Source organism: Streptomyces sp. NPDC091416 (assembly GCF_044756845.1).
Lineage (GTDB): Bacteria > Actinomycetota > Actinomycetes > Streptomycetales > Streptomycetaceae > Streptomyces.
In genome coordinates this window covers 734,392-790,530 of the sequence record NZ_JBIVTU010000002.1, presented here as the reverse complement: position 1 = coordinate 790,530, position 56,139 = coordinate 734,392, and the positions used below count along the sequence as shown (strand labels likewise).

53 protein-coding genes, 2 tRNA genes and 1 riboswitch (2 of these 56 cut by a window edge) are annotated in these 56,139 nt (G+C 70.2%); of the genes, 34 read left to right on the top strand and 21 right to left on the bottom strand.

Going from position 1 to position 56,139, the window contains the following annotated elements; translation table 11 throughout:
• The 5 genes from ACIQMX_RS10425 to ACIQMX_RS10405 all read left to right on the top strand — a co-directional run.
• Positions 1-963: the final stretch of a molybdopterin cofactor-binding domain-containing protein gene (locus ACIQMX_RS10425; protein WP_363068128.1), read on the top strand. The gene continues 1,383 nt to the left of window position 1, outside the view; the window shows 963 of its 2,346 coding nt (coding positions 1,384-2,346); the start codon falls outside the window, past its left edge; its stop codon occupies positions 961-963.
• 65 nt (positions 964-1,028) lie between these two features.
• Entirely contained in the window at positions 1,029-2,675 is a 1,647-nt protein-coding gene (locus ACIQMX_RS10420; RefSeq protein ID WP_402476344.1) for a PucR family transcriptional regulator, read from the top strand.
• Positions 2,676-2,867: 192 nt separating this feature from the next.
• Positions 2,868-4,235, top strand: a complete 1,368-nt coding sequence (locus ACIQMX_RS10415) for a diaminopimelate decarboxylase (protein ID WP_363068132.1) — start codon at positions 2,868-2,870, stop codon at positions 4,233-4,235.
• A complete protein-coding gene (locus ACIQMX_RS10410; protein ID WP_402476341.1) occupies positions 4,232-5,065 on the top strand; it encodes a M55 family metallopeptidase in 834 nt (277 codons plus the stop codon). Before ACIQMX_RS10415 ends, ACIQMX_RS10410 begins: the two co-directional genes overlap by 4 nt.
• 119 nt (positions 5,066-5,184) lie before the next feature.
• A complete protein-coding gene (locus tag ACIQMX_RS10405; protein WP_402476338.1) occupies positions 5,185-6,624 on the top strand; it encodes an amino acid permease in 1,440 nt (479 codons plus the stop codon).
• Between the two features lie 55 nt (positions 6,625-6,679).
• On the opposite strand, the gene ACIQMX_RS10400 is transcribed toward ACIQMX_RS10405, so the two are convergent.
• Positions 6,680-6,754: transfer RNA gene (locus ACIQMX_RS10400), tRNA-Cys, on the bottom strand.
• Between the two features lie 195 nt (positions 6,755-6,949).
• On the opposite strand from ACIQMX_RS10400, the gene ACIQMX_RS10395 reads away from it, so the two are divergent.
• From ACIQMX_RS10395 to ACIQMX_RS10380, 4 genes are all read left to right on the top strand, one after another.
• Entirely contained in the window at positions 6,950-8,428 is a 1,479-nt protein-coding gene (locus ACIQMX_RS10395; protein ID WP_363068138.1) for an MFS transporter, read from the top strand.
• A gap of 40 nt (positions 8,429-8,468) precedes the next feature.
• On the top strand, positions 8,469-8,669 hold the full coding sequence (locus tag ACIQMX_RS10390) for a ribbon-helix-helix protein, CopG family (protein ID WP_363068140.1): 201 nt from the start codon (positions 8,469-8,471) through the stop codon (positions 8,667-8,669).
• Positions 8,666-9,055: a type II toxin-antitoxin system death-on-curing family toxin gene (locus ACIQMX_RS10385; RefSeq protein ID WP_363068142.1), complete on the top strand. Its 390-nt coding sequence runs from the start codon at positions 8,666-8,668 to the stop codon at positions 9,053-9,055. The genes ACIQMX_RS10390 and ACIQMX_RS10385 overlap by 4 nt, the downstream gene beginning before the upstream one ends.
• Positions 9,056-9,161: 106 nt before the next feature.
• Positions 9,162-10,988, top strand: coding sequence for a DEAD/DEAH box helicase (locus ACIQMX_RS10380; RefSeq protein ID WP_402476333.1), 1,827 nt, complete (start codon positions 9,162-9,164; stop codon positions 10,986-10,988).
• Positions 10,989-11,067: 79 nt separating this feature from the next.
• On the opposite strand, the gene ACIQMX_RS10375 is transcribed toward ACIQMX_RS10380, so the two are convergent.
• On the bottom strand, positions 11,068-11,619 hold the full coding sequence (locus ACIQMX_RS10375) for a hypothetical protein (protein WP_363068146.1): 552 nt from the start codon (positions 11,617-11,619) through the stop codon (positions 11,068-11,070).
• Between the two features lie 290 nt (positions 11,620-11,909).
• Here ACIQMX_RS10375 and ACIQMX_RS10370 point away from each other — a divergent pair, with 290 nt between their 5' ends.
• From ACIQMX_RS10370 to ACIQMX_RS10355, 4 genes are all read left to right on the top strand, one after another.
• Complete coding sequence (locus tag ACIQMX_RS10370; protein WP_402476330.1) at positions 11,910-13,535, top strand: WxL domain-containing protein; 1,626 nt, start codon at positions 11,910-11,912, stop codon at positions 13,533-13,535.
• 117 nt (positions 13,536-13,652) lie between these two features.
• Positions 13,653-15,665, top strand: a complete 2,013-nt coding sequence (locus tag ACIQMX_RS10365) for a hypothetical protein (protein WP_402476327.1) — start codon at positions 13,653-13,655, stop codon at positions 15,663-15,665.
• A gap of 336 nt (positions 15,666-16,001) precedes the next feature.
• Positions 16,002-16,643, top strand: coding sequence for an IclR family transcriptional regulator (locus ACIQMX_RS10360; RefSeq protein ID WP_219571262.1), 642 nt, complete (start codon positions 16,002-16,004; stop codon positions 16,641-16,643).
• Between the two features lie 377 nt (positions 16,644-17,020).
• Positions 17,021-17,809 (top strand): S16 family serine protease, encoded by a 789-nt coding sequence (locus tag ACIQMX_RS10355; RefSeq protein ID WP_363068152.1) that lies wholly within the window; start codon positions 17,021-17,023, stop codon positions 17,807-17,809.
• A 63-nt stretch (positions 17,810-17,872) separates the two neighbouring features.
• On the opposite strand, the gene ACIQMX_RS10350 is transcribed toward ACIQMX_RS10355, so the two are convergent.
• The 5 genes from ACIQMX_RS10350 to ACIQMX_RS10330 are packed head-to-tail and all read right to left on the bottom strand — an operon-like array spanning position 17,873 to position 22,122.
• Entirely contained in the window at positions 17,873-18,853 is a 981-nt protein-coding gene (locus ACIQMX_RS10350; RefSeq protein WP_363068154.1) for a glycine betaine ABC transporter substrate-binding protein, read from the bottom strand.
• The gene (locus ACIQMX_RS10345) at positions 18,850-19,734 is read right to left on the bottom strand and encodes an ABC transporter permease (protein ID WP_363068156.1); all 885 of its coding nucleotides are present in this window, start codon (positions 19,732-19,734) and stop codon (positions 18,850-18,852) included. Before ACIQMX_RS10345 ends, ACIQMX_RS10350 begins: the two co-directional genes overlap by 4 nt.
• Complete coding sequence (locus ACIQMX_RS10340) at positions 19,731-20,993, bottom strand: betaine/proline/choline family ABC transporter ATP-binding protein (protein WP_363068158.1); 1,263 nt, start codon at positions 20,991-20,993, stop codon at positions 19,731-19,733. The genes ACIQMX_RS10345 and ACIQMX_RS10340 overlap by 4 nt, the downstream gene beginning before the upstream one ends.
• Positions 20,986-21,633 (bottom strand): ABC transporter permease, encoded by a 648-nt coding sequence (locus ACIQMX_RS10335; RefSeq protein WP_219571267.1) that lies wholly within the window; start codon positions 21,631-21,633, stop codon positions 20,986-20,988. The genes ACIQMX_RS10340 and ACIQMX_RS10335 overlap by 8 nt, the downstream gene beginning before the upstream one ends.
• Before the next feature lie 15 nt (positions 21,634-21,648).
• Positions 21,649-22,122, bottom strand: coding sequence for an Lrp/AsnC family transcriptional regulator (locus ACIQMX_RS10330; RefSeq protein WP_363068160.1), 474 nt, complete (start codon positions 22,120-22,122; stop codon positions 21,649-21,651).
• Between the two features lie 132 nt (positions 22,123-22,254).
• On the opposite strand from ACIQMX_RS10330, the gene hppD reads away from it, so the two are divergent.
• Positions 22,255-23,400 carry a 4-hydroxyphenylpyruvate dioxygenase gene (gene hppD / locus ACIQMX_RS10325; protein WP_363068162.1) on the top strand — a complete coding sequence of 382 codons (1,146 nt, stop codon included), beginning with the start codon at positions 22,255-22,257 and terminating at the stop codon, positions 23,398-23,400.
• 76 nt (positions 23,401-23,476) lie between these two features.
• Here the strand turns inward: hppD and ACIQMX_RS10320 are convergent, their stop codons facing one another.
• Entirely contained in the window at positions 23,477-23,893 is a 417-nt protein-coding gene (locus tag ACIQMX_RS10320) for a hypothetical protein (protein WP_363068164.1), read from the bottom strand.
• A 192-nt stretch (positions 23,894-24,085) separates the two neighbouring features.
• Positions 24,086-25,825: a tetratricopeptide repeat protein gene (locus ACIQMX_RS10315; RefSeq protein ID WP_402476318.1), complete on the bottom strand. Its 1,740-nt coding sequence runs from the start codon at positions 25,823-25,825 to the stop codon at positions 24,086-24,088.
• Between the two features lie 97 nt (positions 25,826-25,922).
• Here ACIQMX_RS10315 and ACIQMX_RS10310 point away from each other — a divergent pair, with 97 nt between their 5' ends.
• Positions 25,923-27,290 carry an FAD-linked oxidase C-terminal domain-containing protein gene (locus ACIQMX_RS10310; RefSeq protein WP_363068168.1) on the top strand — a complete coding sequence of 456 codons (1,368 nt, stop codon included), beginning with the start codon at positions 25,923-25,925 and terminating at the stop codon, positions 27,288-27,290.
• Positions 27,291-27,369: 79 nt separating this feature from the next.
• Here ACIQMX_RS10310 and ACIQMX_RS10305 read toward each other — a convergent pair whose 3' ends face one another.
• A complete protein-coding gene (locus ACIQMX_RS10305) occupies positions 27,370-27,846 on the bottom strand; it encodes an SsgA family sporulation/cell division regulator (RefSeq protein ID WP_363068170.1) in 477 nt (158 codons plus the stop codon).
• A gap of 245 nt (positions 27,847-28,091) precedes the next feature.
• Between ACIQMX_RS10305 and ACIQMX_RS10300 the strand changes: the two genes are divergently transcribed.
• Both ACIQMX_RS10300 and ACIQMX_RS10295 read left to right on the top strand, forming a co-directional pair.
• Entirely contained in the window at positions 28,092-29,624 is a 1,533-nt protein-coding gene (locus ACIQMX_RS10300) for an RDD family protein (RefSeq protein ID WP_363068172.1), read from the top strand.
• A gap of 137 nt (positions 29,625-29,761) precedes the next feature.
• The gene (locus ACIQMX_RS10295) at positions 29,762-30,424 is read left to right on the top strand and encodes an RDD family protein (RefSeq protein ID WP_363068174.1); all 663 of its coding nucleotides are present in this window, start codon (positions 29,762-29,764) and stop codon (positions 30,422-30,424) included.
• Between the two features lie 42 nt (positions 30,425-30,466).
• Here ACIQMX_RS10295 and ACIQMX_RS10290 read toward each other — a convergent pair whose 3' ends face one another.
• On the bottom strand, positions 30,467-30,808 hold the full coding sequence (locus tag ACIQMX_RS10290) for a hypothetical protein (protein ID WP_363068176.1): 342 nt from the start codon (positions 30,806-30,808) through the stop codon (positions 30,467-30,469).
• A gap of 418 nt (positions 30,809-31,226) precedes the next feature.
• Between ACIQMX_RS10290 and ACIQMX_RS10285 the strand changes: the two genes are divergently transcribed.
• Complete coding sequence (locus ACIQMX_RS10285; protein WP_402476312.1) at positions 31,227-33,578, top strand: immune inhibitor A domain-containing protein; 2,352 nt, start codon at positions 31,227-31,229, stop codon at positions 33,576-33,578.
• Positions 33,579-33,704: 126 nt separating this feature from the next.
• Entirely contained in the window at positions 33,705-34,037 is a 333-nt protein-coding gene (locus tag ACIQMX_RS10280; RefSeq protein WP_389056495.1) for a hypothetical protein, read from the top strand.
• A 64-nt stretch (positions 34,038-34,101) separates the two neighbouring features.
• Here ACIQMX_RS10280 and ACIQMX_RS10275 read toward each other — a convergent pair whose 3' ends face one another.
• The gene (locus ACIQMX_RS10275) at positions 34,102-34,689 is read right to left on the bottom strand and encodes an isochorismatase family protein (protein ID WP_402476309.1); all 588 of its coding nucleotides are present in this window, start codon (positions 34,687-34,689) and stop codon (positions 34,102-34,104) included.
• A gap of 129 nt (positions 34,690-34,818) precedes the next feature.
• Positions 34,819-36,147, bottom strand: coding sequence for a nicotinate phosphoribosyltransferase (locus ACIQMX_RS10270; protein ID WP_363068184.1), 1,329 nt, complete (start codon positions 36,145-36,147; stop codon positions 34,819-34,821).
• Positions 36,148-36,258: 111 nt separating this feature from the next.
• On the opposite strand from ACIQMX_RS10270, the gene clpS reads away from it, so the two are divergent.
• The 8 genes from clpS (at position 36,259) to ACIQMX_RS10230 (ending at position 42,193) form a co-directional block, all read left to right on the top strand.
• Complete coding sequence (gene clpS / locus ACIQMX_RS10265) at positions 36,259-36,564, top strand: ATP-dependent Clp protease adapter ClpS (RefSeq protein WP_018555894.1); 306 nt, start codon at positions 36,259-36,261, stop codon at positions 36,562-36,564.
• A 51-nt stretch (positions 36,565-36,615) separates the two neighbouring features.
• Complete coding sequence (locus tag ACIQMX_RS10260) at positions 36,616-37,200, top strand: DUF2017 domain-containing protein (RefSeq protein WP_402476304.1); 585 nt, start codon at positions 36,616-36,618, stop codon at positions 37,198-37,200.
• Positions 37,201-37,509: 309 nt separating this feature from the next.
• The gene (locus tag ACIQMX_RS10255) at positions 37,510-38,946 is read left to right on the top strand and encodes an amino acid permease (RefSeq protein WP_363068188.1); all 1,437 of its coding nucleotides are present in this window, start codon (positions 37,510-37,512) and stop codon (positions 38,944-38,946) included.
• A gap of 90 nt (positions 38,947-39,036) precedes the next feature.
• Positions 39,037-39,468 (top strand): Mov34/MPN/PAD-1 family protein, encoded by a 432-nt coding sequence (locus ACIQMX_RS10250; protein WP_402476301.1) that lies wholly within the window; start codon positions 39,037-39,039, stop codon positions 39,466-39,468.
• A 133-nt stretch (positions 39,469-39,601) separates the two neighbouring features.
• Positions 39,602-39,727 carry a putative leader peptide gene (locus ACIQMX_RS10245; RefSeq protein ID WP_363068192.1) on the top strand — a complete coding sequence of 42 codons (126 nt, stop codon included), beginning with the start codon at positions 39,602-39,604 and terminating at the stop codon, positions 39,725-39,727.
• Between the two features lie 126 nt (positions 39,728-39,853).
• Complete coding sequence (locus ACIQMX_RS10240) at positions 39,854-40,132, top strand: MoaD family protein (protein ID WP_148018887.1); 279 nt, start codon at positions 39,854-39,856, stop codon at positions 40,130-40,132.
• The gene (locus ACIQMX_RS10235) at positions 40,132-41,082 is read left to right on the top strand and encodes a cysteine synthase (protein ID WP_363068194.1); all 951 of its coding nucleotides are present in this window, start codon (positions 40,132-40,134) and stop codon (positions 41,080-41,082) included. The genes ACIQMX_RS10240 and ACIQMX_RS10235 overlap by 1 nt, the downstream gene beginning before the upstream one ends.
• Positions 41,083-41,440: 358 nt before the next feature.
• Positions 41,441-42,193, top strand: a complete 753-nt coding sequence (locus tag ACIQMX_RS10230) for an MBL fold metallo-hydrolase (RefSeq protein WP_363068196.1) — start codon at positions 41,441-41,443, stop codon at positions 42,191-42,193.
• Between the two features lie 82 nt (positions 42,194-42,275).
• Here the strand turns inward: ACIQMX_RS10230 and ACIQMX_RS10225 are convergent, their stop codons facing one another.
• Positions 42,276-43,526 carry a PTS transporter subunit EIIC gene (locus ACIQMX_RS10225; RefSeq protein ID WP_326661765.1) on the bottom strand — a complete coding sequence of 417 codons (1,251 nt, stop codon included), beginning with the start codon at positions 43,524-43,526 and terminating at the stop codon, positions 42,276-42,278.
• A 262-nt stretch (positions 43,527-43,788) separates the two neighbouring features.
• Positions 43,789-45,099 (bottom strand): PTS transporter subunit EIIC, encoded by a 1,311-nt coding sequence (locus tag ACIQMX_RS10220; protein ID WP_402476296.1) that lies wholly within the window; start codon positions 45,097-45,099, stop codon positions 43,789-43,791.
• Between the two features lie 222 nt (positions 45,100-45,321).
• Between ACIQMX_RS10220 and ACIQMX_RS10215 the strand changes: the two genes are divergently transcribed.
• Entirely contained in the window at positions 45,322-45,555 is a 234-nt protein-coding gene (locus ACIQMX_RS10215; protein WP_018517946.1) for a glucose PTS transporter subunit EIIB, read from the top strand.
• Positions 45,556-45,760: 205 nt separating this feature from the next.
• Here ACIQMX_RS10215 and ACIQMX_RS10210 read toward each other — a convergent pair whose 3' ends face one another.
• Positions 45,761-47,464 carry a GAF domain-containing SpoIIE family protein phosphatase gene (locus tag ACIQMX_RS10210; RefSeq protein ID WP_363068200.1) on the bottom strand — a complete coding sequence of 568 codons (1,704 nt, stop codon included), beginning with the start codon at positions 47,462-47,464 and terminating at the stop codon, positions 45,761-45,763.
• 128 nt (positions 47,465-47,592) lie between these two features.
• Here ACIQMX_RS10210 and rph point away from each other — a divergent pair, with 128 nt between their 5' ends.
• The 3 genes from rph (at position 47,593) to rdgB (ending at position 49,472) form a co-directional block, all read left to right on the top strand.
• Positions 47,593-48,330, top strand: a complete 738-nt coding sequence (rph, locus tag ACIQMX_RS10205) for a ribonuclease PH (RefSeq protein WP_363068202.1) — start codon at positions 47,593-47,595, stop codon at positions 48,328-48,330.
• 111 nt (positions 48,331-48,441) lie between these two features.
• Positions 48,442-48,837 carry a hypothetical protein gene (locus ACIQMX_RS10200; protein ID WP_363068204.1) on the top strand — a complete coding sequence of 132 codons (396 nt, stop codon included), beginning with the start codon at positions 48,442-48,444 and terminating at the stop codon, positions 48,835-48,837.
• A 32-nt stretch (positions 48,838-48,869) separates the two neighbouring features.
• Complete coding sequence (gene rdgB / locus ACIQMX_RS10195) at positions 48,870-49,472, top strand: RdgB/HAM1 family non-canonical purine NTP pyrophosphatase (RefSeq protein ID WP_363068206.1); 603 nt, start codon at positions 48,870-48,872, stop codon at positions 49,470-49,472.
• A 48-nt stretch (positions 49,473-49,520) separates the two neighbouring features.
• Here the strand turns inward: rdgB and ACIQMX_RS10190 are convergent.
• From ACIQMX_RS10190 to bcp, 4 genes are all read right to left on the bottom strand, one after another.
• Positions 49,521-49,595, bottom strand: a tRNA-Leu gene (locus ACIQMX_RS10190).
• A 15-nt stretch (positions 49,596-49,610) separates the two neighbouring features.
• Positions 49,611-50,462: an HNH endonuclease signature motif containing protein gene (locus tag ACIQMX_RS10185; protein ID WP_363068208.1), complete on the bottom strand. Its 852-nt coding sequence runs from the start codon at positions 50,460-50,462 to the stop codon at positions 49,611-49,613.
• A gap of 775 nt (positions 50,463-51,237) precedes the next feature.
• Positions 51,238-52,734, bottom strand: a complete 1,497-nt coding sequence (gene proP / locus ACIQMX_RS10180) for a glycine betaine/L-proline transporter ProP (protein ID WP_363068210.1) — start codon at positions 52,732-52,734, stop codon at positions 51,238-51,240.
• Positions 52,735-52,887: 153 nt separating this feature from the next.
• On the bottom strand, positions 52,888-53,355 hold the full coding sequence (bcp, locus tag ACIQMX_RS10175) for a thioredoxin-dependent thiol peroxidase (protein ID WP_363068212.1): 468 nt from the start codon (positions 53,353-53,355) through the stop codon (positions 52,888-52,890).
• A 127-nt stretch (positions 53,356-53,482) separates the two neighbouring features.
• Between bcp and ACIQMX_RS10170 the strand changes: the two genes are divergently transcribed.
• The 3 genes from ACIQMX_RS10170 (at position 53,483) to ACIQMX_RS10160 (ending at position 54,667) form a co-directional block, all read left to right on the top strand.
• The gene (locus ACIQMX_RS10170) at positions 53,483-53,803 is read left to right on the top strand and encodes a DUF3618 domain-containing protein (RefSeq protein ID WP_363068214.1); all 321 of its coding nucleotides are present in this window, start codon (positions 53,483-53,485) and stop codon (positions 53,801-53,803) included.
• A 46-nt stretch (positions 53,804-53,849) separates the two neighbouring features.
• Positions 53,850-54,188, top strand: a complete 339-nt coding sequence (locus ACIQMX_RS10165; RefSeq protein ID WP_363068216.1) for a co-chaperone GroES — start codon at positions 53,850-53,852, stop codon at positions 54,186-54,188.
• 54 nt (positions 54,189-54,242) lie between these two features.
• A riboswitch (guanidine-III (ykkC-III) riboswitch) is annotated at positions 54,243-54,308 on the top strand.
• A gap of 38 nt (positions 54,309-54,346) precedes the next feature.
• On the top strand, positions 54,347-54,667 hold the full coding sequence (locus ACIQMX_RS10160) for a multidrug efflux SMR transporter (protein ID WP_018555875.1): 321 nt from the start codon (positions 54,347-54,349) through the stop codon (positions 54,665-54,667).
• Here ACIQMX_RS10160 and ACIQMX_RS10155 read toward each other — a convergent pair.
• Positions 54,661-56,139, bottom strand: partial view of a transglycosylase domain-containing protein gene (locus ACIQMX_RS10155; RefSeq protein WP_402476287.1) — the 3' portion only. 921 nt of this gene lie beyond the right edge of the window; 1,479 of the gene's 2,400 nt are visible here — the last part of the coding sequence; its start codon lies off the right edge, out of view — the gene reads right to left on this strand; its stop codon occupies positions 54,661-54,663. The genes ACIQMX_RS10160 and ACIQMX_RS10155 overlap by 7 nt on opposite strands.

Here is a 56,139-nt window from a genome sequence, read left to right as displayed (position 1 = left end):
GAACCCGGCGCCGTGCGGCGCGGGGTCGGCTACGCACTGGGCATGGTCCACATGCTCGGCGCCGAGGGCACGGACGAGGTCTCCACCGCCACCGTCCGGGTCCACGACGGCGTCGCCACCGTCATCTGCGCCGCGGTCGAGACGGGACAGGGCTTCACCACGCTGGCCCGTCAGGTCGTGCAGGAGACGCTCGGCATCGAGGAAGTGCACGTCGCGTCCGTCGACACCGACCAGCCCCCGGCCGGTCCGGCGACGCACGGCCGCCACACCTGGGTCTCCGCCGGAGCGGTCGAACGCGCGGCGAAGATGGTCCGCACCCAGCTGCTCCAGCCGCTGGCCCACAAGTTCGGCATGTCCACCGAGCTGCTCCAGATCGCCGACGGCAAGATCACCAGCTACGACGGGGTGCTCTCCACCACCGTCACGGAGGCGATGGACGGCAAGGAACTCTGGGCCACCGCCCAGTGCCGCCCCCACCCCACCGAACCGCTCGACGAGTCCGGCCAGGGCGACGCCTTCGTCGGCCTCGCGTTCTGCGCGATCCGCGCGGTCGTGGACGTCGACATCGAGCTCGGCTCGATCAGGGTCGTGGAGATGGCGGTCGCCCAGGACGTCGGCCGGGTCCTCAACCCGTCCCAGCTGGCGACCCGGATCGAGGCGGGCGTCACGCAGGGCATCGGGGCCGCTCTGACGGAGAACCTCCGCAGCGCCCGCGGACTCGTCCGCCACCCCGACCTGACGGGCTACGCCCTGCCCACGGCCCTGGACGCCCCGGACATCCGCATCGTCAGACTCGTCGAGGAACGCGACGTGGTGGCCCCCTTCGGCGCCAAGCCCGCCTCCGCGGTCCCGGTCGTGACCTCGCCGGCCGCGGTGGCCGCGGCGGTCCGCTCGGCCACCGGCCGCCCGGTCAACCGCCTCCCGATCAGACCGCAGGCCGCCGTCGCCGCGCCCAAGTCCTGATCCCGGCCCCGGCACGGTGACGGACGACATGGCCGCGCCGGGCCGGGTGCGGCCACTATGTGTGGATGCACCCCCTTGAGACGGACCGCCCCGAGAGCGGTCCCACCCTGGCGCAGCTCCTTGCGCTGATCGCCGCCGGGACGCTCGACGTCGTCGTGGCACCGCACGGCACCGGTGTGCACGTCTGTGACGTGGTGCTGCACGACCCGGGCGAGGAGCGGGACGAGGAGACGTGGGCGGCCACCGGCATGGTCCTGCTGGCCGTCGGCGTGGAGGTCGCCTCGTCCGAGGCGGTCGACGTGCTGCGCGCCGCGGACCGTGCCGGGGCGGCGGCCGTCGTGATGCGGCGCGGCAGCCGGGGGCCCCGGGCGGCTCTGCTGGAGGCGGCGGAGCAAGGCCGTACGGCCTTGCTGACGCGGCGGCCGGAGCAGGGCTGGACCGAGGTGCTCGGCCGGTTGCGGACGGCGTTGGTGCACAGCGCTCCGGACCGGTCCGCGGGCACGGCCGGGGTGGACGGTCTGCGGCTGGGAGACCTGTCGGGCCTGGCCAACACCGTGGCGGACCTCGTCGGCGGCGCGATCACGATCGAGGACCCGCAGTCCCGGGTGCTGGCGTACTCACGCATGGACCACGAGCCCGATCCGATGCGCAGGCTCACCATCCTGGGCCAGGAGGTGCCCCGCTGGCGGGTCACCGAGCTGCGGGAGAGCGGCTTCTTCCAGGCCCTGTGGAACACCGACGACGTGGTGCGGCTTCCCGCCGACGACCGGTACGCCGAGCGGCTGGCCGTCGCGGTGCGGCACGGTTCCGAGGTCCTCGGCTCGATCTGGGCCGCCACGGACGGGCAGCCGCTGGCCGAGGACGCCGTCGCCGCCCTGCGGACGGCCGGCCGCGCCGCGGTCCCGCATCTGTCGCACCACCGCACATGGGGCCGGGCCGCTGCCTTGGCGCGCGAGGGCGCGGTGCACGCGCTCCTGGCGGGCAGCGCGCAGGCCGCGCACGACATCGGGATCGTGCGGGGCCGGCCGTACGCGGTGCTGGTGGCGGAGGCCTACGACGGACCGCAGCCCGCGCCGGGTGACGTCGGGCAGCGGGTGCTGGACGTCCTCGCGCTGCAGGCCGCCGCCTACCGTCCCGGGTGTGTGACCGCGCGGTCGGGCCGGCGGCTGTACGTCCTGGTACCGGCCGCGGACGGCGAGACGGACCCCGCCCGCACCCTGCTGGCGACGGCCCGCGGGCTGCCGCGCGGCGCGGTCTTCGCCGGCGCCGGGCCCGCGGTCCCGGATCTGGCGGAGCTGCCCGCCTCCCGCGACGCGGCGGAGCTGGTGGTACGGGTGCTGAGGGAGCGGGCCGCACGCCTGCCGGCCGGCGAGGCCGGGCCTGCGGTGGCCTCGTACGCGGAGGTGGCGGCCGAGGCGGTGGTGCTGCGGCTGCTGGACCGGGTGGAGCCGCTGTGGGGCGAGATGGCGGGGCCGGTGCACGCGATGAGCGCGCACGACCGGGCGCACGGCTCGCGGTACGGCGAATCGGTCGCCGCGTACCTCGACACCTTCGGCGACACGGCCGCGGCCGCGCGGCGCCTCAACGTGCACCCCAACACCCTGCGGTACCGGCTGCGCCGGGCCAGGGAGCTGTTCGGCGTCGACCTGGCCGATCCGGCCGTACGGCTCCTGGCGGACGTGGGGCTGCGCCTGGACGGGCGTACCGGGTGAGGCGGTTCCGGGGACAGCTCTCCCGTGCATGATCATTTAGTTGTCGTATACGACACACCAGCCGGGCAGGCGTGGTCGTGACCGACGAAGACATGCCGGGCTCCGCACACCGAAGCTGGGCACAACGGCCCGCGGCTGGACGAGCGCGGCGCACGAGTGACCCATCACGGCATCACTGAGGAGTTGGTTCAGGTGACATCCGGTTCGGCCCATCGGCGCAAGACCGCCCGCGAGGCGGCGCTGGCCCGTGCCGTCGAGGACGGCCTGCTCGGCCCCGGCGCGCCCCTGGTCGGCCTCCTCGACGTCGACGGGGTGCTGGCCGCGGTGGACGCGCTGGACGAGGCGTTCGAGGGACCGGCCACGGTCCAGCACACCTTCGCGGCCAAGGCCTGCGGACTGGTGCCGGTCCTGCGGCTGCTCGCCGAGGCCGGCATGGGCTGCGAGGTCGCCTCGCCCGGCGAGCTGGAGCAGGCCCTCGCCGCCGGCTTCACCCCCGACCGGCTGGTCTTCGACAGCCCCGCGAAGACGGTCGAGGAGCTGGAGTTCGCGCTGGAGCACGGCATCGCGATCAACCTGGACAACTTCCAGGAACTGGAGCGCGTCGACCGCCTGCTGGCCGGCCGCGAGCCCTCCGGTCCCATCGGGCTGCGGGTGAACCCCCAGGTCGGCGCCGGCGCCATCGGGGCGATGAGCACCGCCACCGCGACTTCCAAGTTCGGCGTCGCGCTGCGTGACCCGGGCGCCGTGGACGCGGTGATCGAGGCCTTCACCCGGCGCCCCTGGCTCAACCGCCTGCACGCACACGTCGGCTCCCAGGGCTGCCCGCTGCCGCTCATCGCCCAGGGCGTCAGCGCCGCCTACGACCTCGCGGAGCGGATCAACGGCCTGCTGGGGCACGCACAGATCACCGGCCTGGACATCGGCGGCGGCCTGCCCGTCAACTTCGACACCGAGGACGACCGCCCCACCTACTCCGACTACGTCGCCGAGCTGCACAGCGCCGCTCCCGGACTCTTCGACGGCCGCTACACCCTCGTCACCGAGTTCGGCCGCTCGCTGCTGGCCAAGAGCGGCACCATCGGCTCGCTCGTCGAGTACACCAAGTCGGCCGGCGGCCGGCGGATCGCCGTCACCCACGCCGGCGCCCAGGTGGCCACCCGCACCGTGTTCATGCCGGACGCCTGGCCCCTGCGCGTCGGCGTGTACGACGCCGCGGGCCGCCCCAAGGACGGCCCGCTCCACGTCGTGGACATCGCCGGGCCGTGCTGCTTCGCCGGGGACCTGACCGCCACCGCCCGCGAACTCCCGGCGATCGAGCCCGGTGACGTGGTGGCGCTGTACGACACCGGCGCGTACTACTTCTCCTCGCACTTCTCGTACAACTCCCTGCCCAGGCCCGCCGTGTACGGCTACCGCACGGACCGGGCCGGACAGGTCCGCCTCGCCCTGGTCCGCGAGGCCCAGAGCATCCGCGAAGTCGTCGAGGAGAGCGGCCTCCGCCACACGGACGCCCTCGTGGCGCTGTGCGCGGACGGAGCGGAGCAGGAGACGGCGGGGTGAAGCGCGTCCTCATATCCGCGGACATGGAAGGGGCGACGGGCACCGTTTCCCCGGCGGACGTCACCACGGGGACACCGCGCTACGAACGTTTCCGCCGGCTGCTCACCCAGGACGTCAACGCGGCCGTCGCCGGGTTCGCCGACGCCGGAGCGGACGAGATCGTCGTCAATGACGCCCACTGCGGCATGGACAACGTCCTCATCGAGGACCTCGACCCCCGCGCCGTCCTGATCGTCGGCCGGCACAAGCCGCTCGGGATGCTGGAAGGACTGGAGGAGGGCATCGACGCCGTCGCGTTCGTCGGCTACCACACCGGCGCCGGCGAACAGGGCGTCCTGGCTCACACCTACCTCTCGCACAGCATCCTCGGCGTCCGCATCGACGGCGAGCCCGTCGGCGAGGGCGGGTTCAACGCCCTGGTCGCCGCCGAGGCGGGCGTCCCGGTCGTCCTCGTCACCGGCGACGACGTGACCTGCCGCGAAGCCGCCACGTACGCCCCCGGCTGCCGGACCGTCACCGTGAAGAGGGCGATCTCCCGGCACGCGGCCGTCTGCCGCACCCCGGCCGTCACCACGGCGGACATCCGCCGCGAAGCCGCGGCAGCACTCTCGGCGCCACCGCCACGGCCCGCCCCGCGCCCCGCACCGCACGTGGTGGAGGTCGACGTGGACAGCCCACACCTCGCGGACCGCGCGAGCGCACTGTCCGGAGTCGAACTCTCCGGCCCACGGACCGTCCGCATCCAGACCCCCGACGCCGTGACGGCGCTGCGCCGCTTCCGGTCGCTCAGCTGGGTGATCGGCGGCGGCCGCGAGGGCGACTGGACCTGACACCACCGCGGCCCGGCGGCCCGGGCCCGCCCCCGCCGGCGCTTCCCGACGGCGCGCCCGCACCCGCCCGAGGGGTTTCCCCGCCCCCTTGTACGACGTTGCCCCTGACTGGAGCTGCCATGACTTCCTCCGTACCCCAGAAAGAACCGCAGAGCCCGCAACCGGAGCTCAGCCGCTCCCTGCGCAACCGCCACATGTCGATGATCGCGATCGGCGGCGCGATCGGCGCCGGACTGTTCGTCGGCAGCGGCTCGGTGATCAAGACCGCGGGCCCCGCCGCGATCGTGTCCTACTGCCTGGCCGGCGCGCTCGTGCTGTGCACCATGCGGATGCTCGGCGAGATGGTCGTGGCGAAGCCGTCCTCGGGCTCCTTCGCCGACTACGCCCGCACCGCCATCGGGCCGTGGGCGGGGTTCACCATCGGATGGCTGTACTGGTACTACTACGTCATCATCGTGGCCGTGGAGGCCGTCGCGGGCGCGGCGATCCTGCACGCGTGGCTCGATCTGCCGCTCTGGGTGCTGGCCATGGGCCTGATGGTCGTGATGACCGCGACCAACCTGCTCTCCGTGAAATCGTTCGGTGAGTTCGAGTTCTGGTTCTCCTCCGTCAAGGTCGCCGCGATCGTGGCCTTCCTGATCGTCGGCGGTCTCTACGTCTTCGGCGGCTGGCCCGACTCGTCCTTCGACTTCTCCAACCTGACCGCGCACGGCGGCTTCACGCCCAACGGATTCACCGCGATCTTCTCCGCGATCGTCGTGGTCATCTTCGCGTTCGGCGGAGCGGAGATCGTCACCATCGCCGCCGCCGAGAGCAAGGAACCCGAGCGTTCGGTGGCCCGCGCCACCACCGGGATCATCTGGCGGATCATCCTCTTCTACGTCGGCTCCATCGTCCTGGTGGTCACCATCGTGCCGTGGGACAGCGCCCAGGTCCTGGCCAGTCCGTACGTCGCGGCCTGGAAGATCATCGGGCTGCCGGGCGCGGGTGTCGTGATGGACATCGTGATCCTGACGGCCGTGCTGAGCGTGCTCAACTCCTCGGTGTACGTCTCCTCGCGGATGCTGCGGGCGCTGGCCACCCACGGCGACGCCCCCACCTGGCTGGTGGCGACGAACAAGCGACAGGTCCCGGCCCGCGCGATCCTCGCCGGAACCGTGGTCGGCTGGATCTCGGTGCTGCTGGCCTATCTGTCCCCGGACACCGTCTTCACCTACCTGGTGAACTCCTCCGGCGCGATCGCCATCTTCATGTACCTCATGATCGGCGCTTCCCAGTTGCGCATGCGGCGCCGGCTGGAGCGCGAGGCGCCCGAGCGGCTGACCCTGCGGATGTGGCTCTTCCCGTACCTCACCTGGGCGGTGATGGCCGGCTTCGCGGCGGTGCTGGTGGCCATGGCGGTCATCGCCGACCAGCGCACGCAGCTGCTGACGAGCCTCGGCAGTCTGGCCTTCGTCCTCGTCGCGTACACGGTGCGCAAGGCGCGCGGCCGGAGCCCGGAGCCCGCCGGGCCGGCCGCCGCGGGCGACCGGGAGCCGAACGCGGTGTCCGACCGCTGACCTGCCGGAACGACGAACCGCCCGCCCCTGCGTACGAGGGGCGGGCGGTTCACCGTGGAGACCGTGACCGGATTCGAACCGGTGTAACTCGAGTTGCAGTCGAGCCCCTGAGCCTCTCGGGCACACGGTCGGGCGTTGGCGACATCCCGACGGTAGGCCCGGCCCGGTACGGCGTACAAGAGCGCGTGCCGCCGTGCAACGCGACTGCCATGCGCCGTTCACGATCGCCGCCGTTCCACGCGCTCCGGTCCTACGACCAACGGACGAGAACGGGAGCGACACACGACAGGTCCCATGCCGGATTTCGCCCCTTACTCTTGGGTTCATGACCGCCCTGGAACCGCGTGACGCCGATGTCTCGCCCCGCACCGAAGTCACCGACGACCTGCCGGGGACAGCGGTCGCCACGGCGCCGGAAGGCGTCCTCGGACGGACCTACCGGGCGCTCAGCATCGGCATCGTCTCCGTCGTCTTCCTGATCGCCTTCGAGGCGACCGCGGTCGGGACCGCGATGCCGGTCGCCGCCCGTGAACTGCACGGCATCCCGCTGTACGCGTTCGCGTTCTCGGCGTACTTCACCACCAGCCTCTTCGCCATGGTGCTGTCCGGCCAGTGGGCCGACCGGCGCGGGCCGCTCGCACCGCTCGCCGCGGGGATCAGCGCCTTCGGGGCGGGGCTGCTGCTGTCCGGGACCGCGGGCACCATGTGGATGTTCATCGCGGGCCGGGCCGTGCAGGGGCTCGGCGGCGGGCTGGTGATCGTCGCGCTGTACGTGGTGATCAGCCGGGCCTACCCGGAGCGCCTGCGGCCGTCGATCCTGGCCGCCTTCGCCGCGAGCTGGGTGATCCCGTCCGTGGTGGGGCCGCTGGCCTCCGGAAGCGTGACCGAGCACCTTGGCTGGCGCTGGGTCTTCGTCGGCATCCCGGTCCTGGTGGTCTTCCCGCTGGCGCTCGCGCTGCCCGCGATCCGGCGGACCGCGTCGGGTCCGGCGGACCCGACGGCGCCCGTGGAGCCGTACGACCGCCGGCGCATCGCGCTCGCGCTGGGCATCTCGCTGGGCGCCGGTCTGCTCCAGTACGCCGGGCAGGAGCGGAACTGGTTCTCCCTGCTGCCGGCCGCCGCCGGGGTCGCCCTGCTCGTCCCGGCGATCCGCGGCCTGCTGCCCCCGGGCACCGGCCGCGCCGCCCGCGGACTGCCCGCGGTGGTGCTGCTGCGCGGGGTGGCGGCCGGGTCGTTCATCGCCGCCGAGTCGTTCGTCCCGCTGATGCTGGTCACCCAGCGCGGGATGTCCCCGACGATGGCCGGACTCTCCCTCGCCGCAGGCGGCGGTACGTGGGCGCTCGGCTCCTACGTGCAGTCCCGGCCCCGCATGGAACCGCACCGCGACCGGCTGATGGTGGGCAGCATGGTGCTGGTCGCCGCGGCGATAGCGGCGGCGCCCGCCGTGCTGATCGACGGAGTGCCGGTCTGGACGGTCGCCGTGGCCTGGGCCTTCGGCTGCTTCGGCATGGGCATGGTGATCGCGTCGACGAGCGTGCTGCTGCTGAAGCTGTCCGCGCCGGAGGAGGCGGGCGCGAACTCCGCGGCCCTGCAGATCTCCGACGGCCTCTCCAACGTCCTGCTGCTGGCCGCGGGTGGCGCGGCGTTCGCGGCGCTGGGCGGGGGAGCGGTGGGCGCGGTGCACGAGGCGGTGGAGGCGGGCGCGTCCGGCTCGCACCCGGGGGCGTTCGCGGTGGTGTTCCTGCCGATGGCGGGGGTGGCGCTGGTGGGGGCCTGGGTGGCCGGACGGGTGCGCACTTCTTAGGTGGTACCGGTTTGGCCCCACGCGGTGGTACCGTTCTGGTATGGCCATGAACCTGCGTCTTCGCGACGACCAGACCGAAGCCCTCAAGCGGCGTGCCGAGCAGGAGGGCACGAGCATGCACGCCCTGCTGCTCCAGGCCGTGGACGACTATCTGGCCCGGACCGCTCAGCAGGCCATCGTCCGTCAGACGGCGAAGGAGCAGGCGGCCAAGTGGAGCGAGCTCATGGAGCGGCTCAAGTGAGCTGCGTCTACCTGGCGGCCGAGGACACTCTCGTCATCGCCGAGCACGCCTGCCCGGACATGCGGATCGTGCTCCGCGACGCCGGGCTCCTGGAGTCGGCCGCGCACAGGCCGTCCGCGGCCATGTTCGGTGAGGAGGCGTACCCGGACATCATCGACAAGGCGGCCGCGCTCCTGCAGTCCCTGGCGATCAACCACCCGCTCTTCGACGGGAACAAGCGCACCGCCTGGCTGTCGTGCGTGACCTTCCTGGCGATGAACGGCGTCGACCTCCTCCCTGACATCGACGCGGCGGAACGCCTGGTCATCGCCGTTGCCACGGGTGACATGGACGAGGTGAAGGCCATCTCCCAGGGGCTGCGCGAACTGGTCGTCGAGGCGGTGTGAGAGCTGTCGCAATTACGTGCGGGGCGGTGCAGTCCGAGGCGGATCGCACCCCGCCCCCCGGTAAGGTGGCCCGGTTGTCGTATCGCGTACGGGCCCGTCCCGGTCCATGCGGACAGCACCACACGTACCCGAGAGACCCGAACCGGAGACCGTGACTACTACCGCCTCCCACCACCTCTCACCCGCCTTTCCCGGCCGCGCCCCCTGGGGCACGGCCGGCAAGCTGCGAGCCTGGCAGCAGGGCGCCCTCGAGAGGTACATCCAGGAGCAGCCGCGCGACTTCCTCGCCGTCGCGACCCCCGGCGCCGGCAAGACCACCTTCGCGCTGACCCTCGCCTCATGGCTGCTCCACCACCACGTCGTGCAGCAGATCACCGTCGTCGCGCCCACCGAGCACCTGAAGAAGCAGTGGGCGGAGGCGGCCGCCCGGATAGGGATCAAGCTCGACCCCGAGTACAGCGCGGGCCCCGTGAGCAAGGAGTACCACGGGGTCGCCGTCACGTACGCGGGCGTCGGAGTCCGCCCGATGCTGCACCGCAACCGGTGCGAGCAGCGCAAGACCCTGGTGATCCTCGACGAGATCCACCACGCCGGTGACTCGAAGTCGTGGGGCGAGGCCTGCCAGGAGGCGTTCGACCCGGCGACCCGTCGGCTCGCCCTCACCGGCACGCCGTTCCGTTCCGACACCAACCCGATCCCGTTCGTCGCGTACGAGGAGGGCAACGACGGGATCAGGCGTTCCTCGGCCGACTACACCTACGGCTACGGCAACGCGCTCGCCGACGGCGTCGTCCGCCCGGTCATCTTCCTCAGCTACAGCGGCAACATGCGCTGGCGCACCAAGGCCGGGGACGAGATCGCCGCCCGGCTCGGCGAGCCGATGACCAAGGACGCCATCGGGCAGGCCTGGCGCACCGCGCTCTCGCCCACCGGCGACTGGATCCCCAACGTCCTCAGCGCCGCCGACAAGCGGCTCACCGAGGTCCGCAAGGGCATCCCGGACGCGGGCGGGCTCGTCATCGCCACCGACCAGGAGTCGGCCCGCGAATACGCCAAGATCCTGAAGAAGGTCACCGGCGAGAAGCCCACCGTCGTCCTCTCCGACGAGAAGGCCGCGTCGAAGAAGATCGACACGTTCACCGAGGACGGATCGCGCTGGATGGTCGCCGTCCGCATGGTGTCGGAGGGCGTCGACGTGCCGCGCCTGGCCGTCGGCGTGTACGCCACCACCATCTCGACGCCCCTCTTCTTCGCCCAGGCCGTCGGCCGCTTCGTGCGCTCCCGCAGACGCGGCGAGACCGCCTCCGTCTTCGTACCGACGATCCCGATGCTCCTCGACTTCGCCAACGAGATGGAGGTCGAACGGGACCACGTCCTCGACAAGCCCAAGAAGGGCAGCGACGAGGAGAACCCGTTCGCCGAGGAGGACAAGCTCCTCTCGGACGCCGAGAAGCTGGAGGACGAGGAGACCGAGGAGCAGCTGCCCTTCGAGGCGCTGGAGTCCGACGCGGTCTTCGACCGGGTGCTGTACGACGGCGCCGAGTTCGGCATGCAGGCGCACCCGGGCAGCGAGGAGGAGCAGGACTACCTCGGCATTCCCGGGCTCCTCGAACCCGACCAGGTGCAGCTGCTGCTCCAGAAGCGCCAGACCAGGCAGATCGCGCACAGCCGGCAGAAACCGGCCGCGGAGGCCGACCTGCTGGAGAAGCCGGCCGAGGACCGGCCGGTGGTCACGCACAAGCAGCTGCTGGGGCTGCGCAAGCAGCTGAACACCATGGTGTCCGCCTACACGCACCAGAGCGGCAAGCCGCACGGGGTCATCCACACCGAGCTGCGCCGGGTGTGCGGCGGGCCGCCGAGCGCGGAGGCCACGGCGGGACAGATCGAGCAGCGGATCAAGAAGGTCCAGGAGTGGGCCACCCGCATGACGTGAGCCGGCCGGGCACGCCGACACACCGGCCCGGGGCGGGGAACAGCGGTTCCCGCCCCGGGCCGGCGTCATGCCGGGGCCGCTACCAGACGAACGGAGCGGACAGGGCTGACGTCGCCACACACGGCACGGTGGCGGACGTCGGGGACGAGGCCACGATCTGCAGTGACCAGTTGGTGGAGCTCGGGGGCGTGGGCAGCACCACGGTGTTGGTGCTGTCCCCGGCCGCGAGGGTTCCGGAGCTGAGCTTCAGCGGCCCGAGGGTGATCGGGTTCCCGCCGCTCATACCGGGGTTGAGCTTCGCGGAGAACTGGACCTGACTGGTGACGCCGCCCGAGGTCTTGGACATCTTGAGCGTCGTCGTGATGCTGTTCGGGTCGGCACTCGTACCCGCCGGCATCGTGATCGCCGTGGACGTGACCTTGATGGTCTTGGACGTGCCGCTGTCGGCGGCGGTCAGGGTGGCGAGACCGCTGCCCCACGAACCGCAGTTGAAGGTGGCCGTCGCGGTGAGCGGGACCACCGCCGACGCGGTCGGGGACGACAGGGCGAGCAGGGCGCCGGCCGAACACGCCGCCGCCAGGACCAGCGGCAGGCGTCTTCGGGGCGATGTGCGGGTGGAAGAGATCGACATGACGGGTGGAACTCCTTCCGGTTGCATTCCGTGGATCCGCCGTCTCGCTGCACTCGGTACATTCGCTGTACGTGCGGATCTGGGTGCCGGGCCCGGCATGTCGGCAGCAGTGAAACGGTGATCTTCGAAGAAGTCAACAGGTATGTGAGGAACGTCTTCCAAAATCCCTTTGGGGCATTTCCGAAAGGATCAAACGGCTCTCTCTTGACTTCTCTGCACGTGACCTCCTCAATGTGCGCAATCAATGGTCCATGAAAGGGTGTCAGGTGATCCGACGACGAAGACCCGGTGTGACCGGTCTGCTCGCGGCCTGCTTCGTACTGTCACTGGGCTGCGTCGGGGCGACGGCCGCACCGTCCCCACCGGCCGTTCCGGCTGCCGCCGCCGCGGCCGGCACGGTGACCCCGAACGTGCACTGCGTCCTGCCCGCGGGCCAGGGTGAGGCGACCGGGCCGCAGGACATGACCGTCGAGCTGTCGCCGGCCGTCGTCGAACCGGGCGGCAAGGTGCACGCGAAGGTGACACTGGGCCCGTCCCCGGCCACCAGCGGCCTCGCCCTCGACGACGTGCCGACCATCCCCAGCCTCGACCTCGCGATGACGGGCGGGGCCACCGGGACCGTCACCGTGCGGGGCGCCGAGCTCGTCATGGACATTCCGGCCGGAGTGCCCATCGAGATCCCGGCGTACGAAGGCGACTTCCTGGTTCCCGCGGACGCCTCGGGCGAGATCTCGTTCGCCCCGGTCCGTACGCTGACGCAGACCAAGGTGCTCGGCTCGGTCTTCGAGACGCCCTGCGACGTCGTTGGCGGCGGCGGATCCGTCGGCACGGTCACCGCGGAGGGCTCCGCATCGGAACCCGCCACCCTGACCGCCCCCGCGGACCCGGTGCGCCCGCACACCGAGGTGGCACTGCGCGGTTCGGGCTGGACCCCGGACGCCTCTCCCGTGCCGTCGCTGTGCGCGGTGGGCGGTGGGGGCTGCGACCCGCTGAAGTTCGTCGCCCACACCCTCAGGATCGACTCCTACGGCACGCTCACCGGCACCGCGACCCTCGGTGAGGCCGGAGCGGTGCCCGACGGCAGCTACGCGGTGAAGGTCAACGACGGGACGAAGGAGGCCACCGCGCCCCTCACCGTCCAGGCCGTCGCGGCCGGCAACCGGGAGATCGAACTGTCGGCGGACAGCGGCCCGGTCGGCAGCGTGATCACTGTCAGCGGCCGGAACTACAACCCGGACCGCTGGATCAACGTCATCGGCCTCGACGCCGCGGGCAGCACGCTCGACGACAGCGCGGTCTACGTCAAGAGCGGCACGGACGGCACCTTCGCCGTCGAGTTCACCGTGATCTCCGATGCCGTCGCCGCCGTCCAGGCCGACGAGGGCAACGACCCGGCGACCGTACGCACCGCCCCGTTCACCGTCACCACCGGTGGCGGCGGGGACGGCAGCACGGCCGAGCAGCAACTGTCCACCCAGGTCAGGGCGGGAACGCTGTCCATGACCCAGGACGGTGACACCGTCGACTTCGGGACGACGATCCTGGGCGCGGACAGCGGTGTGCAGCGGGCCCACCTCAACCGGGTGGAGGTGCAGGACGCCCGCGGCGTGAACAGCGGCTGGTCCCTGACCGCCACCCTCACCGCCTTCACGAGCGCCGACGGGAACACCATCCCGGCCGGAGCGGTGCGGTGGGCACCGGCCTGCACGGCACAGGACGGGAGCGTGGGGGCGCCGGTCGCCGGATCGCCCACCGTGCTCGGGAGCGAGGCGGCGAGCCTCTGCCGGATGAATCCGGACGGATCACGTCCGTTCACCGGCGGGAAGTTCGACGCCGAGGCGGGACTCGCCCTCACGGTTCCCGAATTCACCCGGCCCGGAGATTACAGCGCCACCCTCACGCTGACCCTGCTGTAAAGGATCGCGAGAGAAAGCACCGAGGACGCCCGTCTGTTCCGTACGGCAATGGAGCAGGCGGGCGTCATCCATTTCGCATTCGGATCATTCACATTCCGTTTCCTTTGGAGGAGCCGCATGTTCGCGCATCGCAGACCCACCGGAAGGCGGGGCAGTTCGGCATGGCGTCGTGCCGTCGCCCTCGGCGCCGGAGCCGTACTCGCCTGGACCGGCGGGGCCATCGCGCTCGCACCCCTCGCCCACGCCGGCACCATCACCCCGACCGTCCACTGCACCCTGCCCGCCGGACAGGGCGAGGCGACCGGGCCCCAGCAGTTCACCATCGAGCTGACCCCCGACGTCGTCGACCCGGGCGGCAAGGTGCACGCCAAGGTGACGCTCGGCCCGTCGCCCGCCACCAGCGGACTCAGCCTCAACGACGTGCCCACCACCCCGAGCGTCGACCTCGCCATGTCCGGCGGCGCCACGGGTACGGTCACCGTCACCGGGCCCGAGGTCGCCCTCGACGTCCCGTCCGGGCAGCCGATCGAGATCCCGCCGTACGAGGGGGACTTCCTCATCCCCGCCAACGCGAGCGGCCCGATCACCTTCACCCCGCTGCGCAACATCACCCGCACGAAGGTGCTCGGCTCCAACTACACGACCACCTGCCAGGTCACCGCGGGCGGCGGCTCCATCGGCACCGTGACGGCCGAGGGCAGCGCCGGCCAGCCCGCCACCCTCATCGCCCCCACCACGGCGGTCAGGCCGTCCACCGCGGTCGCCCTGTCGGGCAGCCGCTGGACCGCGGGCGCGACCCCCGTGCCCTCGCTCTGCGCGGCGGACGGCGGCGGCTGCGACACCGGCAAGTTCGCGAGCAGTTCCCTCGCGATCAACGGCTCCGGGCAGCTGACCGGCAGCGCCGTGCTCGCCGCGGCCGGGACGGTGCCGGACGGCTCGTACCTCGTGAAGGTCGGCGACGGTACGAAGGAGGCGACCGCGCCCCTGACCGTGCAGGCCTTCGTCCCCGACGGCCCCCGGGCGATCGCCCTGTCCCGCGGCAGCGGACCCGTCGGCAGCGTCATCACCGTCACCGGCAGCGACTACTACCAGGACCGGTGGATCAACACCGTCGGCCTCGACGCCGGCGGAGCGACCCTCGACGAGACCGCCGTCTATGTGAAGAGCCGCCCCGACGGCACGTTCTCCGTCGACTTCACCGTCTCGGACCCGGCGATCGCCTCGATCCAGGTCGACGAGGCCAACGACCCGGCGACCCTGCTGACCACACCGTTCACCGTCACCGAGGCCACCGCGACACTCTCCGCGGGCACGGCCAAGGTCAAGCCGGGCGGCTCGATCGCCGTCTCCGGTGGCGGCTGGCCCTCCGGCGTCACCCCCGCCGCCGCCCTGTGCGCCGCCGACGGCACCGGCTGCAACGCCGCCGGCATCAGCGGCTCCACCCTGCGGATCGCCGCCGACGGCACCCTCTCCGGTACGGTCACCGCCGCCGGATCCACCGCCCGCGGCGTCTACGCGCTCCAGGTCACCGCAGGCGGACAACAGGCTCTCACCCAGCTGACCGTCTCCCCGACCTACATCGTCCTCACTCCGGCGTCCGGACCGAGGGGCACCGCGGTCACCGTGCTCGGCCAGGGCTTCGCGAAGGTGGCGACCGTCTCCATCACCGGGCTGCGCGCGGACGGTTCGAAGACCTCGGACTCCGTACGCACCAAGGTGGTCGGCCTCGACGGCGCGTTCTCGCAGACCTTCACCGTCAACGCGGGCGACACCGTCGCGATCCGGGTCCGCGAGGTCCTCGTCAACCCGCGCACGGAGACAGCCGCCTTCACCGTCCAGGACGGCACCGCCCCGGCCGGGGCCTCCTTCGCGCTCTCGCCGCCCGAGGGCCCGCCCGGCACGGTGGTCCAGGTGACCGGCCGGGGCTTCGCGCCCGTCGCCACGGTCTCCGTCACCGGACGCACCGCCGACGGCAAGCAGACCGCCGACTCCTACGTCACCCGGGTCATCGGACTCGACGGCACCTTCGCCCTCAACTTCACCGTCCGGGACCCGGCGACGAAGGCGATCAGGGCCTGCGAGGTGCTGGTGAACGGAAAAACCGTGCAGCAATTGTTCACGGTGAGTTAACGCCGGTTCACCTCCGGTGTACGGAGCGTCGCGAGGGAGTCGGCCGACATGGACGCGCGTAGATCCGCGTCGTTCGGCCGACGCCCCGCTGACCGGCGGTTATGTGATTCCGCCGCCGTCGCGTCTTCTCGGGCGCCCGGATTCTGGACGAGGTCTTCCGCTGAGCGGACTGGCTCGCTACTGTCCCAAAAATGTGAACGCCCCGTGGCAGTGCCGCCGCGGAGCGCAGCCGGTGCCTTGGCCAGGCCGGCGGCCTCTCCGTGCGTCGCCGCTGGGACCGGTGGCGCACACCCCGTGGGAACAGCCGCCGCCGCTCACCGAAGAGGAGAGGGCGTCGTGACCGCGGAGACCTCCCAGACGCTCGACCGAGGACTGCGTGTCCTCAAACTGCTCGCCGACACCGACCACGGCCTGACGGTCACCGAGTTGTCCAACAAACTCGGCGTGAACCGCACCGTGGTCTACCGTCTGCTGGCCACCCTGGAACAACACACGCTGATACGCCGGGACCTGGGCGGCCGGGCACGTGTCGGGCTGGGCGTGCTGCGCCTGGGCCGCCAGGTCCATCCGCTCGTCCGGGAGGCCGCGCTGCCGGCGCTGCGCTCGCTGGCCGAGGACATCGGGGCCACCGCGCACCTCACCCTGGTCGACGGCACGGACGCGCTCGCCGTCGCGGTCGTCGAACCGACCTGGACGGACTACCACGTGGCCTACCGGGCCGGCTTCCGCCACCCGCTCGACCGGGGTGCCGCGGGCCGCGCGATCCTCGCCGCCCGGGCGAAGCCGGTGGGCGAGACGGCGTTCACGCTCACCCAGGGCGAGCTGGAGGCGGGGGCGAGCGGGGCCGCGGCCGCGCTGATGGGGGTGACCGGGGTCGAGGGCAGCGTCGGCGTGGTGATGCTCGCGGACGCGGTGCCGGAACGGGTGGGACCGCGCGTGGTGGACGCGGCGCGCGAGGTCGCGGACGCGCTTCGCTAGCGCGCGGCGCTTGGGCTGGTGCCCCGGCCTCGGGTACCCCAGCCTCGGGTACCCCGGTCTCGGGTCGGCGCCCCCGGCTTCTGGCGGGTGCCCCGGCCTCGGATCGGAACCCCCGGCTTCTGGCGGGTGCCCCAGCCTCGGTCGGCACCCCCCGGCCTCGGGCCGACACTCAGCCCGTCCGGCGTTTGAGGACGGAACCGGTCACGGCGGGGACCTGCTCCCGGGGAGTGCCCCACCCCGAAGCACCGGTTCCGCCCTCAATCGCCGGGCGGGCTGGAAAGGCGCCCTCAATCGCCGGGCGGGCTGGAAAGGCAAGCGCCGGCCCCGCCCGATGTGCCCGCGGCCGGGCGCACGGCGTGGCCCGTTAGATTGGGTGGGTGTTCACACGCCACTCGCGCCCCCGCACCCTCGCCCTGTGCGCCCTCCCCGTCCTCGCCCTCTTCGGCGTCGCCGCCTTCGCGCCGCTGCCGTTCACGCTGGCGCAGCCGGGTACGACGGCGAACGTGCTCGGCGACGACCAGGGCACCCCCGTGATCAGCATCGAGGGCACTCCGACCCGGCCCACCGAGGGCCAGCTGCGGATGACGACGATCGTGGCCACCGGGCCCACCGCCGATGTCGGGATCGGTGACGTGATCGACAGCTGGTTCCGTACGGACCGGGCGGTCATGCCGCGCGACTCCGTCTACCCCTCGGGCGGCTCCGAGAAGGAGATCGAGAAGCACAACCTCGACGACATGGCCCAGTCGCAGGAGTCCGCGGTCGACGCCGCACTGAACTATCTCGGCAAGAAGCCCGGCTCGGTCGACGTGACCCTGCACCTGGCCGACGTGGGCGGCCCGAGCGCCGGGCTGTTCTTCGCGCTCGGCGTCGTCGACAAGCTCGACGGCGACGGTTCCGGCGGCGATCTCACCGGCGGCCGCACCATCGCCGGTACGGGCACCATCGAGGCGGACGGCGACGTCGGCGCGGTCGGCGGTGTCTCGCTCAAGACGCAGGCGGCACGACGGGACGGGGCGACCGTGTTCCTCGTACCGAAGGCCGAGTGCAAGGAGGCGAAGTCCGAACTGCCGAAGGGGCTCCGGCTCATCCCGGTCACGACCCTGAAGGGCGCGGTGGACTCGCTGCGGGCGCTGGAGCACGGGGGCCGGATCCCGAGCTGCTGATCCGGGCCGTACGGGCGCCGGGTGTCGCGTGCGGGGCGCCGCGTGCGGGTGCCGGGCGCTTGCTCACCCCCCTTCGATGAACCCCTCCTCGATCAGCCAGTCCTTCGCCACCTCGTGCGGGTCCTCGCCCTCCACGTCCACCTTGGCGTTCAGCTCCTGCGCGACCTCCGTCGTCAGCCGGGCGCTGAGCGGGTCCAGCAGCGCGGCGATCACCGGGTACTTCTCGAACGTCGCGGTGTGGATGACGGGCGCCGCGTTGTAGTTCGGGAAGAAGTGCTTGTTGTCCGTCAGCACGTCCAGGTTCATCGCCTTGATGCGCCCGTCCGTGGTGAACACCTCGCCCAGCAGGCAGGAGTCGGACTTCGACACCTGGGTGTAGATGATGCCGGCGTCCATCTTCTTGATGTTGGCGGCCGGGATCGACATCCCGTACGCCTTCTCCATCCCGGGCAGTCCGTCGTTGCGCGAGGCGAACTCGTTCTCCACGCAGATCGTCACCGCCGAGGGGTTCTTCTTCGACAGCGCGGCGACGTCGGAGAGCGTCTTCAGGTGGTACTTCGCGTTGTTCTGCTTGCTGATGGCGAGCGCGTAGGTGTTGTTCAGCGTGGACTGCGGCAGCCACGTCACCCCGTTCCTCCGGTCCGCGTCGCGCACCGCCTTCCACTGCTCCAGCGGGTCGGTGATCGGCTTGGCGTGGCCCAGGTACGTGATCCAGCCGGTGCCCGTGTACTCGTACATCGCATCGGCGTCGCCCTGGACGATCGCCTCGCGGGCACTGATCGAGCCGGGCAGGTTCGTCCGGTCCAGGACCTCCGCCCCCGCGGCCTTGAAGATCAGGCCGATCATCTGGCCCAGGATGATGTTCTCGCTGAAGTTCTTCGAGGTGACGGTCAGCGAGGCGCCGTCCAGCGAATTCCCCCCGCCGAGCTTGCCGGGCGTCACGTCGTCCACCATCGGCGAGCCGCTCTTCAGCCCGCACCCCGCCAGCGCCAGGGCCAGGGCGGCCGCTCCGGCCAGGACCGTACGCACGCGTCGCTTCCTCATCGCCCGACCTCCAGTCCGCGCGGCGTCAGCGCCACCTCGACCAGCGAGGCCAGCCAGTCCACCAGCAGGGCCAGCACCACCGTCAGCACGGAGCCGAGCACCAGCACCGGCATGCGCTGTGTCTGGATACCGGACGTGATCAGGTCACCGAGCCCGCCGCCACCGCCGAACGTGGCCAGGGTCGCCGTGCCCACGTTCAGTACCAGCGCGGTCCGTACACCGGCCAGGATCAGCGGGACGGCGAGCGGGAGTTCGACCTTCCTGAGCGTCCCCATGGCCGACATCCCGATGCCGCGCGACGCCTCCACCAGTGTCGGTTCGATCGCCTTCAGACCGGCCACCGTGTTGGAGAGCACCGGCAGCACCGCGTAGATCACCATGCCGGTGATGGCCGTCGACGGGCCGATGCCCAGCCAGATCACCAGCAGCGCCAGCAGACCGATCGCCGGTGTCGCCTGCCCGATGTTGGCGAGCGCCGTGACCACGGGTGCGGCCTTGCTCAGACCGCGCCGGGTCAGCGCGATGCCCAGCGGGATGGCGATGATCAGCACCCAGAACGTGGAGATGGCCGTCAGCCTGACGTGCTGCCACCACCGCAGCTGGACCGTGTCGCCCGCGAGGGAGTTCTCCGCGATCGAGTCGAGCTCGACGTTCGTGATCCACACGTACGTGATGACCAGCACCACCGCGAGCGCGGCCGGCACCACCACGAGCTTGCGCCAGGTGAAGCGGCGCTGCGGCCCGGCCGGCGCCGGGGCCGGTTCCTCCTCCTCGTCGTGGAAGGCGACACCCTTGACGTCGTGCTCGCCCGGCGGACGGTCCCGGTCGGCCTCGGGGGCCCTCCGGGAGGAGCCGGGGCCGGACATGGAGGACGGAGTCATGTGCCCGCACCGCCCTCCAGCTCCTGGACGGTCTGGTGGGTGCGCTGCTCCTCCAGATCGTGCTGGTGCTCGATGGCGGTCAGCCGGTCGGCCTCCAGGAGCTCGTGCACGGAGTTCATCAGGGTGTGCATGTCGACGACGCCGATGAACTCGCCGCGCCGCCCCGTCACCGCGACCCGCCCGCCGCTGTCGGTCAGCACCGCCTCCAGCGCGTCGTGCAGCGTCGCGTCCCTGGTCACCGTGTCGTGCACCAGCTGCCCGGCGCGGGCCAGCGAACCGCGGGCCCGCATCAGGTCGCCGCGCCGCAGCCACTTGTAGGGGCGGTTCCTGCGGTCCAGCATCAGCAGCTCGTTGTGCGGTCCGCTGCGCAGCTTGTTGAAGATGGACTGGAGCGGGTCGTCCACCGTCACGGTCGGGAAGTCGGCGATCTCCACCTCCCGCACGCGGGTCAGGTTGAGCCGCTTCAGCGCCGCGCCGGCGCCGACGAACCCGGAGACGAAGTCGTCCGTCGGATTGGTGAGGATGGCCTCCGGGGTGTCGAACTGCGCGATGTGCGAGTGCTCGCGCAGGACGGCGATCCGGTCGCCCAGCTTGATCGCCTCGTCGAAGTCGTGGGTGACGAAGACGATCGTCTTGTGGAGCTCGTGCTGGAGCCTGATCAGCTCGTCCTGGAGGTGGTCGCGGGTGATCGGGTCCACCGCGCCGAACGGTTCGTCCATCAGCAGCACCGGCGGATCGGCGGCCAGCGCCCGTGCCACGCCCACGCGTTGCTGCTGACCGCCGGAGAGCGCGCGCGGATAGCGGCCGTGGAACTCGCGCGGGTCGAGCCCCACCAGGTCGAGCATCTCCTCGACCCGGTCCTTCACCTTCGACTTCGACCAGCCCACCATCTTCGGTACGAGGCCGATGTTCTCCGCGACCGTCATGTGCGGGAAGAGCCCGGACGACTGGATCGCGTAGCCGATCTTCCGGCGCAGCTTCACCGGGTCGATGTCGGTGACGTCCTCGTCGCCGATCCGGATCCGGCCGGAGGTCGGCTCGATCAGCCGGTTGATCATCTTCAGGGTGGTCGACTTCCCGCAGCCGGACGGGCCGACGAAGATGACGGTCTCACCGGCCTTGATGTCCATCGACACGTTGTCCACGGCCGGACTCGGGTTGCCCGGATAGATCTTGCTCAGGTCCTCCAGCTGGATGGTCGCGCCGGAGGTGGCGTGGACGGCCGGTTCCGGTTCGGTCGCGGCGACGGTCTCAGACACGGATCCCCCTCGGGATGGTGAGCCGCCCCAGCAGCACGTACGCGGCGTCGAAGAGCAGGGCGAGGATGACGATGCCGAGCGTGCCCGCGAGCACCGAGTTGATGGCGTTGGCGCTGCCCAGCGAGGCGATGCCGCGGAAGATCTCGTTGCCCAGGCCGGGCCCGGAGGCGTACGCGGCGATGGCGGCGATCCCCATCAGCATCTGGGTCGAGACCCGGATGCCGGTGAGGATCGGCGGCCAGGCGAGCGGCAGTTCCACTTTGCGCAGCCGGGTGATCCGCGACATCCCGATGCCCTTCGCCGCATCCACGAGCGAGGGGTCGACACCGCGCAGGCCGACGATGGAGTTGCGGACGATGGGCAGCAGCCCGTACAGCGTCAAGGTGATCACCGTCGGCGCCACCCCGAGTCCGACCAGCGGGATCAGCAGACCGATCGCCGCGAGCGACGGAATGGTCAGGACGGTCGCCGTCGAGGTGATCGCCACCGAGGAGCCCCAGCCGCTGCGATAGCTGACCACCCCGATCAGGACACCGAGGACGGTGGCGATGACCATGCACTGGAAGACGGCACTGGCGTGCTGGAACGCGTCGGTGAGCAACTGCTGGTGCCGGTTTCCGAGGTACTCCCAGAAGCTCACACGTCACTCCTCGGCTCAGTCGGTGTCCTGCGCCGCCTGTTCGACGAGCGGGATGATGCGCAGGGGTACGGGGTTCTCCATGACGATGGCCGTGGAGGCCCGGACGATGCCATCAAATCCGACAACCCGGTCGATCACCCGCTGGAGATCGGCGTTGGAACGGGCCACGAGCCGGCAGAACATGTCTCCGTGCCCGGTGGTGGTGTGCAGCTCCAGCACCTCCGGCACGCTGCCCAAGTGGGCCCGTACGTCGGCGCCTTGGCCCTGCTTGATCTCCAGCGTCGCGAACGCGGTCACCGGGTATCCCAGCGCCGCCGGGTCGACGTCGGGGCCGAAACCGCGGATGACGCCATTGGACTGAAGACGGTCCAGCCGCGCCTGCACCGTGCCGCGCGCCACGCCGAGCCGGCGCGACGCCTCCAGGACGCCTATCCGGGGTTCGCGGGCCAGCAGCACGATCAGCCGCCCGTCGAGTCGATCGATCGCCACTGCCGGCCTCCGAGGTTCCTGTGATGGTCATCATGTACAGATCGTCCGCCCATCATGGCCATGTGGTGGACAGATTGACCAGTGAAATCTCGAACTGTTGCGCACCTTGCGAAGCGGCGAGAACCTTCGGACATGACTGAGACGATGCACAGCACCCCTGACACCGCCCGGCAGGCCGATCCCTTCCCGGTCAAGGGAATGGACGCGGTCGTCTTCGCCGTCGGCAACGCCAAGCAGGCCGCGCACTACTACTCGACGGCCTTCGGCATGAAGCTGGTCGCCTACTCCGGACCGGAGACCGGCAGCCGCGAGACCGCCAGCTACGTCCTCACGAGCGGCTCCGCCCGCTTCGTCCTCACCTCCGTCGTCAAGGCGTCCTCCGACTGGGGCCACTTCCTGGAGGACCATGTCGCGGCGCACGGCGACGGTGTCATCGACCTCGCCATCGAGGTTCCCGACGCGCGCGCCGCGTACGCCTACGCCGTCGAGCACGGCGCCACGGGCATCGAGGAGCCCTACGAGACGAAGGACGAGCACGGCACGGTCGTGCGCGCCGCCATCGCCACGTACGGCAAGACCCGCCACACCCTCGTCGAGCGGACCGGCTACGACGGCCCGTACCTGCCCGGCTACGTCGCCGCCGCCCCGATCGTCGAGCCGCCGGCCAAGCGCTTCTTCCAGGCCATCGACCACTGCGTCGGCAACGTCGAACTCGGCCGCATGAACGAGTGGGTCGCGTTCTACAACAAGGTCATGGGCTTCACGAACATGAAGGAGTTCGTGGGCGACGACATCGCCACCGAGTACTCCGCGCTCATGTCCAAGGTCGTCGCCGACGGCACGCTCAAGGTCAAGTTCCCGATCAACGAGCCGGCCATCGCCAAGAAGAAGTCGCAGATCGACGAGTACCTGGAGTTCTACGGCGCCGCCGGTGTCCAGCACATGGCACTCGCCACGAACGACATCGTCGCCTCGGTGAAGGCGATGCGCGCCGCGGGCGTTCAGTTCCTCGACACCCCGGACTCGTACTACGACACCCTCGGCGAGTGGGCGGGCGAGACCCGGGTGCCGGTGGAGACCCTGCGCGAGCTGAAGATCCTCGTCGACCGCGACGAGGACGGCTACCTGCTGCAGATCTTCACCAAGCCGGTCCAGGACCGGCCGACCGTCTTCTTCGAGATGATCGAGCGCCACGGCTCGATGGGCTTCGGCAAGGGCAACTTCAAGGCCCTGTTCGAGGCGATCGAGCGCGAGCAGGAGAAGCGCGGCAACCTCTGACCACGGAGCGCGCAGGCACAGCGGAACGGGCGGGCCGGATGTCTCCGGCCCGCCCGTCGTGCTGTTCGCCGCGGTCCTACTTCTTCACACGGTCCAGGCAGAGGACGAACTTGTCGGCGTCCCACTCCTGGGCGAGCGCCGCCTCGCCGACCGTGCAGGCGTTGGTGTCGAAGGTGTTCTCGATGACCTTGACGACCTTGTAGTTGGCGTCGGCGTCCTCGCACCCCTTGGTCTCGACCTCGGGGCTGGTCTCGGCGCCGGTGACCCGGACGCAGTCGCCGACCTCGGCGCGCACCGGTGAGTCGCCGAAGGCGTAACCGATGCCGAGCTTGACCGCCGCGGCGACGACGATCATGACGACGACGCCGAGCACCTTCTTCAGCATCCTCTTCTTCGGCGGCGCGGCGGGCGGCGCGGGTACGGCCCCCTGCACGGGCTGCCCCTGCGGGAACTGCGGGTACTGCGGGGCGGAGGGCGGCGTCGGAGCGCTCATCGGCGTTTTTCCTTGAGTTTGCAAGAAGATCGAACGCGCGCACGATACCGGAAAATATAAGGAACAGATAAAAGTTGCGCCGGCGGCACCGGGAGGGCGGGCCCGGCCCGTCGCGCCGAGGGTCTTGCGAGCAGGGAGGGCCGGGCCGGAGACCCGGCCCGCCCCTCCCTGCCGTGCGGTTGCTTACGGGTGTCAGCGGCCCGCCGGTGACTGGTGGGCCGACGGCTTGACCGGTGCGGCAGCCGCCTTCGGCGCGTCCGGCTTCGCCGGCCGGCCCGGCGGACCGGCAGCGGCCGCCGGCGCCTCTCCGGGAGCCTGCGCGGCCTCCCCGGCGGGATCCTCGGGCGCCGCCGGAGCGGGCTCCGGATCCGTGGCCGGTGCCGGCGCCCGCGACGGCTCGGGCGCCGGCGGAGCGGCCGGCTGCATGTCCTGCGGACCGCCCGCCGGAGGCAGCCCCAGCGTGTCCAGCGCCTCCTGCGCCCGCGGCGCGTCCAGCGGCGAGAACTGCGGGTTGGTGCGCAGCGCCTCCTCCAGATGGCGGCGGGCCGGACCGAAGTCCCGCAACGCCCGCTGGACCATGCCCAGGTGGTACGCGAACGACGCGTTCCGGCCGCCCGAGTCGACCGCCTGCTCCGCGTACTCCAGCGCCCCGTCCGGATCGCCCGAACGGTGCAGCGCCCAGCCCAGCGCATCGGCCACCGCCGCGCTGTGGTGACCGCGGCCCCACTCCGCCCGCAGCAGCTCCACCGCCGCCTCCGCGTCCCCGTGGGCGGCCTCGAAGCGGCCCAGGAGCAGCGATTCGTCCACGCCCCGCTCCTTGCCGGCGGCCAGGGCCTTGCGCAGCTTCGTGTACTGGTCGGCCGAGTCGCCGTCCAGGCCGAGCGACTCGTACAGTTCGCCCAGCTCCAGCAGATAGACCGGACGCGGCGACTTCCTGAGCGCCGCCTGGTAGTCCCGCTGGGCCTCGTCGGTGCGCCCGAGGGCCGCGAGCGCGCGGGCCCGGCCGGCGAGGGCCGCGTGTTGGGCGGGATCGGTGCGCAGCGCGGCACCGTACTGGGCGACCGCCTCCTCCGGCTCGCCCCGCTCCCACGCCAGCTCGCCCAGCCGGGAGAGACAGGCCGCCTTCTCCGCCGGCGTCCTCGCCCGGTTCGCGGCGTCCTGCGCGGTGGCCAGCGCGTCCTCGCGCCAGCCCCGGTCCCGGTACATCTCCGCCGTGAGCCCCAGCGACGGGACACCGGCCCGCAGCGCCGCGTACTTCTCCACCGCCTTCGTCGCCGACGGGTAGTCACCGAGGCCGTTGTACGCGTCGATCAGCTCCGGGTACACGGCCCACTGCTTCGGCTGCCGGGCCCGTACGGTCTCGCCCCACTTCTTCGCCGACGTGTAGTCGTGCCGGGCGTTGGCGAGCGAGGCGAGGCCCACCCAGGCCGCCGCGTTGCCGCGCTCGCCCGGCTGCACGTTCAGGGACCGCTTCAGCGCCTGCTCGGCCCGGGTGTAGTACGCCACGTCCGAGGCCCGCCGCCCCCACTCCACGTATGCCGACCCGAGCACCGCCCACGACCGCGCGTCCGAGGGATGCGTGCCGACCCACTCCTGCCGGTCCCCGATGAGCGCCGTCAGATCGGAGAGCGAGGCGGGAGAGCCCGCGGCCGTCGCGCTCATCGCCCGCGAGACCGGGCCCGGCAGCGGCGGCGCCGCGTCCTGGTCGTCATCGGGCACCGCGACCACCGCACCCGTCACCAGCACCGCGCCCGCCACCACACCGAACGCGGCCCTGCGCAGCGTCGTGCGCAACGAGGCGGGCGGCGGCTCGGCCAGGGACACGGGGGACGGCGGCAGGTCCGGCGGGGACTCGCAGGGTGCGGCGGGAGGAGTGCCGTGGTCATGGTCCGGCCCGTGGGCCGTCGAGGTCTGCCGTGACGTGTCGTCCATGCCGATCACTCTGCGTCAGTACGAAGATCACACCTGACCTTGGGAACGCTGCCGCATACGGGTTCACACCAATGGGCCCGGGTGCCAGTCTTGGATCATGGACGATCTTCTCGAACTATTGCGCGCGGGCCTGCCGGCCGAAGCCCTGATCACCGACCCGGACATCACCGCCTCCTACGCCAACGACATGGCGAGTTTCTGCGAAGCGGGCACACCCGCCGTCGTCACGCTGCCCCGCACCGTCGAGCAGGTCCAGCACATCATGCGCACCGCCACCGCTCTGCGCGTCCCGGTCGTCCCCCAGGGCGCCCGCACGGGCCTGTCCGGCGCGGCCAACGCCTCGGACGGCTGCATCGTGCTCTCCCTGGTCAAGATGGACCGGATCCTGGAGATCAGCCCCGTCGACCGCATCGCCGTCGTCGAGCCGGGCGTCATCAACGCCGTCCTGTCCCGCGCGGTCAACGAGCACGGGCTGTACTACCCGCCGGACCCCTCCAGCTGGGAGATGTGCACCATCGGCGGCAACATCGGCACCGCCTCCGGCGGCCTGTGCTGCGTCAAGTACGGGGTCACCGCCGAATACGTCCTGGGCCTCGACGTCGTCCTCGCCGACGGACGCCTGCTCTCCACCGGCCGCCGCACCGCCAAGGGCGTCGCCGGATACGACCTCACCCGGCTCTTCGTCGGCTCCGAAGGCAGCCTCGGCATCGTTGTCAAAGCCGTGCTGGCGCTCAAGCCGCAACCGCCGCAGCAGCTCGTCCTGGCCGCCGAGTTCCCCAGCGCGGCGAGCGCCTGCGACGCCATCTGCCGCATCATGGAACGCGGTCACACACCGTCACTCCTCGAACTGATGGACCGTACAACAGTCCAGGCCGTCAACAAGATGGCGAACATGGGCCTCCCCGAATCCACCGAGGCCCTCCTGCTCGCCGCCTTCGACACCCCGGACCCCTCCGCGGACCTCGCCGCCGTCGCCGCACTGTGCACCGCCGCCGGCGCCACCGAAGTGGTCCCCGCCGAGGACGCCGCAGAGTCCGAGATGCTGCTCCAGGCCCGCCGGATGTCGCTCACCGCGCTGGAGACCGTCAAGTCGGCGACCATGATCGACGACGTGTGCGTACCGCGCTCGCAGCTCGGCGCCATGCTCGAGGGCACGGCGGCCGTCGCCGAGAAGTACGGCCTCACCATCGGCGTCTGCGCGCACGCCGGTGACGGCAACACCCACCCCGTCGTCTGCTTCGACCACACCGACGCCGACGAGTCCCGGCGGGCCCGCGAGTCCTTCGACGAGATCATGGCGCTCGGCCTCGCACTCGGCGGCACGATCACCGGCGAACACGGCGTGGGCGTGCTCAAGAAGGAGTGGCTCGCCCGGGAACTGGGCGAGGTGAGCGTGGAACTGCACCGGGGCATCAAGCAGGCCTTCGACCCGCTCGGCCTCCTCAACCCGGGCAAGGTCTTCTGAGACCTCCCGGGCGGGCCCGTCCCGCGCCCCGGCCGTCCGGGGTCCTGTCCGCGGTCCTGCGGACAGGACCTCGTCCCTCTCAACTCTCCCCGTCCTGCGACTCGTCCGACGGCCACGGGTCGCTCATCCACAGGTCGTCGGCCGGAAGCGGCGCGAGCAGCTCGGCCAGCACCTCGTCGAGGCCGAGCCGCTCGGATTCCGTACCCGGCGCGACGATCCGCAGCGTCCGCTCCACCCACGCGGCCACCGCGGCGGACGGCACCTCCAGCAGGGCGTTGCCGTCCGGCGAGGTCAGCGCCACACAGATGACGCCGCGTCCCTCGACCTTGGTGGGCCAGATCCGCACGTCCCCGTGCCCGCACGGCCGGAACACCCCCTCGACCAGCAGATCGCGGGCGAAGGTCCAGTGCACGGGGGCGTCGGAGCCGATGTGGAAGGTGATGTGCACGGCGTAGGGGTCCTCGGTGCGATACGTCAGCCGGGCGGGCACGGGGATGCTGCGCTCGGGCGACAGGACGAGCTTGAGCTCCAGCTCTCGTTCCACGACGGTGTTCATGAGGTGCGTCCTTTCGATGCCTGTGGGCCGGTCGCACGACCGCCCGCACAGGGAGAGAGCGCCCTCCCCGCCATCCATTACGCGACTTCGGGAAAAATATTTCGGGGCGCCCGGAAAGTGGCCCAAACACCGGGACCGGCCCGGTGACAGGCGGCCGTCTGATAGATGTGGACCCTTGTATGAGGACCGGCCGTTCCCCCATCGCCTGCCGGTCCCAGGCCTCGAAGAGATACGGGACCACGGTGATGAGCGCCCCAACCCCGGCACCCGGTGACGACCGACCCCGCGAGGGGTACTACCCCGACCCGTCCATTCCCGGATACGTCCGCTACTGGAACGGCGCCTCATGGGTGCCCGGCACCAGCCGGCCCGCCCCGCAGCAGGGCGAACCGATGCCCGCCGCACCCGCCGGGGAGGAGCCCGCCCCGCACACCCCCGCCCCGCGCACCCCCGGACCCGCCGCGGTGGACGAGACCGGACCGGTGTTCTTCGACGAGGAGCCGCACGAGGGCGGCCGCCCCGAACCCGCCACCGCCTGGCAGGCCGACGCCTCCCGCCAGACCGGCTTCGGCGGTGAGCGCGACCGGCGGGTCTCCTGGGGAGGCCGGGCCGACCCGCGAGGCGCCGGCGCCGATCCGCGGACGCCCGCGGCCGGTTCGCCCGAGGCCGCTGCGGCGGACCCGGCCCCCTCCGACCCCCGCGGCCCCGCATCCGCGGACCCCACCGGCGGCGCGCTGCCGGGCATGCGCGACGGCGGCGGCCAGGCCCCCGAGCACACCGTCGCCATCCGGATCGGCCGCCCGGGCCGCCCCGGCGCCCCGAGCGCCGGCACACCGGACCCGCCCTCCGACGGCACGGTCACGATGCGCGCCGTGGGACCCGGCGGCAGGACGCCCGCCCCGCGCGACGCCCAGCAGCCGCCCGCCGACGGCACGATGACGATCCGTGCGCTGAACCCCGGCCCCGCACCCGCCGCCCCGCAGGCCGCCGTCCAGCCCTCCACGCCCGCCGTACAGGCTCCCGCGCCCGCCCCGCGGCCCGCCGCGCCCGGCCCGGCTCCCGCGGAGCTCAACAGCCCGCTCACGCCCGGCCCCGGCGGCGGTTCCACGTCCTGGGCGCAGCAGGCCCACCAACTGGGCCGGCCCGAACAGGCCGTGCCGCAGCAGGCGCCCGCGCAGCAGCAACGGCCCGCGTTCCCGCAGCAGTCCCAGCAGGCGCCGCAGCCCGACCAGCCCGTCGTGCCCTGGAAGCCCCCGGTGGACGACCACTTCCAGCAGCTCGCCGCGGCCCGGACCGCGGCCCGCCCGGCGGCGCTCGGCAAGCGGTTCGCCGCCCGGCTCATCGACACGGTGGTGCTCGGCGCCCTCGTCGGCGCCGTCGCCGTACCGCTGGTGTCCCGGGCCGCGGATCACGTCAACGAGAAGATCGACGCGGCCAAGCTGTCGGGTGAGACGGTCACGGTCTGGCTGGTGGACTCCACCACGGCCTCCCTGGCCGGCGTGGTCCTCGGCGTCTTCCTGGTGCTGGGCCTCCTGCTGGAGGCGCTGCCGACCGCGAAGTGGGGCCGTACGCTCGGCAAGAGGCTCTGCGGTCTCGACGTGCGCGACATCGAGTCCCACGACGCGCCCGGCTTCGGCGCCGCCCTGCGCCGCTGGCTGGTCTACGGGGTGCTGGGTCTCCTGGTGATCGGCGTGGTCAACGTGCTCTGGTGCCTGGTCGACCGGCCGTGGCGCCAGTGCTGGCACGACAAGGCGGCCCGTACCTTCGTCGCCGGCTGAGGCGCGGCCGGGGGAGCGGCGGGGGAAGCGACCCGCACGGCTGACGGCCCTTCGGGTGAGGGCCGTCGGACGGATTCCGTTCCCCCGAACGCACCTGAGCCGTTGCGGGCGTCCATGGGGCGAGGTGCACTGCCCGCATGAGCAACGATCAGCCGACGTCCGGTCAGCCGCCCGAGGACGACCCGTTCTCCAAGGAGCCGCCCGGGTCCCAGCCGCCGCCGTCCTCGGGTTCGCCCTACGGCAGCGCGCCGCCGCCCCCGCCCCCGTACGACCCGGGTCCGCACGGCGGCGGTCCGTACGGCGGGGCGGATCCGCTGGCGGGCATGCCGCCGCTCGCCGAACCCGGCAAGCGCATCCTCGCGCGGCTGATCGACTTCCTGATCATCTCGATCCCGCTGTACCTGATCTCGCTGCCCTGGGGCGGCGCGGTCGAGATGTCGGACAACGGCAACGACGACGACGTCAGCGATGTCTTCGCCCAGACCTACAGCGGGCACCAGCTGCTCTGGTCGCTGATCGCCCTGGTCGTCTACGTCGCGTACGACACGTACTTCACGCACAAGGACGGCCGCACCCTGGGCAAGCGGCTGCTGAAGCTGCGGGTCGCGATGCTCAACGACGGCAGGGTGCCGGACACCGGCAGCGCCTTCCTGCGGGCCGTGGTGCTCTGGGTGCCGGCGCTGCTGTGCTGCCCGTGCCTGTGGTGGCTGATCAACATCGTGCTGATGTTCACGGACAAGCCGTACAAGCAGGGGCTCCAGGACAAGGCGGCCAAGACCGTGGTGGTGGTCACCAACTGACGGACGGCCGGGAGGGCGTCGGCACCCTCCCGGCGGTGGCTGTCAGTGCCTCAGCGAGTGCTCGCCCACCCGCTCCGATGCGGCGCGTGCGGCCGGGATCCTGCTCTGTACGGGGTCGAGGGTGCGGCCCTCGGGTTCGGCAGCGGCGGGGACGGTGTCACGGTGTGCGGACACCGCGGCTCCTGTCCTTGCCGCTTTCGCTGTGTTCCTGCGCGCCGGCAGGGGAACGGTGACGGCCACCAGCAGACCGAGCGCGAGCGCGGCCGTGCCGATGACGGCGATGCCGATGCCCGATTCGGTACGGGACAGCAGCAGCATGGCGAGGGTCGAGAAGACGACGGTCACCGAACCGTAGGAGAGCTGTGCAGCAGTGGGACGCGGCATGGCGGTATCCGTCCTCGGGACGTCGGATGGGCAGTCTCTCGACACGGTTTCGCTGTCAAGTGACTCTACGACGGTGAATGCCCGAGCGGAACGGGTAGTAAGCGTCACCTAACCCACGGTACCGGTGCACGGGGGGCGCATGGAGTCATGTCGCACGCCCCTGGGGGGCTTTGGCGCGCCGGTCCGGAGCGCAGCGAGCGTCCGAATAGCGGAAATGATCTCCTGCATAGTGCACTTGGCCTGTCCAAGTCAAGGTCTGTCTTTTCTTGCGTAACTCCGGTCGAATGTCGTCACTTGTGACGCGTTTCCGCGCGCGGCCCCTTCACACCTCCAAGGCCGCAGCCGCGGGCGTCGGGGAGGACTGCATCACGTGATCATTACAAGACGGGCGCTTCGCACCGGGGCGGTTGTCGTGGCCATGGCCGCAACCGCCGCCACCGCATCCGCCTTCGCCACAGCTCAGGCGGATGACCAGGCGTCAAGTAGCGCCGCCACCAGTATTGACCGCCGGGACCCGGGGTCGGCCAAGGGTGACGCGCACAACCTTGAAGGCCCGTTCAGCAAGCAGCAGGACGCCCAGCGTCAGGCCGCCCTCGAACAGGTCGCATCCGGCGAGAAGAAGGCGCTGGCGCGCAACGGCTCCAAGGTCGTCAAGCTCGACGACAACAAGTACGTCGAGGTCCAGCGGGAGAAGACCGACAAGATCTTCACCATCCTGGTGGAGTTCGGCGACCAGGTCGACAACACGACCATGTTCGACCCGGACGGCGCGGGCCCCAAGCCCGCCGTCCCGAAGTACGGCGGCACGCCCGGCCCGGCGCACAACAAGATAGCCAAGCCGGACCCCAAGAAGGACAACAGCACCGCCTGGCAGGCCGACTACAACCAGGCCCACTTCCAGGACCTGTACTTCGGCACGGGTGAGGGCAAGCACTCGCTCAAGACGTACTACGAGAAGACGTCCTCCGGGCGCTACTCGGTCGACGGCGAGGTCTCCGACTGGGTCAAGGTCCCGTACAACGAGGCACGCTACGGCTCGAACTACTGCGGTTCGACCAACTGCGCCAACGCCTGGGACATGATCAAGGACGGCACCAACGCCTGGGCCGCCGACCAGAAGGCCAAGGGCCGTACGCCGGAGCAGATCAAGGCCGATCTCGCCCAGTACGACCAGTGGGACCGTTACGACTTCGACGGTGACGGCAACTTCAACGAGCCCGACGGCTACATCGATCACTTCCAGATCGTGCACGCCGGCGAGGACGAGTCCGCGGGCGGCGGCGTCGAGGGCACCAACGCCATCTGGGCGCACCGCTGGTACGCCTACGGCACCAACGCCGGCGCGACCGGCCCGGCCGAGAACAAGGCCGGTGGCACCCAGATCGGCGACACCGGCATGTGGGTCGGTGACTACACCGCGCAGCCCGAGAACGGCGGCCTGGGCGTCTTCGCCCACGAGTACGGCCACGACCTCGGTCTGCCGGACCTGTACGACACGACCAACACCGCCGAGAACTCGGTCGGTTTCTGGTCGCTGATGTCGGCCGGTTCCTGGCTCGGCACCGGTAAGAACAGCATCGGTGACATGCCCGGCGACATGAACGCCTGGGACAAGTTCCAGCTGGGCTGGCTGAACTACGACACGGCCAAGGCCGCGACGAAGTCCACCCACAAGCTGGGCGTCTCCGAGTACAACACCGCGAACAAGCAGGCGCTCATCGTCGAGCTGCCCGCCAAGGCCGTCACCACCGCTGTCACGACGCCCGCCGAGGGCGCCAAGCAGTGGTGGAGCGACATGGGCGACAACCTCAACAACACCCTGTCGCGCTCGGTCGACCTGACCGGCAAGTCCAAGGCCTCCCTCGACCTCGCCGGCTGGTGGGACATCGAGAAGGACTACGACTACCTCTACACCGAGGTGTCGGACAACGGCGGCACCAGCTGGACCGCGATCGACGGCACCGCCGACGGCCAGGCCATCCCGCGCGACGCCAGTGACAAGCCGGCCCTGACCGACGTCTCCGGCAAGTACCAGAAGCTCTCGTACTCGCTGGACGCCTACGCGGGCAAGAAGATCGACATCCGCTTCCGCTACACCACCGACGGTGGCGCGGGCGGCATCGGCTTCGCGGCCGACACCATCGCGGTCAACGCCGACGGCGCCGTGCTCTTCACGGACAACGCCGAGGGCGACGACAACGGCTGGACCGCCAAGGGCTTCTCGCGCGTGGGTGCTTCCTTCTCCAAGGAATACCCGCAGTTCTACTTCGCGGAGAACCGTCAGTACGTCTCGTACGACCAGACCCTCAAGGTCGGCCCGTACAACTTCGGGTTCGCCAACACCCGTCCGGACTGGGTCGAGCACTACCCGTACCAGAACGGTCTGCTCATCTGGCTCTGGGACACCTCCCAGAAGGACAACAACGTCTCGACCCACCCGGGTCAGGGCCTGATCCTGCCGATCGACGCGCACGCCAAGCCGCTGAAGTGGTCCGACGGCACGGTCATCCGCAACAAGATCCAGCCCTTCGACGCTCCGTTCAGCTGGTACCCCACCGACGGCTTCACGCTGCACAACGGTGACGTGGCCACGAAGATCAAGCCGCAGCTCGGCGTTCCGGTCTTCGACGACCACAAGGGCACCTACTGGTACAAGGAGAACAAGACCGGAAGCGTGCAGGTAACTGACACCAACACCCGGATCTCCATCGTCAGCGAGCCGCTCAGCGGCTCGACGATGACCGTCAAGGTGGGTCCTGCGCACAAGTAATTCGATAAAACCGCAGGTCAAAGCATGATCGGCCGTCGCCCTCTAGCGGGCGACGGCCGATCGTGTTTAGGTGCCTCTTGTTCGGTTTCTTATTGACACACGACGTCTCACGGGGGAGCGCGGAGCATGGCAGGCGGAGGATTCAGCAAATTGCCGAACGGCAGTGTGGTCGTCGCGATCACGCTGCCGAGCCCGGCGGAGGGCGTGGGGCCGGACACTCCGGTACGCGTCCTGGTACACGCGGCGAACCGGGCCCGGGCCCTGACCCGGCTGCGCAATCTGGGCCTGCGCGCGGTCTACCTCCGCGGCAACGCGGAACCGCCCACGCCGGACGAGATCACCGCCGTCCTGCACCACCCCGACGGCCTCCTGTGGCGCGCGAGACCCGAGCGGGCCCAGGAGCTCTGGCACCCGATACGCGCCCTCCTGCGGCCCGCTCTGCCCGCCCGGCAGGGCTGAGCCCCCGGAATCCGGCCGGGCCGCCCTGCCGGCCCGGCCCGATCCGGACGAAAGGCGCCGGCCCTCAGCCGGTCGCCGGCTTGCCGGTGAGCACCACACCGGCGTCCCGCAGCTCGGCCAGCGCCCGGTCCGTCGTCGCCTCGGCGACGCCCGCCGTCAGATCCAGCAGTACGTGCGTGGCGAAGCCCTCACGGACGGCGTCGAGCGCGGTGGCCCGCACGCAGTGGTCGGTCGCGATGCCGACCACGTCGACCTCGGTGACCCCGCGCTCACGCAGCCAGGCGGCCAGCCCGGTCCCGTTCTCGTCCTGCCCCTCGAAGCCGCTGTACGCGGCGGCGTACGCGCCCTTGTCGAAGACGGTGTCGATCGCCCCGGAGGCGACCGCGGGGGCGAAATTGGGGTGGAAGCCCACGCCTTCCGTACCGGCGACGCAGTGCGCGGGCCAGGAGTGCTCGAAGTCGGGCGCGGAGGAGAAGTGGCCGCCCGGGTCGACATGGTGGTCGCGGGTGGCCACCACATGCCGGTAACCCGGCTGGGCCTCACCGATCAGATCGGTGATGGCGGCGGCGACATCGGCGCCCCCGGCGACCGCGAGGCTCCCGCCTTCGCAGAAGTCGTTCTGGACGTCCACGACGATCAAGGCGCGGTGCATGACAGGTGTCCTTCGGTGGGGAGCGGGTGAGCGGCGGTCACGGGGGTGACATCGAGCCTAGGGACTCGGGCCGCACAATCAAGCCCGTCCGGGGTCCGAGGGCAGAGCGATCGGCGGGCGCCCCCTCCCTCACACGTACTCCGTGGGCAGCACCGGCTCTCCCCGCGACAACTGCATCGCGGACATCGGCAGCCCCGCCCGCGCGGCGATGTGCCGCTCCCGAGCCGCGTCCAGCGGCTCGCGCGCCACGACCTCGCCGCCCCTGACCAGCTCGACCAGCAGCTGCCGTCCGGCCAGCTCCGCGGGGACCGGGCCCGTGCCGATCACCTCGGCCTCGGCCACCCCGTCCTCGTCCAGCCGGCGGGCCGCCCACTTGCGGCCGCCCCTCGAGGACTTCGCGCCCATCGACTTCTTCGCCACCGGCCGCAGCTCGTCCGCAGGATCCGCCGAGGCTGCGCGGGCGACCAGCTTGTAGACCATCGAACAGGTGGGGTGCCCGCTGCCGGTCACCAGCTGCGTGCCCACCCCGTACGCGTCCACCGGCGCGGCGGCCAGCGAGGCGATGGCGTACTCGTCCAGGTCGGACGTCACCACGATCTTCGTCTCCGTGGCGCCCAGCTCGTCCAGCTGCTGGCGCACCCGGTGCGCGACGAGCAGCAGGTCGCCCGAGTCGATCCGGACCGCCCCCAGCTCGGGGCCGGCCACCTCGACCGCCGTACGGACCGCCGCGGTGACGTCGTACGTGTCGACCAGCAGCGTCGTGTCCCGCCCCAGCGAGTCGACCTGGGCCCGGAACGCGTCGCGCTCGGAGTCGTGCAGCAGGGTGAACGCGTGGGCGCTCGTGCCGACCGTCGGGATGTTGTAGCGGAAGCCCGCGGCCAGGTCGGACGTGGTGTCGAAGCCGCCGATGTACGCGGCGCGGGCCGAGGCCACCGCCGACAGCTCGTGCGTGCGCCGGGCACCCATCTCGATCAGCCTGCGCCCGCCCGCCGCCGCCGACATCCGCGAGGCCGCCGCGGCGATCGCCGAGTCGTGGTTGAGGATCGACAGGATCACCGTCTCCAGCAGCACGCACTCGGCGAAGGAGCCCTCGACCCGCAGGACCGGCGAGCCGGGGAAGTACACCTCGCCCTCGGGGTAGCCCCAGATGTCGCCGCTGAAGCGGTAGTCGGCCAGGTAGTCGAGGGTGGGCCCGTCGACCACGTCCTGGTCGCGCAGGAAGGTGAGCATCTCCTCGTCGAAGTGGAAGTTCTCCACCGCGTCCAGGACGCGACCGATACCCGCGACGACGCCGTAGCGCCGTCCCTCGGGCAGGCGGCGGGTGAACGCCTCGAAGACCGAGCGCCGGCCGGCGGTGCCGGCCTTCAGTGCGGCCTGCACCATCGTGAGCTCGTACTGGTCGGTGAAGAGTGCGGTCGACGGCACACCGACCCGTCGCCCAAGGTCCGCTGAGTTCATGCCGGGGATGCTACCCCTATTTCGTCAAAGTGACGAGATGGGGGTCCCGGCCCCGCCGCGTCACCGGCCCCGTTTGTGCGATGACCCCTCCCGAGTGGCAGCATGGGGTAGGTGAGCGTCGCCCCCGTAGAGATCGAACGTCCCGAATCGGCCGAGGAGAACCTCGTCGTCCCCGAGCCCGACGTCCCCTGGGTGACGCTGGTCCACAACGACCCGGTCAACCTCATGAGCTACGTGACCTATGTCTTCCAGGCCTACTTCGGCTACTCCAAGGACAAGGCCCACAAGCTGATGCTGGACGTCCACCAGAAGGGCCGCGCCGTCGTCTCCAGCGGCAGCCGCGAAGAGATGGAACGCGACGTCCAGGCCATGCACGGCTACGGACTGTGGGCCACCCTCACCCAGGACCGCAACTGACCCGCTCGCTCCACCCCGCCCCGCCCGCCCGACCACCATCGGAGACAACCCATGGCCGGCCACTTCGAGGCCACCCCCGGCGGCGGCGCGGCCGTCGCGCTCGACGAGGTGGAGATCGCGATCCTGCGCTCCCTCGCCGTCCAGCTGCTCGAACTCATCGGCCCCGGCGACGAACCCGCCGAGGGTGAGGACCCGCTCGCCGCCCTCTTCGCCGAGGGCCCCAGCGAACCGCCCTCCGACCCGGCCCTGGCCCGGCTCTTCCCCGAGGCCTACGGCGACGACGACACCGAACTGCGCGCCGCGTCCGCCGAGTTCCGCCGCTTCACCGAGAACGACCTGCGCACCCGCAAGCGCGACGACGCCCTCGTCGTCGTCCGCACCCTCGACGCGCTCACGCCCGGCGAGGAAGGAGGCGCCGTACTCACCCTCGGCGCCGACGAATGCCGCAGCTGGCTCGGCTCCCTGAACGACCTCCGCCTCACCATCGGCACCCGCCTGGACGTCTCCGACGAGGACGGCGGCGAGGACGGCTCCCTCTACCGGCTGCCGGACAGCGACCCGCGCAAGCCCATGGTCATGGCCTATCTCTGGCTGGGCGGGCTCCAGGAAACACTGATCGAAACGCTGATGCCGTAAACGGCCGACCGTCATGTGTTCGCTCAACGGACGCTCAAATCCGAATAACGATCGCGTCACCTGAACGGTCTTGTTTGCAGCGCCTGAACACCGTTGTCCGCTTTTTCCTGTGGTGTGCGCCACATAATGTCCGGTGGATCACCGATGCGCCCGTGATAAATCTTCACGATCACTCGGGGACGCCACCCCTGTTCCCGGGTAGACGCGACGAGTCCGGCAACCACCGGCAGCACTCCATCCATATCCGGGGGGATCAGGACCTGATCCGCAGCCGCAAGGCTCGGATCGGCGTGGAGAAAGGCGCAGCACATGACATCGCCGCAGGTCGACGACAAAGGACAGGGCCCGCACACCGCAGCCGCGGACGCCACCACATCCGCCGAGGGCTACCAGAGGGCACTCGGCGCCCGCCAGATCCAGATGATCGCGATCGGCGGAGCCATCGGCACCGGCCTCTTCCTCGGCGCGGGCAAAGCCATCGCCAAGGCAGGACCCAGCCTCATCCTGGCGTACGCCGTCGCGGGCCTGGTGATCTTCTTCATCATGCGGGCCCTGGGCGAACTCCTCATGTACCGGCCGGTCTCGGGCTCCTTCTCGGAGTACGCCCGCGAATTCGTCGGCCCCTTCGCGGGATTCGTCACCGGATGGACCTACTGGCTGTTCTGGGTCGTCACCGGAATCACCGAAGTCACCGCAGCAGCCCAGTACATGACGTTCTGGTTCAGCATTCCGCCATGGGTTTCCGCACTGATCTTCACGATCATCCTGTACGGCGTGAACCTGATCTCCGTGAAACTCTTCGGCGAACTCGAATTCTGGTTCTCGATGGTCAAGGTCACCGCCATCGTCGGCATGATCCTCATCTGCGCCGGAATCCTGACCCTCGGCTTCTCCGACGCCGGCGACACCGCGTCCGTCACCCATCTCTGGGCCGACGGCGGATTCTTCCCGCACGGCATCAAGGGCACCCTGATGACGCTGCAGATCGTGATGTTCGCCTTCCTCGCCGTCGAACTCGTCGGCGTCACCGCCGGCGAGTCCAAGGACCCCAAGACCGTCCTGCCCAAGGCCATCAACACCGTGCCCTGGCGCATCGCCGTCTTCTACGTCGGCGCCCTCGTCATGATCCTCTCGGTCGTCCCCTGGACCGCGTTCTCACCGGACGTCTCCCCGTTCGTCGAGGCCTTCGAGAAGATGGGCCTCGGCCTCGGCGCGGGCATCGTCAACTTCGTCGTCCTGACCGCCGCGCTCTCCTCCTGCAACTCCGGCATGTACTCCACCGGCCGCATGCTGCGCGACCTCGCGCTCAACGGACAGGGCCCGAAGTTCTTCACCCGGCTGACCAGGAGCGGCACCCCGCTGGTCGGCACCACGTTCTCCGCCGCCCTCATGCTCGTCGGCGTCTGGATCAACTACCAGTGGCCCGGTGACGCCTTCACCTACGTCGTCTCCTTCGCCACCATCTCCGGCATGTGGGCCTGGATCATGATCCTGGTCAGCCAGCTCCGCTACCGCCGCCTCGCCGACCGGGGCGACCTCCCGCAGTCCACCTTCCGGGCCCCCGGAGCCCCGTACACCAGCGTCTTCGCCCTCGCCTTCATCGGCGTCGTCGTCATCATGATGGGCATCGACAAGGACACCAGGATCTCGCTCTACTGCGCCCCGCTGTGGGCCCTGATCCTCGGCGTCTCCTACCTGGTCCTCAAGGCACGCAACCCCGGGAACAAGGCCTTCGCCGGCCGCTGAACCCCGGGCCTCCCCGAGGCCGGTCCCACGATGCGGGCCCCCGCGTACCACTCCTCGGTACGCGGGGCCCGTCGTCCTATCCTGGGCGCCATGCTGACCATCACCCAGGCCCTGTACGACCAGATCGTCGCGCACTCCCGCGCCGACCACCCCGACGAGGCGTGCGGCGTGGTCGCCGGGCCCGCCGGAACCGGCCGCCCCGAACGCTTCATCCCGATGCTCAACGCGGCCCGCTCGCCCACGTTCTACGAATTCGACTCGGCCGACCTCCTCAAGCTCTACCGCGACATGGACGACCGCGACGAGGAGCCCGTGATCGTCTACCACTCGCACACCGCGACCGAGGCCTACCCCTCCCGCACCGACGTCACGTACGCCAACGAGCCCGGCGCCCACTACGTCCTCGTCTCCACGGCCGACACGGACGAGGCCGGACCGTTCCAGTTCCGCTCGTACCGCATCGTGGACGGCGAGATCACCGAGGAGGACGTGCAGGTCGTCGAGGCCTACGCCGCCGCCTGACCTCGCCACCGGCCCCCGCCCACGGCACCCGGACAGGGCCGCCCACCCGGCCCTGTCCACCTGTCGAACGCCAACCATCCATCAGGTGAGATCACACTCCGGATCCCGGACCGGGAATCGATACGATGAGCGCATGGTTCCCCATGACGTGAGCGACAAGACGCCGGGCGCACTGCTCGTGGCGCGCCTGCACGTCGACCTGTGCCGACTCGCCAGCGCGATCTGTACGAACCACCGGACCGCCGGCCGCGAGGCCTGAGCCGGGCCCGAGGCCCGGCGCGCCGCCCCACCGGCCGCCACGCTCCACGTACCGACCCCTGCGCGGGGGCAGAGCCGCGCGCCCCAAGCCCACCGCCACCACTCAGCTTCGACAGGAGCCCACGCCATGGCCATCGAGGTCCGCATCCCGACCATCCTCCGCACCTACACCGACGGCGCCAAGGCCGTCGAAGGCAACGGGGACACCCTCGCCGATCTCCTCACGGACCTGGAGACCCGCCACACCGGCATCCGGGAGCGCATCGTCGACGGCGAGCAGCTCCGCCGCTTCGTGAACGTCTACCTCAACGACGAGGACGTCCGCTTCCTGGACGGCATCTCCACCAAGCTCAGCGACGGCGACAACATCACCATCCTCCCGGCCGTCGCCGGCGGCATGAACTGATGCGCCATGACAGCCCGCTCGCCGCAGTGGGCAACACCCCGCTCGTCCGCCTGCCGCGGCTGTCACCGTCGGACGACGTCCGCATCTGGGCCAAGCTGGAGGACCGCAACCCCACCGGCTCGATCAAGGACCGCCCCGCGCTCCACATGGTCGAGCAGGCCGAGAAGGACGGCCGGCTCACCCCCGGCTGCACCATCCTCGAACCCACCAGCGGCAACACCGGCATCTCGCTGGCCATGGCGGCCAAGCTCAAGGGCTACCGCATCGTCTGCGTGATGCCGGAGAACACCTCCCAGGAGCGGCGCGACCTCCTCGCCATGTGGGGCGCCGAGATCATCTCCTCCCCGGCGGCGGGCGGCTCCAACACCGCCGTCCGCGTCGCCAAGGAACTGTCGGCGGAGCACCCGGACTGGGTGATGCTCTACCAGTACGGCAACCCCGACAACGCCGGCGCCCACTACGCCACCACCGGCCCCGAGATCCTCACCGACCTCCCCTCCATCACCCACTTCGTGGCCGGCCTCGGCACCACCGGCACCCTCATGGGCGTCGGCCGGTACCTGCGCGAACACGTCGACTCCATCCAGATCGTCGCCGCCGAACCGCGCTACGACGACCTGGTCTACGGCCTGCGCAACCTCGACGAGGGCTTCGTCCCCGAGCTCTACGACGCCTCCGTCCTCACCACCCGCTTCTCCGTCGGCTCCGCCGACGCCGTCACCCGCACCCGCGAGCTCCTCCAGCAGGAGGGCATCTTCGCGGGCGTCTCCACCGGCGCCGCGCTGCACGCCGCGATCGGCGTCGGCAACAAGGCGGTCAAGGCGGGGGAGAGCGCCGACATCGTCTTCGTCGTCGCCGACGGCGGCTGGAAGTACCTGTCCACGGGCGTCTACACCGCGCCCACGACGGAAGCCGCGATCGAAACGCTGCACGGCCAGCTCTGGGCATAGCCGCCCACGCGCCCGCCCCCTACGCCGGGGGTCCCGGACCACACAGGTCCGGGACCCCCGGCGTCCGCCGTTTCCGGGGGCCCAATCAAGCCCCGCCGGCGTTTGAGGCGCGGGGTCCGGGGCGGAGCCCCGGTTACGGGAAGGGGTGGGGGGAGCAGAACAAGCCCGCCGCGGGCGCACCCTCAGCCGCGCCCCCGGGGGCGCCCCGCTTCCATCGAACCGGTGACAGCACAGGTGAGTTCCCCCACAACGGCACACTCCGAAGGAGCGACCACCTCTTTCGCGCCTTACGCTCAACAAACCGCTCAACGAACCGCACGAACCCTCCCCGTTCCCACGTCTCGGAGGTTCACGCTCCATGAAGCTCACCGTCGTCGGCTGCTCCGGCTCGTTCCCGTCCGCGGGATCGGCATGCTCGAGCTACCTCGTAGAGGCCGACGGCTTCAGGCTGCTCCTCGACATGGGCAACGGCGCCCTCGGCGAGCTGCAGCGCCACGTCGGTCTCTACGACCTCGACGCCATCTTCCTCAGCCACCTCCATGCCGATCACTGCATCGACATGTGCGCGTACTTCGTCGTCCGGTACTACCCGCCCGACGGCGGACGCCCGGCCCGTATCCCGGTCTACGGCCCCGACGGCACGGAGCAGCGGCTCACCACCGCCCACGCCGACACCCCGTCCGACCATGCGATGAGCGAGGTCTTCGACTTCCACACGCTGAAGCCCGGCTCGTTCGACATCGGCCCCTTCTCGGTCCGTACGGAGAAGCTCTGCCACCCCGTCGACACGTTCGGCATCCGCATCGAGCACGGCGGCAGCTCGCTCACGTACTCCGGCGACACCGGCACCTGCGAGGCCCTGGACGAGCTGGCGGAGGGCGCCGACCTCTTCCTCTGCGAGGCGTCGTTCGTGCACGGCAAGGAGGACATCCCGGACCTCCACCTCAACGGCCGTGAGGCGGGCGAGCTCGCCGCCCGGGCGCAGGTGGGCCGCCTGGTGCTCACCCACATCCCGCCGTGGACCGACGCCGACCGGAACCTCTCCGACGCCCGCGAGGTCTTCGACGGCCCGACGGAGCTGGCGGTGCCGGGCGCGGTGTACGAGATCTGAGGCGCGGAGCACGGAGCACGACGAAGCCCTCACCTTCCGCCGGGAAGGTGAGGGCTTCGGACTGTCGTGGGACGGACCCGGCTTACGCCTTGGTCAGGTCCTCGACCTCTTCCTCGGGCTCACGGCCCGGGGTGGTGAGGTTGAACTTGGTGATGGCGAAGCGGAACAGCACGTAGTAGACCACTCCGAAGACGAGACCGATCGGGATGATCAGCCACGGCTTGGTCGCCAGGTTCCAGTTCAGCGCGTAGTCGATGAAGCCCGCCGAGAAGGTGAACCCGGCGTGCACGCCCAGCGCCCAGGTGATGGCCATCGACAGGGCGGTCAGAACCGCGTGGATCGCGTAGAGGACCGGCGCGATGAACATGAACGAGAACTCGATCGGCTCGGTCACACCGGTGACGAACGAGGTCAGCGCGAGAGAGATCATCATGCCCATCACGGCCTTGCGGCGCTCGGGGCGAGCGGCGTGGGCGATGGCGATGGCGGCGGCCGGGAGGCCGAACATCATGATCGGGAAGAAGCCCGACATGAACTGACCCGAGGCAGGGTCGCCGGCGAAGAAGCGGTTCAGGTCGCCGTGCACGACCGCGCCCGTGGCGTCGGTGAAGTCACCCAGCTGGAACCACGAGACCGTGTTGACGAACTGGTGCATGCCCACGGGCAGCAGCGCGCGGTTGATCAGGCCGAAGAGTCCGGCGCCGAAGGAGCCGAGGCCCGTCATCCACTCGCCGAAGTTGGATATGCCCTCACCGATGGGCTCCCAGACCAGGCCGAAGAAGACACCGAAGATCACACCGACGAAGGCCATGATGATCGGGACGAGCCGGCGGCCGTTGAAGAAGCCGAGCCAGTCGACCAGCTTCTTGCGGTGGAACTTCTGCCACAGGACCGCCGATACGAGACCCATCAGGATGCCGCCGAGGACACCGGGGTTGTTGTACGTCGCCGCGGTGTCCGCGCCCTTCTGGATCACCGCTTCGGTGACCGGGAAGGCCTTGAGCACGTTGCTGTAGACCAGGAAGCCGACGAGCGCGGCCAGCGCGGTGGAGCCGTCCGACTTCTTGGCGAACCCGATGGCGACACCGATGCAGAAGAGCATCGGGAGGTTGTCGAAGACCGCGCCGCCCGCGGTGGCGAACACGGAGGCGACCTTGTGCCAGCCGAGACCGTCGTCGCCGAAGACGTCGGGCTGGCCGAGACGGAGCAGAATGCCCGCGGCCGGGAGCACGGCGATCGGCAGCTGGAGGCTGCGTCCCACCTTCTGCAGGCCCTGGAACACGCCGGAGCCCCGCTTCTTCGCGGGGGCCGCCGTAGCGGTGGCCGTACTCATCAACTTCCTCCAGTAGGCAAGGCGCCGCCAGGGACAGGGTGTTTGGGGTGGGCGACGACTCGAGAAACGCGCCGCAGAAACGGCGCGTGGTCTGGACCACTGAGTGGTGTAGACCAGTTGTAGCACGGTGAGGGTTAGATAAGGAACCTGCAATTTCCGACTACTTCGCAGCAGCCATCACGCACGCACAGTGACATGCCGAAAGCCCCCGGACCGGAGGGTCCGAGGGCCTTGGCCGAGCGGGGCGCACCCCGCTGATCAGCTACTTCGTCAGGTTCTTCTCGATCTCCTCCTCCACCTCGTCGGGCTCGCGGCCCGGCGTCTGGAGGTTGAACTTGGTGATCGCGAACCGGAAGATGACGTAATACACAGCGGCGAACGCCAATCCGATCGGGATGATCAGCCAGGGTTTCGTCGCCAGGCTCCAGTTGATGACGTAGTCGATGAGGCCGGCCGAGAAGCTGAAGCCGTCCTTCACCCCGAGCGCCCACGTCACCGCCATCGACACACCCGTGAGCACCGCGTGGATCGCGTACAGCAGGGGCGCGACGAAGAGGAACGAGTACTCGATCGGCTCCGTGATTCCCGTCACGAACGACGTCAGGCCGACCGAGATCATCATGCCGCCGACCGCCTTGCGGCGATGCGGCTTCGCGCAGTGGTAGATCGCGAGCGCCGCCGCCGGCAGCGCGAACATCATGATCGGGAAGAAGCCCGTCGTGAACTGCCCGGCCGTCGGGTCACCCGCCAGGAACCGGTTGATGTCACCGTGCACCATCGTCCCGTCCGGCTTGGTGTAGTCACCGAACTGGAACCAGACGAACGTGTTCAGGAACTGGTGCAGACCGATCACCAGCAGTGCGCGGTTGGCCACACCGAAGATGCCCGAGCCCGCCCAGTCCAGGTCCACCAGCCACTTCGAGAAGCTCGTCAGACCGTCACCGATCGGCTGCCACAGCCACGCACACAGGGCCGCGAAGAGCAGACCCACGAACGCCATGATGATCGGGACCAGCCGGCGGCCGTTGAAGAAGCCCAGCCAGTCGACCAGCTTCACCCGGTGGTACCGCTGCCAGAACCACGCCGACATCAGACCCATCACGATGCCGCCGAACACCCCGGGGTTCTGGTACTCGGCCGCCGTCACCTGCGCGTCATCCGTGACACACGTACCGAACCACGTACCGCCCGACGTGAACGTCGACCCGTCGGCGCAGTCCACCGGGAACGCGTGCAGCACCGCGTAGTAGACGAGGAACCCCGTCACCGCGGCCAGCGCCGTCGAACCGTCCGCCTTCTTCGCCATGCCGATCGCGACACCCACGCAGAACAGCAGCGGCAGGCCGAGCCCCGAGTCCAGCAGCGCACCACCGGCGGCCGCGAACACCTTGGCGATGTTGTTCCAGCCGAGACCCTCGTCGCCGAACACGTCCGGCTGGCCGAGCCGGTTCAGAATGCCTGCTGCCGGCAGGACGGCGATCGGGAGCTGCAGGCTGCGCCCCATCTTCTGCAGGCCCTGGAAGAGGCCGTTCCACCACTTCTTCTGTGGGATCGCTGCGCTGCTTGAGCTCATCGGCGTCCTCCCGGAACAGGCCACGTTTGGCAGGTGTTGCAGACTGGTGTAGACCAGTTGCGGTACGGTGCGGAGCCCGCCCGCAAGACAGGGCGCCGGTGATCGTCATCTTTGGTGATGGATCGGCTACTCGCTCGCGAAGTTGGGCCAACCGTGCGTTACCGTGACGAAACGGACCCAGGGTGGGCCGTCGCATGTACGTGAAGAACCAGGGAGAAGGCCATGGCCAGCAAGGCTGAGAAGATCGTCGCCGGGCTCGGCGGAATCGAGAACATCGAAGAGGTCGAGGGCTGCATCACCCGCCTCCGCACCGAGGTCATCGACCCGAGCAAGGTCGACGAAGCCGCGCTCAAGGCCGCCGGAGCCCACGGCGTCGTCAAGATGGGCACCGCGATCCAGGTCGTCATCGGCACCGACGCCGACCCCATCGCCGCCGACATCGAAGACATGATGTGACCCACCGCTGAACCCGACCGGGCCAACCGCCCGGACACACCGCAGGCCCCGCCCACCCGGACGGGGCCTGCGGCATGCCCGGGCCGCCGGCCCGCCACCCCCGGCCCGGACACCGACCACCCCCGGCCCGCCACCCCCGGCCCGGACACCGACCACCCCCGGCCCGCCACCCCCGGCCCGGACACCGACCACCCCCGGCCCGCCCTCAGCGCACCCGCACCGCCAGGATCGCCACGTCGTCCGACGCCTCGCCGTCACCCAGACACGCCTCCACCAAATACGCGCACAGATCACCCACATCCGAAGGCGCCGACAGCGCCGCCGCACGCAGCCGCTCCAGCCCCACCCCCAACTCCTCCCCGCGCCGCTCCACCAGACCATCCGTGTACAGCACCAGCAACGCCCCCGCAGGCAACTCGAACTCGTCCGCCTCCGCATCCCACTCATCCACCACACCCAGCGGCACCCCCTGCCCCGCACGCAGGAACCGCGCCCCCGAATGGTCCACCAGCAACGGCGGACAATGACCCGCCGACGCCACCACCGCCCGCCGCTCCCGCGGATCCACCGTCATGTACAACACCGTCGCCAGATCCGTCAGCGCCATGTCCTGACTCAAAGCATTCAGATCCGACAACACCGCCACCGGATCCTCACCCTCCACCAGCGCATAACTGCGCAACGCCGTCCGCAACTGCCCCATCGCCGTCGCCGCACGCAGCCCCTTGCCCATCACATCCCCCAGCGCCAGCCCCGCCTTCCCGCCCGGCAACGCCATCACGTCGTACCAGTCACCCCCCGCCTGCATCCCCCGCGCCCCCGGCAGACTGCACGCCGCGACCTGCACCCCCGCGATCTCCGGCAACTCCTGCGCCAGCATCGACTGCTGCAACGTCCCCGCGATCCGGCGCTCACGCTCGTACAGCAGATTGTTCTCGACCATCTGCCCCGCGAACCGGCAGTACGTCCCCACCAACTGCCGCTGCCGCAGCGTCGGCCGCCCCGGCTCCCGCCACGCCCACGCCACCACACCCAGCCGCCGGCCCGACGTGGTGCTCAGCGCCAGCGCGTACACCCGGCGGAACCCCGCCGCACGCCCCAGCTCACGCATGCGCGGCGAACACGACGGATCGGTCTCCACGTCCTCCACGATCAGCGCACCCCCCGCCGCCTCCGCCTCATCGACCAGGAACCGCCCCGGCGGCAACGCCTCCACCGCCTCACGCACCGACCGCACCTCCGCCGGCATCCCGTACAGCGCACGCGTCCGCATCGAACCGTCCTCGTCCCGCAGCCGCGCCACCCCCATGTCCGCCCGCAACAGCCGCGCACCCTCACCCAGAACCTGATGCAACGTCCCGTCCACACTGTCGTGATCCGTCAGCCGCTCCGCCAGGCCGTGCACCCAGGTCGCATCCTCCAACTGCTCGGCCAGCCTGCGGTTCACCTCGTCCAGATCATCGGCCGCCCGCCGCTGCTGCGAGACGTCATGCACGAACGCGACCGCCAGCGGCAGCTCACCCGGCCCGGAATCCAGCGGTACCGCACTGATGTCCAGCCACAGCGCCCGCGCACCCTCCGGCATGTACCGCACCTCGGCCCGCGCCGGACGACGCAGACCCAGCGCCACCCCCAGCGGCGACTCCGCGAACCGCAACGGCTCGCCGTTGCGGTCGCTGAAGAAAGTGGTCGCCCGGGCCAGCCCGCCCGGCTCCGACGGCACCGGCACCCCGAACAACTCCGCCAGCCGCCCGTTCGCGAACACCGTCGTCGCCCCCCGCTCGGCGGAAGCGATGACGATCCCATGCGGCGCACCCTCCAGCACCTGGACAGATGCGAGGTGGTCCGCCAGGGGCAGACGCGGCGCCGCGAGCCGCGGCCGGATTGTCTGACTCGAAGGGAACGCCATCAGGAACTTCCTGTGAGGAGAGACTTAGATACTAAAAGCTTAAGCAAGCTCACAGTAAAGACGGAAAGGCTGAAGGTCCCCGGACGACAGGCCAAAGGTCCCACCCACCGCCGGATAGGCTTCCGCCCATGTCTCGTATCGACGGCCGCACCCCCGACCAGCTCCGCCCCGTCACCATCGAACGCGGATGGAGCAAGCACGCCGAAGGATCCGTACTCATCTCCTTCGGCGACACCAAAGTCTTCTGCACCGCCTCCGTCACCGAAGGCGTCCCCCGCTGGCGCAAGGGCAGTGGCGAAGGCTGGGTCACCGCCGAATACTCCATGCTGCCCCGCTCCACCAACACCCGCGGCGACCGCGAATCCGTCCGCGGCAAGATCGGCGGCCGCACCCACGAGATCAGCCGCCTCATCGGCCGCTCCCTGCGCGCGGTCATCGACTACAAGGCCCTCGGCGAGAACACCGTCGTCCTCGACTGCGACGTCCTCCAGGCCGACGGCGGCACCCGCACCGCCGCCATCACCGGCGCCTACGTCGCCCTCGCCGACGCCATCACCTGGGCCCAGGGCAAGAAGATCATCAAGCACGGCCGCAAGCCCCTCACCGGCACCGTCTCCGCCATCAGCGTCGGCATCGTCGACGGCACCCCCCTCCTCGACCTCTGCTACGAAGAGGACGTCCGCGCCGAAACCGACATGAACGTCGTCTGCACCGGCGACGGCCGCTTCGTCGAGGTCCAGGGCACCGCCGAGGCCGAACCCTTCGACCGCAAGGAACTGAACGCCCTCCTCGACCTCGCCACCGCAGGCTGCGTCGACCTCACCCAGTTCCAGAACGACGCCCTCGCCCGCACCCTCGGCGAATAGATCCAGGTAAAGAAGCAACCAAGAACCCCCCGCACAGCGTCGATACGCATACGGGCGCACGGGTCGAACCGTGCGCCCGTCCATGTGTCCGCACCCGGGGAGGGACCCACCATGGCCACGCACCACCGCCGCCACCGCCGCACCGCACTGGCCATCACCGCCACACTGCTCACCGTCACCGCGGCAGCGGGCTGCAGCGCCCTCGACAAGACCCTCGACTGCGTCCGCACCGCCGACGCCATCGCCACCAGCGTCGACAACCTCCAGCAGGCCGTCGCCAACGCCTCCAGCGACCCCACCCAGGCCTCCGAATCACTCGACGAGATCGAGAAGGAACTCGGAAACCTCGGCGACAAGACCGACGACGCCGACCTCAGCAAGGCCGTCGACGACCTCCAGGCCGGCATCGGCAACGTCCGCGACTCCATCGACCAGGGCGACGCCACCCCCGACATCAGCCCCGTCACCGACGCGGCAACGGAGATCGGCAAGGTCTGCACCCCGTAACGACCCGACCCGGGCGCGGCGATAATCGACCCATGACCCGCCTCATCCTCGCCACCCGCAACGCCGGGAAGATCACCGAACTCCACGCGATCCTCGCCGACGCAGGCCTCACGTACGAACTCGTCGGCGCGGACGCGTACCCGGAGATCCCCGACGTCAAGGAAACCGGCGTCACCTTCGCCGAGAACGCGCTCCTCAAGGCCCACGCCCTGGCCCGGGCCACCGGCCACCCCGCCATCGCCGACGACTCCGGCCTCTGCGTCGACGTACTCGGCGGCGCCCCCGGCATCTTCTCGGCCCGCTGGTCCGGCACCCACGGCAACGACCCGGCCAACCTCGACCTGCTCCTGGCCCAGCTCTCCGACATCGACGCCCCGCACCGCGCGGCCCACTTCGCCTGCGCCGCCGCCCTCGCCCTCCCCGACGGCACGGAACGCGTGGTCGAGGGCCGCCTCCTCGGCACCCTGCGCCACGTCCCCGCCGGTGCGCACGGCTTCGGCTACGACCCGATCCTCCAGCCGGAGGGCGAGACGCGGACCTGCGCGGAGCTGACCCCGGCGGAGAAGAACGCGATCAGCCACCGCGGGAAGGCGTTCCGGGCGCTGGTGCCGGTGGTGCGGGAGTTGGTGGGGTGACGCGCTGATGCCCGGCCCCGTGAAGGGGCCGGGCATCAGCGTGATGTGTGCGCCCGGTCGGATTCGAACCGACACAAACACGACCACCTAAAGATCGCCGCTCACCAGTTGGCGTACGAGCGCATACTTGCGCCAAGCCTACCGCCTTATGGGGACCGGGCGGGCGCGATTGGAGAACGTAGCTGTTTGGCTGTGGCATGAAGGGCAGAGGTAGCGAAGGTTCTGGGAACGGTTGTCCAGTTTGTCGCCATTGATGTGGTCGATCTCCAGGACAAGACGCCGGCCCTGCCACACGTTGCCCAGGCCGCATTCGTCGCAACTCGGCGGCACTCCGGTCTCATCCAGCGCCCGTCGCAGCAGAACCGTCTTCGTGCGCGACGATCCCGGTGGGAGTTGCCGCAGAATCTCCGCACTCGTCTTGCGGGTGAGTGATGGGCGGCCGGAGTTGTGCCCCTGGCCGACGAAGTGGTCGGTGGAAAGCCCGTACGCTGCGATGCTGCGCCTGGCCTTCGCTCTTCCTGCCCCATTGAACGGGTGTAGGCCCATAGCACGCATTACTCCGGCCATGCTCTGTGATTCCGAGACTGCCCTGGACAGTTCCTCTCTGGGGAAGAACTGGTCGCACCTTCGGTTGACCGGCCTGCTGAAATGAGTGACGTCGATACGGAAGGCTTCGAGCCTTCGGGCGACATGGGAGTACAGGCTGTCATAGGGTGCGACCCCCATATAGTCCAGCATTTCGCGGATGCTGTGGGAGTTGGCTGCTGCCTCGCTGAGGATCGCCCGTGTGTACTTGCGTGGCGCCCGCGAGGGAAGTTCGTCGTTCGTGAAATGTGAACAGTCGACTCCGTAGTGCCTCAGCCTGATCCGCAGATACCGGAGGGCGCTCCTGGTGAGCGGAGCGTCGAGTCGGCGCATCAAGTCGACGAGGCTGTTCGCCTCGGCTGCCTTCCGGGTCAGCAGTTCGCTGGTGTACCGCGGCTTGGTCATCGGGCTGTCCGCCGCTTCCGACCTCGGTATGTGTCGGTGACCGCATGGCAGTTTGGGCAGAGAAGGCGAAGGTTCCCCGGTCGGTTGTCCCACCAGTCGGCGTTCACGTGGTCGACCTGGAGCCGGAGAGGTCTGCCGTTCCAGACGGCGGTAGTCCCGCACATCGCGCATTCTTCCGGTGTCCCCAGGGCGATGAGCTCCCGGCGGAGTCGTTCGCCGGATGTGCGCCCGTGTTCAGGTGAGTTCAGGACGAGAAGTTTTCGGGGGCCCTGTCTCGGCTGACGGGCAGGTGCCGTGAAATGTGCGGTGGCGATGCCCAGGGCGGAGATCCGGCGACTGATGTGCGTGTGGTTTCCCCCGACCGGGCTGATTCCCAGGTGGTTGAGAACACCTTTGATGCTGGTGGACTCGCTGACGGCTGTCCGCAGTCTCGCCTCGCTGTGGCGCGTTCCCCCCGTCGCGAAGTGGGAGACGTCTATGTTCCACTCCGCCGCCCTCGTCCGCAGGTAGCGCCGGCTTCCCCGCGTAGGCGTCCCCCCGCACCACCGCACAGCATCATTGGCGTTCGTCGTCTCGCGCGCTGCCTCTTCGAGCAGCTCTCGCGTATACCGAGCAGGCACGTTCCCCTCCGTATCCGGCCGCCCGTTCGCGGCCTCGTACGGAGTAACGAACCGTTTATCGGAGAGTCACGTCCGATATCCGACAAGATGCGGAATGGCCCGTCCCGCTTCGGCGGCAACCGAAGGGGGACGGGCCATTACCCGTATCGAGACGGTCAGAACTTCGGGTCCGGCGTCTGGGCCGCGACCAGTTCCTCCGCCTCCGCGCTCGTCTCCACCGACGGGGGCGAGCCCGCCAGCGGCTTGTTCGCGGTCTCCTTCATGCAGGCCACCGCGATCACGCCGACCAGGGCCGCCGCCATCGCGTAGTACGCCGGCATCAGGTTGGAGCCCGACCAGCTGATCAGGGCCGTGATGACCAGCGGGGTCGTGCCGCCGAAGATCGACGCCGACAGGTTGTAGCCCACCGACAGGGACCCGTAGCGGACGTTCGTCGGGAACAGAGCCGGGAGGGCCGCGGACATCGTGCCGAGCATGCAGACCAGGGAGAGGCCGAGCATCAGCATGCCGATCGCGATCGCCGGGATGCTGCCCTGGCGGATCAGGAGGAACGCGGGGAGCGAGAAGATCAGGAAGCCGAGCATGCCCGTCATCAGGAGCGGCTTGCGGCCGAAGCGGTCGGAGAGCTTGCCGACCTGGCTGATGATCAGCATCAGGAAGACCATGACGCCGAGCAGGATCAGCAGGCCGTGGGTCTCGCTGTAGCCCAGTTCGTCGGAGAGGTACGTCGGCATGTACGACAGCAGCATGTAGTCGGTGATGTTGTACGCGCCGACCAGGCAGATGCAGAGGATCAGCGTCGGCCAGTAGTCGCGGAAGATCTTGCCGAGGTCGCCCTTGGCGGTGGTCTCCACGCCGTCCGCCGCCTCGGTGGCGTGTGCGGTGCCGCCCTCCAGCTTCTGGAAGGCCGGGGTCTCGTCCAGGCGCAGTCGCAGGTAGAGGCCGACGAGGCCGAGCGGGCCGGCGACGAGGAAGGGGATGCGCCAGCCCCAGGCTTCCATCTGGGTGTCGTTGAGGAGGGCGTAGAGCGCGGTGACGAGGCCGGCGGCGCCGACGTATCCGGCGAGGGTGCCGAATTCGAGGAAGCTGCCGAAGTAGCCGCGTCGTTTGTCGGGGGCGTACTCGGCGATGAACGTGGACGCGCCGCCGTACTCGCCGCCGGTGGAGAAGCCCTGGAGCATCCGGAAGAGGATGAGGAGGATGGGGGCGCCGACGCCGATGGTGTCGTGGGAGGGGATGACGCCGATGGCGAAGGTGCCGACGGCCATGAGGATCATGGTGAGGGCGAGGACCTTCTTGCGGCCGATCTTGTCGCCCATCGGGCCGAAGAACATGCCGCCGAGGGGGCGTACGAGGAAGGCGACGGCGAAGGTGGCGAAGGAGGAGAGGAGCTGGGTGGTGTCGTTTCCTGACGGGAAGAAGACGTGGCCCAGGGTGGCGGCGAGGTAGGAGTAGATGCCGAAGTCGAACCACTCCATGGCGTTACCGAGTGAGGCCGCCTTGACCGCGCGCTTGACCGCCTGGTCGTCCGTGATGGTGATGTCCGTCCGGCGCAGCTTGGGGTTCTGGCGTTTTCGGATGGCACGGAAGAGGGCGGGGTGGCGTTTGACCGCTTCGGGGTCGGCCGCCTGATGGGGGTCGGAGGCCGCCATGGCCGGGTCCTTTCCTCGGTGGGTGTTCCAGGAAAGGCTTCTGCGCGGTCATGGCGGTTGCAAACCGATTCGCCTGCGGATTGGGATGTCCGTCACATGATTCGGCCGTTCGGCTCAATCTGTGAGGGGTTTTCGGCTGGTTTGGCCGGGTGGTCAGATGCCGAGGTCCTTGATGATCTTGGCGACGTGGCCGGTGGCGCGCACGTTGTAGAAGGCGTGTTCGACCTTGCCGTTCTCGTCGACGACGATCGTGGAGCGGATGACGCCCATCACCGTTTTGCCGTAGTTCTGCTTCTCGCCGAAGGCGCCGTAGGCCTCCAGGGTCTTCTTGGCGGGGTCGCCGACGAGGGTGACCTTGAGGTTCTCCTCGTCGCGGAACTGGGCGAGTTTCTCCGGCTTGTCGGGGGAGACGCCGATGACGTCGTACCCGGCGGTGGCCAGGAGGTCGAGGTTGTCGGTGAAGTCGCAGGCCTGCTTGGTGCAGCCGGGGGTAAGCGCACGCGGGTAGAAGTAGACGATGACCTTGCGGCCCTTGTGGTCCGCGAGCGAGACGTCGTTCCCGTCGGCGTCGGGGAGGGTGAAGGCGGGTGCGGTGTCGCCGGGCTTGAGTCGCTCGCTCATGGTTCTCCTCGTTGGTACGTGGGGTGTACGGGACCGAGCGTAATAGGGGTGCCGCCGGGTGCGGGAGCGGTCGAGCTGACAGACTGTCGATGAAGGTTTACCGGACGACGACCACGGAGGCGGCGCAGTGTCGGATGCCAGGACCCCTGCGCAGATCGAGGCGGACATCATCAGCAGGCGCGACCAGCTCGCGGTGGTGCTCGATGAGATCGGGGTGCGGGTGCACCCCAAGACGATCATCGGTGACGCGAAGGCGAAGGCGGCCGAGGCCGTGGACCGGACGGCCGGGCGGGCTTTCGTCGCGGTGAACCGGGCGGTGTCGGACGTGAAGGCGCAGTTCGTGTCCCAGGACGGTGCGCCGCGTCTGGAGCGGGTGATTCCGGCGGGGTTGCTCGTGGTGGGTGTGGTGGGTCTGGTCGTCGTGTCGAAGCGGCGCGGCAGGCGTTGACCCCCGGGGGCGTGCGCTCGCCTCGCGGCCGGGTAGGTTGCGGGGCGTGAGCGAGAACAGCGACGACAAGCTGCCCATCCGGATGCTGCACGACCGTGTGCTGGTCCGGTCCGATTCGCCCGAGGGTGAGCGGCGTTCCGGCGGTGGCATCCTGATTCCGGCGACGGCCGCGGTGGGGCGCCGGCTGGCGTGGGCCGTGGTGGTTGCCGTGGGGCAGAACGTGCGGACGGTGGAGCCGGGTGACCGGGTGCTGTACGACCCCGAGGACCGTGCCGAGGTCGAGGTGCGGGGTGTGGCGTATGTGCTGATGCGGGAGCGGGATCTGCATGCGGTGGCCGCGGACCGGTTCGAGGGTTCGGTGGATTCGACCGGTCTGTATTTGTAGCCGGATGGTGGTGTGTGGGGCCTGGTGACTGCGGTCACCAGGCCTTTTGCCTGTTCTTTGCTACGGTGGTGGGACCCCGACGAGACGCGCCGTACCGGGTTTCCGTAAAGACGACGCACCCGTGTTTGTCCGTGTGTTCTGTCGTCGGAGGTGCCGTCATGGCGTGGGTTCTGCTGGTGGTCGCGGGTCTGCTGGAAGTGGCCTGGTCGATCGGGATGAAGTACACCGAGGGGTTCACGCGGTTGTGGCCGAGTGTGTTCACGGGGCTGGGGATCGTGGCGAGCATGCTGTTGCTGTCGCATGCGGCGCGGACGCTGCCGATCGGTACGGCGTACGGGGTGTGGGTCGGTATCGGTGCGGCGGGTGCGGCGGTGCTGGGCATGGTGGTGCTGCATGAGCCGGTGACGGCGGCCCGGATCTTCTTCGTGTGTCTGTTGCTGGTGGCTGTGGTGGGGCTCAAGGCGACGTCGGGTCACTGACGTACGGGGGCGGTGGGGGCGCGGGTGCCGCGGGCGCCTTCGAAGAGGCCTCCGCCGCCTCCGTTGTCGTTCCCGCCGCCGTCCTCGCCGCCTGTGCCGCCTCCGGTGCCGCCGCCTCCGTCGCCGCCTCCGGTGTCCGTGCCGCCGTTCGTGAGTCCGCCGATGGGGGTGTCGGTGGTGCCGGGGGTGGTCTCGGGGGCGGACGGGGTGGTGGGCGGGGTGCTGGAGGACGTGGTGGGTGCGGTGCTGGAGGGGGTTCGGGAGGGTTGTCCGGTGGTGCCGGGTGCGGTGTTCTCGTCGCTGGGGAGGTCGGTCTCGTCGGTGCCGGGCTCCAGGTCGAGGCGGAAGTTGGCGACCGGGGTGCCGCGCAGCGCGGTGCGGGTGTACTGGGCCCAGGTCTGGGCGGGTGCGCCGCCGCCGTTGATACGGGGGAGGCCGAGTGCTCCGTAGAGGGATTTCTGGGCGCCGGTGTCGGGGTCCTGGCCCATGACGGCGATGACGGTGGCGAGGTCGGGGGTGTAGCCGGCGAACCAGGCGGCCCTGTCTTCCTCGGCGGTTCCGGTCTTTCCGGCGGAGGGGCGGCCCGAGCCCTGGGCGGCGGTGCCGGTTCCGCCGTCGACGACGCTCCGGAGGATCGAGGTGGTGGTGTCGGCGGCTTCGCGGGTGACGGTCTGTTTCGTGGTCCGGTCGGGGAGTGTGACGCTCTCGCCGTCCTTGGTGACCTTGTCGACGAGGACGTGGTTTCCGTGCCGGCCGTGGTCGGCGAGGGTGGCGTAGGCCTCGGTCATGTCGAGGACGCTGGCGGTGGAGGGGCCCAGTGCGATCGACGGCGATGCGGTGAGGTCGGGGGTGTCCCTGGGGATGCCGAGGTCGATGGCGGTGGTGCGTACCTTCTCGGGGCCGACGTCCTCGGCCATCTGCGCGTAGACGGCGTTGACGGATTTGTCGGTGGCGGTGCGGACGGTGATGGGGCCGTAGCTGACGTCGTCCTCGTTGGCGGGGGCGTATCCGGTGGGTCCGCCGGGTCCCTGGACCATGCGTTTGTTGGTGCCGTCGTAGATGGTGCTGGGTGTGATGCGGCGGCCGTCCTGGGTGGTGGAGCTGTTGGCGACGGCGGAGGTGAAGACGAACGGTTTGAAGGTGGAGCCGACCTGGTAGTCGCGGCGGGTCGCGTTGTTGACGTACTGGCGGGTGTAGTCGATTCCGCCGTACATGGCGAGGACGTGGCCGGTGGCGGGGTCGATGGAGGCGCCGCCGACGCGGACGTTGCGGTCGTCCTTGTTCTTCTTGCTGGTTTTGGACATGACGTTGTCGTCGACGGCTTCGACGAGGGCGTCCTGTTTCTTCTTCTCCAGTGTGGTGGTGATGCGGTAGCCGCGGGTGGCGAGGGTCTTCTCGTCGAGGATGTCGTTCTGGATCAGGTAGTCCTCGACGGCCTGGACGATGTAGCCGCGCTGTCCGGAGAGGCTGTT

Bases quoted from the DNA above. Each gene is read 5' to 3' on its own strand.
- ACIQMX_RS10420 (WP_402476344.1), top strand. From the start codon at position 1,029: ATGCACCCCCTTGAGACGGACCGCCCCGAGAGCGGTCCCACCCTGGCG.
- ACIQMX_RS10405 (WP_402476338.1), top strand. From the start codon at position 5,185: ATGACTTCCTCCGTACCCCAGAAAGAACCGCAGAGCCCGCAACCGGAG.
- ACIQMX_RS10395 (WP_363068138.1), top strand. From the start codon at position 6,950: ATGACCGCCCTGGAACCGCGTGACGCCGATGTCTCGCCCCGCACCGAA.
- ACIQMX_RS10390 (WP_363068140.1), top strand. From the start codon at position 8,469: ATGGCCATGAACCTGCGTCTTCGCGACGACCAGACCGAAGCCCTCAAG.
- ACIQMX_RS10380 (WP_402476333.1), top strand. From the start codon at position 9,162: ATGCGGACAGCACCACACGTACCCGAGAGACCCGAACCGGAGACCGTG.
- ACIQMX_RS10375 (WP_363068146.1), bottom strand. From the start codon at position 11,619: ATGTCGATCTCTTCCACCCGCACATCGCCCCGAAGACGCCTGCCGCTG.
- ACIQMX_RS10365 (WP_402476327.1), top strand. From the start codon at position 13,653: ATGTTCGCGCATCGCAGACCCACCGGAAGGCGGGGCAGTTCGGCATGG.
- ACIQMX_RS10350 (WP_363068154.1), bottom strand. From the start codon at position 18,853: ATGAGGAAGCGACGCGTGCGTACGGTCCTGGCCGGAGCGGCCGCCCTG.
- ACIQMX_RS10345 (WP_363068156.1), bottom strand. From the start codon at position 19,734: ATGACTCCGTCCTCCATGTCCGGCCCCGGCTCCTCCCGGAGGGCCCCC.
- hppD (WP_363068162.1), top strand. From the start codon at position 22,255: ATGACTGAGACGATGCACAGCACCCCTGACACCGCCCGGCAGGCCGAT.
- ACIQMX_RS10320 (WP_363068164.1), bottom strand. From the start codon at position 23,893: ATGAGCGCTCCGACGCCGCCCTCCGCCCCGCAGTACCCGCAGTTCCCG.
- ACIQMX_RS10315 (WP_402476318.1), bottom strand. From the start codon at position 25,825: ATGGACGACACGTCACGGCAGACCTCGACGGCCCACGGGCCGGACCAT.
- ACIQMX_RS10310 (WP_363068168.1), top strand. From the start codon at position 25,923: ATGGACGATCTTCTCGAACTATTGCGCGCGGGCCTGCCGGCCGAAGCC.
- ACIQMX_RS10305 (WP_363068170.1), bottom strand. From the start codon at position 27,846: ATGAACACCGTCGTGGAACGAGAGCTGGAGCTCAAGCTCGTCCTGTCG.
- ACIQMX_RS10300 (WP_363068172.1), top strand. From the start codon at position 28,092: ATGAGCGCCCCAACCCCGGCACCCGGTGACGACCGACCCCGCGAGGGG.
- ACIQMX_RS10295 (WP_363068174.1), top strand. From the start codon at position 29,762: ATGAGCAACGATCAGCCGACGTCCGGTCAGCCGCCCGAGGACGACCCG.
- ACIQMX_RS10290 (WP_363068176.1), bottom strand. From the start codon at position 30,808: ATGCCGCGTCCCACTGCTGCACAGCTCTCCTACGGTTCGGTGACCGTC.
- ACIQMX_RS10285 (WP_402476312.1), top strand. From the start codon at position 31,227: ATGGCCGCAACCGCCGCCACCGCATCCGCCTTCGCCACAGCTCAGGCG.
- ACIQMX_RS10280 (WP_389056495.1), top strand. From the start codon at position 33,705: ATGGCAGGCGGAGGATTCAGCAAATTGCCGAACGGCAGTGTGGTCGTC.
- ACIQMX_RS10275 (WP_402476309.1), bottom strand. From the start codon at position 34,689: ATGCACCGCGCCTTGATCGTCGTGGACGTCCAGAACGACTTCTGCGAA.
- ACIQMX_RS10270 (WP_363068184.1), bottom strand. From the start codon at position 36,147: ATGAACTCAGCGGACCTTGGGCGACGGGTCGGTGTGCCGTCGACCGCA.
- ACIQMX_RS10260 (WP_402476304.1), top strand. From the start codon at position 36,616: ATGGCCGGCCACTTCGAGGCCACCCCCGGCGGCGGCGCGGCCGTCGCG.
- ACIQMX_RS10255 (WP_363068188.1), top strand. From the start codon at position 37,510: ATGACATCGCCGCAGGTCGACGACAAAGGACAGGGCCCGCACACCGCA.
- ACIQMX_RS10250 (WP_402476301.1), top strand. From the start codon at position 39,037: ATGCTGACCATCACCCAGGCCCTGTACGACCAGATCGTCGCGCACTCC.
- ACIQMX_RS10245 (WP_363068192.1), top strand. From the start codon at position 39,602: ATGGTTCCCCATGACGTGAGCGACAAGACGCCGGGCGCACTGCTCGTG.
- ACIQMX_RS10240 (WP_148018887.1), top strand. From the start codon at position 39,854: ATGGCCATCGAGGTCCGCATCCCGACCATCCTCCGCACCTACACCGAC.
- ACIQMX_RS10235 (WP_363068194.1), top strand. From the start codon at position 40,132: ATGCGCCATGACAGCCCGCTCGCCGCAGTGGGCAACACCCCGCTCGTC.
- ACIQMX_RS10230 (WP_363068196.1), top strand. From the start codon at position 41,441: ATGAAGCTCACCGTCGTCGGCTGCTCCGGCTCGTTCCCGTCCGCGGGA.
- ACIQMX_RS10225 (WP_326661765.1), bottom strand. From the start codon at position 43,526: ATGAGTACGGCCACCGCTACGGCGGCCCCCGCGAAGAAGCGGGGCTCC.
- ACIQMX_RS10220 (WP_402476296.1), bottom strand. From the start codon at position 45,099: ATGAGCTCAAGCAGCGCAGCGATCCCACAGAAGAAGTGGTGGAACGGC.
- ACIQMX_RS10215 (WP_018517946.1), top strand. From the start codon at position 45,322: ATGGCCAGCAAGGCTGAGAAGATCGTCGCCGGGCTCGGCGGAATCGAG.
- ACIQMX_RS10210 (WP_363068200.1), bottom strand. From the start codon at position 47,464: ATGGCGTTCCCTTCGAGTCAGACAATCCGGCCGCGGCTCGCGGCGCCG.
- rph (WP_363068202.1), top strand. From the start codon at position 47,593: ATGTCTCGTATCGACGGCCGCACCCCCGACCAGCTCCGCCCCGTCACC.
- ACIQMX_RS10200 (WP_363068204.1), top strand. From the start codon at position 48,442: ATGGCCACGCACCACCGCCGCCACCGCCGCACCGCACTGGCCATCACC.
- rdgB (WP_363068206.1), top strand. From the start codon at position 48,870: ATGACCCGCCTCATCCTCGCCACCCGCAACGCCGGGAAGATCACCGAA.
- ACIQMX_RS10185 (WP_363068208.1), bottom strand. From the start codon at position 50,462: ATGACCAAGCCGCGGTACACCAGCGAACTGCTGACCCGGAAGGCAGCC.
- proP (WP_363068210.1), bottom strand. From the start codon at position 52,734: ATGGCGGCCTCCGACCCCCATCAGGCGGCCGACCCCGAAGCGGTCAAA.
- bcp (WP_363068212.1), bottom strand. From the start codon at position 53,355: ATGAGCGAGCGACTCAAGCCCGGCGACACCGCACCCGCCTTCACCCTC.
- ACIQMX_RS10160 (WP_018555875.1), top strand. From the start codon at position 54,347: ATGGCGTGGGTTCTGCTGGTGGTCGCGGGTCTGCTGGAAGTGGCCTGG.